Here is a 57258-nt window from a genome sequence, read left to right on the forward strand (position 1 = left end):
TAGCCCTCCACCTTGGCCACCGCGAACGCCGTCGTGAGGTACGGGTCCTCGCCGCAGCCCTCGGCGACGCGGCCCCAGCGCGGCTCGTGCGTGACGTCCATCATCGGCGAGAACGTCCAGTGCACGCCGTTCGAGCGGGACTCCTTCGCCGACACCTCGGCGTCCCGCCTGGTGACCTCCGGGTCGAAGCTCGACGCCTGGGCGAGAGGGATCGGGAACGTGGTCCACAGGCCATGGATGACGTCGAGCCCGAAGAGCAGCGGAACGCCGAGCCGGGACTCCTCCACCGCGATGCGCTGCAGGGCGTTGCTGCTCTTGGCGCCGAAGATGTTCAGGACCGAACCCAGCCGTCCGGCGCGCGCCGCGTCCTCGACGTCCTTGGTCTCGCTGCCTCCGGGGCCCGTGCTGACGGCCCAGGGGAGCTGCTGCAGCTGTCCCAGCTTCTCTTCGACAGTCATACGGTCGAGCAGCTGCTGGATCCTCGGGTCGAGGGGGCTCGTGGGGCTCGGGCGCCGCGCCGCGGCCCGGGCGACCCCGGTGCCCGCGGCGGTGAAGCCGCCCCCGGCGACAGCTGTGCCACCGATCGCGGACAGCAGAGTACGCCTTCGTAGCTCTCGCATGTGTTCGCCTTCTCGCATCAGGAAGTCGACAACCCCTGTGATGGCCACAAGAGTTGAAGCGAAAAGTACGTTCCTGTTACACGCGGGTCAAGGGATGAGGCAGGGACGCGCGGGGGTCTCTTTTCGGTGTCCTGACCGCCGATGCTTGACCTCAAGGAAACTTGAGGTTCTACGTTCTTCTCATGAGCATGGAAACGACAGCCTGGACCCAGCTGCACAGCGTCTTGAACGCCGAGCAGGACCGCCGTCCCTTCGCCCGCGCCACCTTGCGCCGCATCGGCACCTTCGCCCGCCCGCACAAACGCCGCATCGTCTACTTCGTTCTCCTGAGCATCGTCACCGCGATGCTCGCGGTGGCGACCCCCCTGCTCGCGGGCAGCGTCGTGGACACGATCGTCTCGGACGGGGATTCCTCGCTCGTCGTCCGGTACGCCCTGCTCATCGCCGCGATCGCCGTCGCCGAGGCCGGCTTCGGTCTGCTCGGCCGCTGGCTGTCGGCGAACCTGGGGGAGGGGCTCATCCTCGACCTGCGGACGGCTGTCTTCGACCACGTGCAGCGCATGCCCGTCGCCTTCTTCACCCGCACCCGCACCGGTGCGCTCGTCAGCCGCCTCAACAACGATGTGATCGGCGCCCAGCGGGCGTTCAGCAACACGCTCTCCGGCGTCGTCGGCAATGTCGTCATGCTGCTCCTGACCCTGGCCATGATGCTGAGACTCTCCTGGGAGATCACGCTCCTCGCGCTCGTCCTGCTCCCCGTCTTCATCGTGCCCGCGCGCCGCATGGGCTCCCGGATGGCGAAGCTCCAGCGCGAGGCCGCGCACCACAACGCGGCGATGGGTACGCGCATGACCGAGCGCTTCTCCGCCCCGGGCGCCACGCTCATCAAGCTCTTCGGCCGGCCGGGCGCCGAGTCCCAGGAGTTCGCCACGCGGGCCGGCAGGGTGCGGGACATCGGTGTCCGCACGGCCATGGCGCAGTCCACGTTCGTCACCGCGCTCACGCTGGTCTCTGCGCTTGCCCTGGCCCTCGTCTACGGGCTCGGCGGCTACTTCGCCCTGAACGGCACCCTGGAGACGGGCGCGATCGTCTCCCTCGCCATGCTCCTGACCCGCCTCTACGCGCCGTTGACCTCCCTGGCGGGAGCGCGGGTCGAGGTCATGAGCGCGCTCGTCAGCTTCGAGCGCGTCTTCGAGGTGCTCGACCTGAAGCCGCTGATCGACGAGAAGCCGGACGCACGCGAGGTGCCGTCGGGCCCGGTGGCGGTGGAGTTCGACGACGTCCGCTTCGGCTACCCGGCCGCCGACAAGGTGTCCCTTGCCTCCCTCGAAGAGGTCGCGTCCCTCGACACCCGGGGCGGCGAAGAAGTCCTGCACGGACTCTCGTTCCGCGCCGAGCCCGGCCAGACCGTGGCGCTCGTCGGATCGTCCGGCGCGGGCAAGTCGACGATCGCGCAACTGCTTCCCCGGCTGTACGACACAGATGGCGGGGCCGTGCGCATCGGCGGGGTCGACGTCCGTGACCTCTCCGCGACGTCCATGCGCCAGACCCTCGGCATGGTCACCCAGGACGGTCACCTCTTCCACGAGTCGGTCCGCGCCAACCTGCTGCTCGCCCGCCCCGAAGCCACCGAGGACGACCTGTGGGACGTTCTGCGCAGGGCCCGCCTCGAAGACCTCGTGCGCTCCCTGCCCGACGGCCTCGACACCGTCGTCGGCGAGCGTGGCTACCGCCTCTCCGGCGGTGAGCGCCAGCGGATGACCATCGCCCGGCTGCTGCTCGCCCAGCAGCGGGTGGTCATCCTCGACGAGGCCACGGCGCACCTCGACAACACCTCCGAGGCCGCGGTCCAGGAGGCGCTCGCCGAGGCTCTGGAGGGCCGCACCGCGATCGTCATCGCGCACCGGCTCTCGACGGTGCGGTCGGCCGACCAGATCCTTGTCGTCGAGGCCGGGCGGATCGTGGAGCGCGGCACACACGAGGAACTGCTCGCGGTGGAGGGCAGGTACGCGGAGCTGTACCGCACGCAGTTCGCAGGGAAGACGGGGAAGGAATCGGAGCAGGAGCAGGCGGCTGTGGCGGCGGTGTAGGCCTCACAGCGACTGACCGCGGCGCAACCTCACGCCGAGGGCTCCCACACGAATCCGTCCGGGTCGGTGAAGGTTCCCGCGTCGCCGCCGATCGTGAGCCGGTGAGACCCGCTGCCCTCCGCGGGGACACCGGCGACCTTCGCGAGGCCGCGACGACCGTAGAGCGAGAGTTTGACGGGACCGGACGAACCGTCGAACTCGACGTACTTGCTGCCGAAGCTCTTCGCCACCGTGAGGCCGCGTTCGACGTAGAACCGCTTCGTCGCGGCCATGTCGGAGACGCCCAGCAGCAGAACGATCTCGTCGATCTGCCGGCTGTCCGGACCGGTGTCCTTCTTCGACGAGCTCGCGAGCTGCCAGATGGTCCCGTCGGGGGCCTGTACGACGCCGCCGTAACCCCACATGGACTTCTTGGCGGGCTTCAGCTCCGTGGCCCCGGCCTCCAGGGCGGCGCCGAACAGGCCGTTGACGATGGACGGCTGCGAGACCACGAGCGACACCGTGAACCCGCGGAAGCCGGACGACTCCGCGTCCGAGCCCCGCAGCCGTACCTGCTTGCCCAGGCCGAAGGCGTCCGCGTAGAAGCGCTCGGCGGCCGTGGGGTCGGCCACCTCAAGGGTGATGCAATCGATGGAAGTCATGGAACTCACGCTAGGCGCGGGCCGGTGACCGGCGCTTCTCGAATCCTGACCGTTGACGAGGGGGCGTCACGCGGACCGGCGATTCCCCTGGTCGTCGCAGGGCAGGTCGCCGGCCTCGTTGTGAGCGAGGAAGTCGCGGTTGGCCTGTCTCTCGACCTCGGTGATCGCGGTCGGTTTGACGTCGATGATGCCGCCGAAGCGCCGGTCGACGTCTCGGATGATGCACAGCGTCGCCGTCAGGAGCGCGGTGATCACGGTGAGGACGATGAGCTGGCCCCGGTTGTTCCTGCGGGGCAGGCACACGGCGAGGGCCACGACGGTGATGGTGAGGGTGGCGAGCAGGAACCAGAAGATGGCGCCGGGGATGCTGGCGGTGGCCTGCGTGAGGCGCTCCTCGCGCTCGTCGGAGCGCTTGTTGTCGGCGCTGATCAGCATGCCGAAGACGGGCTTGCCCTCCAGGGTGCGAAACGAGCGGCGCATGTCGGTCGACCACACGCTGGGCGCGGCCGACCCGTCCCCGTCGGCCATGGCGGGCCATTCCTGGGTGCGGACGGCGCGGGCGTAGCAGACGGCGTCCGCCTGCACCCGCTGCCGCTCCGCCGCCGGAGCGTAGTCGGCGATCTCGGTGAGCTGGTCCAGCGCGCGGGCCTCCCCGCGGGAGGCGACCTCGGCCTTGCCGTAGGAGCCGGAGGCGGTGACCAGGACGAAGGCCAGCAGCAGAACGGTCAGCGTCAGCAGCGGCCCGACGAGGTCCTTGACGGCCATACCGGAGTCGTCGTCGGCCATCAGCCGGGGCCGCAGGAACCGGTTCGCCGCGAGCCCGGCGAGCAGAGCCACTACGGCGACGACGATGACAAGGACCACGGCGACCTCCTGAAAAGACGAAGGACCCCGCCGTCGCGGGGTTCCTTCGTGATCATGACCGGCCCGGGTCACATCCCAAGCGCGGAGAGACCCGCGCCCTTCGAACGAGCGAATGGCTTCCGCCGTTGAGCGGGGCCACCTGGGGTGTTGCGCCGATGAGTGCACCTGGTGCATGATTCGCGCGCCTGACGGAGGGGGCGGACGGGTGTCTGGATCCAAGTGGCTTGTGCTGGACGCCTGACGTGGACGAGGCAGTGATGACGGCGCTCGTCGCCGCGGGGGCCGCGATCGCCGGCGGAGCACTGACCGGTGTGTTCACTCTTGCCGCCGCCAGGCGCCAGGCCGCGGCCGCCTGGGCGGCAGGGGAGCGGCAGGCGGCCGCTGCCTGGGAGGCCGGACGGCAACAGGCAGCCGCTGCCTGGGACGCGGGTCAACTCCAGTCCACAGCCCAGCTCGACGTGGCCCGCCGTACGCTCGCCGAACAGACGCTGGTGAACCAGCGGGCGGTCCGGCGGGCGGCGTACGTGAAGTTTCTGGGCCGCACCGACAGCGCCCAACTGGCGTTGTCCGCTTGGCAGAGCGCCATCGGTACGGCGGACGAGACGCCGCGGCGGGGGGAGTACGACTCGGCGATGGGTGCGGTGGGGGAGGCGCTCAATGTCGTACGTCTGGAAGGGCCGCAGTCCGTGACGGCGGCGGCGGAGACGCTGCGTACCTCGCTCGCCACCACTGCGCCCGGCACCCAACACCCCGTGGCACAAGAGGCGTTCCTGGATGCGGCCCGCAGGGCACTTACGCCTGTGTAGGCCGTGCCGGCCGTTACGATCCGCAGAGCGGACATGAAGGGGGCCTGGTGCAGCTGAAGGTGTCGCACGAGAACGTGCGCGAGGAGATATCCGTCGTGCGGGTCGACAGCGACGGCCAGGGTGGCGTGCTCAACCTCGATACCGCGCCCGAACTGAGGGCGGTGCTGGTGGAGTCGGCCCAAGAGGGGCGGCTGCTCATGGTCGTCGACCTCACCGAGGTGAACGAGATCGACGGTACCGGCTTGGGCGTGCTGGTCGGCGGGCTGAAGCGGGTGCACTTCAAAGGGGGAACGCTCTCGCTGGTCGTCACCAGCGAGAGGGTGCGCGCCGCTCTGTCCAAGACCGGCCTGACCAAGGTCTTCCGCATCCATGACACGGTGGCGAGCGCGCTCGCGACGCTCGCCACCGAATACGCGGACGAAAGCATCGAGCAGCGACGCGCGGCCATCGAGGAACGGGCTCGCACACGAGGCGCGGCCACCGAGGAACGGGCTCGCGAACGGCCCGTAGTCGAGCAGGGCATCATCGAATCGGGTGCCCACACGTACGAACACCTCTCCGAGGACATCACGGTGGTGCGAGTCGCGGCCGGCGAGTTGGACGGTTCCACGGTGCCGCCCTTGCGCAAGCTGCTGTTCGACCTTGTGAACCACGGAAGGTTCCACTTGGTCGTGGACCTGACTGCCGTCGATCACCTCGGCTCCATCGGGGTCGGTGCGCTGGTCGGTGCCCTGAAGCGAATCCGCGCCCACGACGGCGGATTGGCCGTGGTCGCGCGGGAGGAGAGAGTCCTGAAGATGTTCCGGATCTCCGGGCTGACCAAAGTGTTCCCCATATTCGGCACCGTGTTCCCAGCCATCGAGTACCTCGGCCGAAACGCGCCCAAGGCGCATGTCTGACAGCGAGGTCAGCGAGGTCCGACACCGCACCGCCGCCCAATGGGACCCCCTACGTCTGGGAGTTCAACCCGCGCCGGGCCCGGACGAGACCGTCGACCTGCCGCTGACGGAGTACCTCACGCGTCCGCATGACGAGACTCTGCGGCAGCGGCTGGCACGCACGGCGGCCACGGACGACGCGGCCTTCGTCCTGTTGGTCGGCCGTTCCGCGAGCGGCAAGACCCGTGCCGTCTATGAGGCGGTAGCGGCAGTCCTGCCCGACTGGCCCGTGGTGCACCCGGCGGACGCGGACGAAGTGGCCGCGTGGATCGAGGCGTCGCGCATCGGCCCGCGCACCGTGCTGTGGCTGGACGAGGCCCAGAGGTATCTGAGCGGCGGCCCAGGCGAGCGTGCCGCCAGGGCGCTGGGCCGACTGCTCGACCAGGTCGCGCCGCTCGCCGTGGTGGGCACCATGTGGCCGGAACACCTGAGGCGACTGACACAGGGCCGAAAGGACAGCGGGGACGAGTCGCCGCACACCCGGGCGCTGTTGACGGGACGCCACTCGAAGATCACGGTGCCGGACACGCTGTCCGGTGGTTCCCCGGCCGTCGCCGCTGCGGCGGCCCGCGACCCGCGCCTGGCCGCCGCCGTACGGGCCGCCGGAGCCGGTAACCGTGTGCTTCAACATCTCACTGGAGGGCCGGAGTTGGTCCGCAACTGGGAGATGGGCCCCGGGCAGTGGTATTCCGAGTCCGAGCACGCCGTACTGACGGCGGCCGTCGAAGCGCGCAGGCTCGGCCACGCGAGTGCGGTACCGGCCCGTCTGCTGATGGAGGTCGCCGCGGGGTTCATGGACGCCACCGCCCGCGCGACCGCCGGCAAGGAGTGGTTCCCGGCAGCCATCAGCGCGCTGACCACTCCGGCAGGCGGTCCGGTGCCGCTGATCGCGGAGCGGTACGCGAGCGATGTCGGCGACCCCGACAGCTACCGGCCGGACGACTACCTCGAGCAGCACATACGCCGGGTCAGAGCGCATCGGGCGCCACCGGCCGGGTTCTGGACCGGTGCGGCCCACGCCAGGACCGCCGATGACCTCTACGCCCTCGGAGGCGCCGCCGAGCTGCGGCGCCGCTACAGCTGTGCCGCCGTGCTGTACAAAGGCGCCGTCGACAAGGGGCACAGCAGGGCCCGGGCCGTCTGGGCCGTACTGCGGGAGACCACGGACGGGACGGCCGCCGCCGAGGAGACGGCTGCCACGGATCCCCTCGCCTGGGCGGCCCTCGCAGTGTCACGGGAGTCCGAGGTAAAAGGCTCCGCCGCCTACGAGGCCTACCGTCGCGCGGCCGAGGCAGGCGATGTGTGGGCCTGGTCGGCCATGGCCCGGATCCGTGAGGAGGAGGGGGACCCGGCCGCCGCGGACGACGTTGCCGCCCTGGCGGCGGCATCGGGGCAGGCGCTGGCCTGGCGGACGCTCGGCCGCATGCGCGCGGCCCACGGCCCGGCGGCGGCCAAGGCGTTCGCGCAGGCCGTGATGGCCGGCGACGGGTGGGGTCACATGGGCCTCGCGCAGGTTGCCGAAAGCGACGGGGACCTCGCTTCGGCGGTGGAGCACGCCACCCGGGCGGCCGATGCGGGCGTCACCGCGGCCTGGGCGCGTCTGGTACGGCTGCACTGGTCGCTCGGTGATCACGCGTCAGCCGTGGCGGCGGCCACGGGCGGCGCGGACGTGGGCACCCCCGAGGGTTGGTCGCTGCTGGCTCAACTGCGCAACGAGGCGAATGACGTGTCGGGAGCGGCCGCCGCTCATCGCGCGGCGGCCGCCCTGGGCTTCGGCGCGGCCTGGCGCGAACTGGCTCTGCTCGCCGACTCGGACGGCGACAGCGTCGCCGCAGAGGAGGCGGCGGGGCAATCGGCGCGCATCGGCGACCCGGATGCCTGGACCGCGCTGGCCGAGGCCCGCGCGGAGCGCGGATTCGACGCGGGCGCCGCGCGTGCCGCGGCGGAGGCGGCCCGTGCTGGTGACGTGGAGGCCTGGATCACGCTGGCGCGCGGCCGGGAACGCGCCGGGAACGCCGAGGGTGCGGAGCTCGCCGCCGACCTCGCCGCCGAACGCGGCTCCCCCGCGGCTTGGGCTGCGCTGTCCCGGATGCGGGAGCGGGCGGGGGACCGGGACGGGTCCCGGCGAGCGGTGCTCCGGGCCGACGCTCTCGGCGCCTCCGACGCCTGGACCGCACTGGGCCGCGTGCGCGAGGAACTGGGAGACACCGCGGCCGCCGAACGCGCCTACATCCGAGGCTGCACGGCCGGCGACACGGAGGCGCACGCCTTGCTCGGCGCCCTGTACCTGGAACAGGGGCGTTCGCACGAGGCCTGTGCCGCCTACCGGTCGGCCGTGGACGCGGGACTGGCCGACGCGTGGGAAGGTTTACTGTCGGCGCTGGCGGCCCAGGCGCCCCGCGCGACTTCCGCGCAGACGGTGCGCCGACTGCGCACGACGGGACTGTCGGCGGAGGGGTGAGAGTCCGGCCCGGCCGCCGTCGCACCGTTCACCAAAACCAGGCTGTCACGCGCTCGCACCGGTGCGGGCAAAGAGGCAGAACAGGTGGCCCGCTGGGTCGCACAGGACGCGTACATCGGCCTGAGGTTGGAAGTCCGCCACGGTCGCCCCCAGAGCAACGGCCTGCTCGACGGCTGCTGACAGATCGTTCACCTCGATGTCCAGATGCATCATCATCTGCTGCTCCGACCGTGTGGAAGGCCACTGCGGACGTGCGAAGAGTGACTCCGTCTGGAACGACAGTCCAGCGCTGCCGTCCGGCGCCGCGATCTCGACCCAGCCCGGTTCTTCCTTCCGCACCGGCCACCCGAGAAGGTCCTGGTAGAACCGCGCCAGCTCATGGGCGTTCGGCGCGTCAAGAGTGGTCGCGACCAACGTGAAACGCGGTGGGGGCTTCATGCGGTGCTGTTACCCGGTTCCGCTGGCAACAGACCTGAGCCGCAGCGAGCGCGAAAGGGGTGGAGCGCCTCAGTTGTTGGAGGTGCGCCCTCGGTCAGAGGCTGAGGGCGCGTTCGCTGCCGCGGCGGCCTCGGCCTTGGCGTCGCTCACCGCGGCGTCGGCTTGCTTCGCGGCCTCGTCGGCGGCCGCGGCAGCATCGAGTGAAGGCGGTGGTTCTGCCTCGAGCTCCGCGGTCCGGTCTGTGTCCGAGGTGTCACCAGGGCCGGCGGCGTTGGCGTTCTCGGATTGCGCGGCCTTGGGCAGGCCCGTGGAAGACTGGTCGCCGAACGCGCTGGTGACGGTGCGAACGGCCTCGGTCAGCTCCCCTGGGATCACCCAGAACGTGTTGTTGTCGCTCTTGGCCAGGTGCGGAAGCGTCTCAAGGTATTTGTAGGCGAGGATCTTCGGGTCGGCGTTGTTGCGGTGGACGGCCTGGAAGACCCGCTCCACTGCCTTTGCCTCGCCGTCCGCCCGCAGAATCATGGCTTGCTGAGTGCCCTGTGCTTCGAGGATGTCCTTCTGCTTCGTACCTTCCGCAGTGAGGATCTTGGCTTGCCGTTCCCCTTCGGCGTGCAGGATGGCCGCGCGCTTGTCACGCTCGGCCCGCATCTGCTTCTCCATCGCCTCTTTGATGGTGTTCGGCGGATCGATGGCTTTGATCTCGACTCGGTTCACCCGGATTCCCCACTTTCCGGTGGCATCGTCGAGGACCGTGCGGAGCCGGGCGTTGATCTCCTCGCGTGAGGTGAGGGTGCCCTCGAGGTCCATGCTGCCGATGACGTTGCGCAGCGTGGTCACCGTGAGCTGATCGATCGCCTGGAGGTAATCAGCGACTTCGTACGCTGCCGCCCGCGGATCGGTCACCTGGTAGTAGAGCACCGTGTCGATGTTCACCACGAGGTTGTCCTCGGTGATCACCGGCTTGGGTTCGGACGAGTACACCTGCTCGCGCACGTCGAGTTTGGTGTTGATGCGGTCTGCCACCGGCATGACGAGATTCAGGCCGGGTTGCAGCGTCCGGCGATAGCGGCCGAACCTCTCGATGTTGTAGCGGCGTGCCTGCGGGACGATCCGCACAGTGGAGGCCACGAGGAAGACGACGACAAGCGCCGCCACGAGAATCAGAATGACAACCGGACCCATACTGCCTCCGATGTTCTGTCTTCAGCCGATCATGGAAGGAGCTCGCGAGCCGATCATGGAAGGAGCTCGCGGGGGTAGACAACAGCTATCGCGCCTTCGATCTCCATCACATCCACCAGCGCTCCCACAGGGATCACATGGCTTTCGTCGAGAGCGCGGGCGGACCATGGTTCGCCGGAGAGTTTGATCAGTCCGCGGGTCGCGGTGACTTCCTGCATCACCTCGGCCCGCTTGCCGATCAGTGCGTCGCTGCCCTCGTTGGTGAGGGGCGTCTGTGCCATGTGCCGCAGGGCCACAGGGCGGACAAGGAGGAGGCCCGCGGCCGCGGCCGCTGCGAGCGCCAGGAGCTGGCCGAAAACGCCGATGCCCAAGCCGGCGACCACGGCGGCAACCAAAGCGGCACCCGCCAGCAGCCCGAAAACCAGCGTCAGGGTGAAAAACTCCACGGCACCTAGCGCCGCGGCGGCGAACAACCACAGGAACCACGGCATCGAATTGGGCCTCTCTAACGGGGCTTATCCACCAATCTACCTCGAAGGAAGAGCGGAGACAGGCTCCCCGGCAAGGCCGTCACCGACCGCGAGGAGGAGATCCTCAAGCTCGTTGCCGGGGGCCACACCTCACAGGAGATCGCCGACGCGATGCCATCCGAGTCGGCCTCATCGAACCCTGACCGCCGAAGCCCGGTCGGCGGTCCAGCAGTCCCAATGGACGTCTGTCCCCGAACACGCGACTCGTTGTAGGGTAGGAAAACAGCCCTTGACCTGCAAAAATGCGGGCAGGGAGCCAAATGGTGGGAGTGCCTCATGATGCGCACCATGTTCAAGTCCAAGATCCACCGTGCCACGGTGACCCAGGCGGACCTGCACTACGTGGGATCCGTGACCATCGACGCCGACCTTCTCGACGCCGCCGACCTGCTGCCCGGCGAGCTCGTGCACATCGTCGACATCACCAACGGCGCCCGTCTGGAGACCTACACCATCGAGGGCGAGCGCGGCAGTGGCGTCATCGGGATCAACGGCGCGGCCGCGCACCTCGTGCACCCCGGCGACAGGGTGATCATCATCAGCTACGCCCAGGTCGACGACGCCGAGGCGCGCACTCTGCGGCCCAAGGTCGTGCACGTCGAAGGTGAGAACAACCGCGTCGTGGCCCTCGGCGACGACGCGGCGGCGCCGGTGCCGGGCGCCGACGACATGGCCCGCAGCCCGCACGCGGTGCGAGACCTTCAGGAGAGCCGATGAGCAGTGGGATCGAGATGCGCGACGACCGGGCGCGCGGCGTCATCGAGGCGCGGGCGGACGGTGAAGTCGTCGGCCAGATCGTCTACTTCACGCTTGACGCACCCGAGTCCGCCCTCGTGCCCGTGCACACCGAAGTGGTGCCCGCGCACGAGGGTGAGGGCATCGCGGGATCGCTGGCCAGGGAGCTCTACGCGATGGCGGCGCGGGAAGGCGTGGCCGTCGCGCCCCTGTGCCCGTACGTGGTGAAGTGGGCCGGGCGGCATCCCGATGAGGCGCCCGTAGCCTCCGGCGAGTTGGTCAGTGCCGCGCTGGCCAAGGTGAAGTCGGACCCGGCCGCATGGTGAGCGCGACACTCGCCCTGCTGCACACATCGCCCGTGCACGTCCCCGTCTTCGAGCGGCTGCGGGACGAGGACCACCCGGGACTCGACCTGCGCCATCTCGTCCATGAGGACCTGCTCGCGCGGGCCCGCGTCGAGGGTCCCGACGCGGTGGCCGACGACATCCAGGAACTTCTGGAGCAGGCCGTCGACGAGGGGGCCGACCTCGTCCTGTGCACCTGCTCGACCATCGGCGCCGTCACCGAGGCCCGCGCCGCTGCCGTCGGCGTGCCCCTCGTGCGGGTCGACCGGCCCATGGCGGCCGCCGCCGTGGCCGCGGGGCGGTCCGTGGCCGTCGTCGCCACGCTGGAGAGCACCCTGGCGCCGACCCGCGCCCTGGTCGAGGAGGAGGCGGCCCGCGCCGGGCGGCCCGTCGACGTCACGACGGTCCTCGTGGCGGGCGCCTGGCAGCGGTTCGAGGCCGGCGACAGGGAAGGCCACGTACGCCTGATCGCGGAGGCCGTCGACGCCCTGGAAGGCGTCGACTCCGTCGTCCTCGCCCAGGCGTCCATGGCGGACGCGGCGGACCGCGCCACCCTCCCCGTACCGGTCATCTCCAGCCCGCGCCCTGGGCTGCGTGCGGCCGTTCTCCGGTGTGGGGAGGAGAGCAAGTCGTAGGGTTGCAGCGGGAGTTGAGTGACCTATCGGCTCCCGCGTACCCCTTCGACCGCACACTTCACAGGAGCGGACATGGCGCAGCAGGACGAAGAGGCCGTGATCAGTCCTACGGGCTGGGTGGCCAAGCAGGCCCGCCTGTACGAGGAGTCGGGCGGCACGAAGGGCACCGGGGTGCAGGGTGTTCCCTGCCTGCTGCTCGACTACCGCGGACGGCGCACGGGGCAGTTGCGCCGCACCGTCCTGATCTACGGCCGCGATGGCGACGACTACCTCATCGTGGCCTCGAACGGCGGAGCCGACGAGCACCCGCTGTGGTACCGCAACCTCCTCGACGAGCCCGACGTACGGTTGCGCGTGGGCACCGAGGAGCGGTTCGCCGCCCGCGCCGAGACCCTGTCGCCCGAGGACAAGGCCAGGGTCTGGCCGGGCCTCGTCGAGATCTTCGCCCCCTACGCGGACTACCAGGCCAAGACGGATCGCGACATCCCCGTAGTGCGGCTCAGGCGCACCGGGAACTGAGGTCCGAGGGCTCAAGGACGCGTGGACTCGGCAGGCGTGGGCACGCGAGGCGGGAGAGAGTGGACACGACCGATCTCCGACCCCGATGGAGGAGACATGACCGTCCCGTACCCCGACCCCACGCCACCCAGGCCGATCCCCGACCCGGGCGGACCCAACCCGATGCCGGACCCCGAGCGCCCCACACCGGGCCCGGGCCCCGGCCCCGTGCCGCGGCCCACGCCGGACCCGCCGCCGACCCCGCTCCCGCCGCCGGGACCTGAGCCCGAGACCGAGCCCAAGCCGGTCTGACGGCGGGGGAGACGGACGGGCAGGGAGACGGGACAGGCCCAGGCCTGCCGCAGGCCGCGGCAGGCCTGGGCCTGTACCTACTGGCAGGCCCTTCAGGCCCTAGGCCTGGACCTCCGAGCGGTCCCCGCCCCACAGCGTGTGGAACGACCCCTCGCGGTCCGTACGCCGATAGGTGTGCGCCCCGAAGTAGTCCCGCTGCCCCTGCGTGAGCGCGGCCGGCAGCCGGTCCGCGCGCAGCGCGTCGTAGTAGGCGAGGGCCGCCGAGAAGCCCGGCGTGGGGACCCCCTGCTGGGTGGCCGCGACCAGCACCGCCCGCCAGTCGTCCTGGGCCGCACCGATCTCCTGCGCGAACGTCTTGTCCGAGAGCAGGCTCGGCAGATCCGCGCGTGCGTCGTACGCGGCGCGGATTCGGTCAAGGAAGGCGGCCCGGATGATGCAGCCGCCGCGCCAGATGGCGGCGACCGCGCCCAGGTCGATGTCCCAGCCGTACTCCTCGCTGCCCGCGGCGACCTCGTGGAAGCCCTGCGTGTACGACACGATCTTCGACGCGTACAGCGCCTGCTCGACCTGGTCGGCGAACGCCGCGGCCTCCGACTCGGTCAGTGTCCGGGCCTTCGGGCCCGCCAAGTCCCTTGACACGGCCCGCAGTTCGGAGTGGCCCGACAGGGACCTCGCGAACACGGCCTCCGCGATGCCCGACACCGGAACGCCCAGGTCGAGGGCGATCTGCACGGTCCAGCGGCCGGTGCCCTTCTGCTCGGCCTGATCCTGGACCACGTCGACGAACGGCTCGCCCGTCGCGGCGTCCACGTGCTTGAGGACCTCCGCCGTGATCTCGATCAGGTAGGAATCGAGACGGCCGGTGTTCCAGGTGCGGAAGATGTCCGCGATCTGCGCGGGGGAGTAGCCCGCCACATCGCGCAGCAGCTGATAGGCCTCGGCGATCAGCTGCATGTCCGCGTACTCGATGCCGTTGTGCACCATCTTCACGAAGTGCCCCGCGCCGTCCGGGCCGACATGCGTGACGCACGGCGATCCGTCCTTCGCCTTCGCGGAGATCTTCTCCAGCATCGGACCGAGCGAGGCGTACGACTCCTCGGAGCCGCCCGGCATGATGCTCGGGCCGAGCAGCGACCCCTCCTCGCCGCCCGATACGCCGGTGCCGACGAAGTGGATGTCCTGTTCGCGCAGTTCACGCTCGCGGCGCCGGGTGTCCGCGAAGTGCGCGTTGCCGCCGTCGATGATCATGTCGCCCGGCTCCATGAGCGGCGCGAACTCCTTGATCACGGCGTCCGTGGGCTCGCCCGCCTTCACCATGACGACGAGGCGGCGCGGGCGCTCCAGGGCCGCGACGAACTCCTTGGCGGTCTCGGTGGCGATGAAATCGCCCTCGTCGCCGAACTCCTCGACCAAGGCGTGGGTCTTGGCCGCCGTGCGGTTGTGCAGGGCGACGGTGTAGCCGTTGCGTGCGAAGTTCCGGGCCAGATTGCGCCCCATGACCGCGAGGCCGGTGACACCGATCTGGGCTGACGTGCTGCTCATGCCGTGGCTCCTGGAGGTGGAAGTGCCGCCTGTGTTCGCCAGTATTGCCCCGCGGCGTAGCGTGACATTCCGACACTGTGTCCGACGAAGGAGCCGCCCGTGCCCCATTTCGACATGCCGCTCGACGAACTGCGCCGCTACCGCCCCGACGTGACCGAGCCCGAGGACTTCGACGCGTTCTGGGAGAAGACCCTTTCGGCCGCACGCGAACACGACCTGGACGCCCGCTTCGTTCCCGTCGACGCGCACCTGAGCACGGTCGACGTCTTCGACGTGACGTTCGCGGGGTTCGGCGGCCACCCCGTCAAGGGCTGGCTGAAACTGCCCGCGGGGACGACCGAGCCGCTCCCCGTCGTCGTCGAGTACATCGGCTACGGCGGCGGCCGCGCCTTGCCGCATGAGCGCCTGCTGTGGTCGGCCGCGGGCTTCGCGCACTTCGTGATGGACACCCGGGGGCAGGGCGGCGGAGGTTCGGCGGGCGACACCCCCGACCCGGTCGGCAGCGGGCCCGCCTACCCCGGCTACATGACGCGCGGCATCGAGGACCCGCACGAGTACTATTACCGGCGCGTCTTCACCGACGCCGTACGGGCCGTCGAGGCGGCCCGCACGCATCCGCTGGTGGACTCCTCGCGCGTCGCGGCGGTCGGCGGCAGCCAGGGCGGCGGGATCACGCTCGCCGTCGGCGGACTCGTCCACGACCTGGCGGCGATCGCGCCCGACGTGCCGTTCCTGTGCGACTTCCCGCGTGCCACGACCCTCACCGACCGGCCGCCCTACCGGGAGATCGCGCTCTACATGAAGGCGAAGCGCGGCGTCGAGGAGAGCGTCTTCCGTACGCTCTCCTACTTCGACGGGGTGCACTTCGCGGCGCGAGGCACGGCGCCCGCGCTCTTCTCGACGGCCCTGGAGGACATGACGTGCCCGCCGTCCACCGTGTTCGCCGCGCACAACGCCTACGCGGGATCGGAACGTTCGATGGAGGTCTACTCCTTCAATGATCATGAGGGCGGCGGCCCCTACCAGCAGAGTGTCCAACTCCAGTGGATCCCGAAGCACTTGAAGCGCTGACGAGTCGGGCGCCCCCTCGGTCGCGCACTCTTGTCACGGCTCGGTCGGACCGGCTAACTTGCCGCCTTGTCGTGTGTCCGACGTGACTGTGAAGTGTGTGACTGAGGGAGCTCCCATGGCCTTACGCGGGCGGCACCGCCGGTATCAGCCGAACCGGATCAACCGTGCGTCGCTGACCGTCACGGCGGGCGGCGCCGGGATGGCGCTGCCGCTTATGGGCACGGGCACGGCGGAGGCGGCGGACGTCGACACCTGGAACAAGGTCGCGGCCTGCGAGTCCACCAACAACTGGAGCATCAACTCCGGCAACGGCTACTACGGCGGCCTGCAGTTCAAGCAGTCCACGTGGGAGGCGTACGGCGGCACGGCCTACGCCCCGCGCGCCGACCGCGCCACCAAGGACCAGCAGATAGCCGTCGCCGAGAAGGTCCTCAAGGCACAGGGGCCGCAGGCCTGGCCGGTCTGCTCGCAGCGGGCGGGCCTGACCCGGGGCGGTGACGCGCCCGACATCACGCCGATGAGCGCGCCCAAGAAGACAGCGCCCAAGGCCCCCCAGCGCGAGGTCAAGGACGTCAAGCCGGAAGTGACCCCGCAGTCCACCGCGGGCCGCGGCCAGATGTACACGGTCGTGCGCGGTGACACGCTCTCCCAGATCGCCGACGAGCGCCGGGTGAACGGCGGCTGGCAGCAGCTGTACGAGGCCAACCGCTCGACGATCGGCGGCGACCCCGACCTGATCACGCCGGGCCAGCGGCTCGCGCTGCAGGCCTCGCAGAAGAAGGCGGGAAAACCGCAGGCCGCGCCCGAGCAGCGCACGGAGCCGAAGCAGCGGGCCGAGCCGAAGCAGCGTGCGGAGCCGAAGCAGCGTGCGGAGCCGAAGCCGAAGCCGAAGCCCAAGGCCGAGAAGGCCGAGCCGAACAAGGCGAAGCCCGCACAGGCCGGGCAGGGCTTCGCCGCGCCCGTGGCCGCGTCGCCGAGCACCCCCTACCGTGCGGCGGGCGGCTCCTGGTCGAAGGGCTACCACACAGGGGTCGACTTCGCCGTGGCCACCGGCACCTCCGTGAAGGCCGTCGCGGCGGGCACGGTCGTCTCGTCCGGCTGGGGCGGCTCGTACGGCTACGAAGTGGTGATCCGGCACGCCGACGGCAAGTACTCCCAGTACGGCCATCTCTCGGCGCTCACCGTCAAGGCGGGGCAGAAGGTGGGCGCGGGGCAGCGCATCGCGCGCTCGGGGTCGACGGGCAACAGCACGGGCCCGCATCTGCACTTCGAGATCCGGACGGGCCCCGGCTTCGGCTCCGACGTCGATCCGCTCGCGTACCTGCGGGCCGGCGGCGTCCGGATCTGACCGCGGAAGAGCGCAAGAACCGAAGCTCCTGGGGAATCCCCAGGAGCTTCAGGACGAGCCGCGAGCGGTGTCAGCCATCAGGAGCCGATGCGTTCACGGCCGTGGCCATGGCGGAACAACACCCGCCGGTGCGGCCCGGCAGCGGGCTGGGTGGGCAGTGCGGGCAGCTCGTGCGCCCGCGCCTCGGGCTCCACGGCCTCCGTCGCCGCGGGGCCGCCCTTGGCCACCGGCACCGTCGACGCCGCGGCACCCTGCGCCGCGCCGATCCGCTCCGTGGTCAGCAGGATCAGACCGCCCGCCGCGACCACTCCGAAGCCCAGAGCCACGGCCGTGCCCGCCGAGCCGTAGCGGAACGATTCGCCGAAGAGCGTGAGGCCCACCGCGGCAGCCACGACCGGGTTCACGACCGTCACCGTCGACAGCGGAGCCGCCAGGCCCGCCCCGCGGTACGAGGCCTGCGAGATCAGCACTCCGGCCGACGCGAGGACCGCGATCACGGCGAGGCTCGGCAGCTGATGCGTCAGGGGCTCGCTCGCCTCCCAGTCCACCGCCACCGTCTTGGTGAACACCGAGGCGATACCGAAGGCGACGCCTGCCGCACTGGCGAGCAGCACGCTGCGCACCACCGGATGACGGTGCACCGCGTGCGCCACGACCATGAGCGCCACCACGGCGCCCGCCGTCACCAGAGCGACCATGACCCGCTCGGCGTCGTTCAGGGACTGCGCGTCGGCCGACTGCGTCAGCGAGAGCAGCCCGGCGAGACCCACGGTCGCCATGATCGCGCCGCGCCAGGCGGTGGCCCCTGCCTTGCGGCGCACGAAGAGGGCGGCCATCGGCAGGGCGAAGACGATGGTCAGGGCGCCCAGCGGCTGCACCACGCTCAGCGGCCCGTACGCCAGCGCCACCACGTGGAGCAGCGCGCCGAGGCCGTTCAGCGCGATCGCGACCCACCAGACGCCGCGGCGCAGCGGTGCGTACCGCCGCTCCGGCGTGCTGACGGCGACGCGCTCCTGCAGAATGGCCCCGCCCGCGTACGCCACGGCGGAGACGAGGGAGAGCAGCACGGCGACCGTGAGGGCACTCATGAGGTGCTCCACGGCTTGCGTTGCGCCCCCTGGCGGGCCCGGGGCGTCCGGCGCGGCGAACGGTCGGCTTCCATACTCACTACGATCTCGCGGATTTCGCTCCACGTCGTCGTACCTCAGCAGGCATTGGGTCCTACTACCGATGGAGTACGACCCGGGAGATGTCCTCCCCCGGGTGGGTTACGCCGCGGTTCGGTGGATCATCCAGAATCTCGAAAATCTTTGCGCCCACGACCCGCCGCGCACCCTTTTCACGCCGCTGTAAGGGGCGGGAGCGTAGGGGGATAGGGCCTCTGACCTGGTCTTATGTGACGCACGCCGGTATTCTTGACGTCCGTGGAAAGGGGGCCGGATGGGCTCTGGGCCGAGGAGCGGGCCCACCAGGCCGGAGCTGGCCCACGAGGCCGGAGCGGGCCCACGAGGCCGGGGCGGACATCCGCTTCCACCACCCGCCGCCCCACCGCCGCGTCAGCTGCCTCTCCCTGATCGACCTGCGCCGCATGCGCGACGCCTAGGCTCTGCTCTCGTGACCACCCCACTCGACCTGACCGAAGTCGGCTCCGTCGGCGGATTCTTCGCCCTGCGCACGGGGGCGCCGCCCGGCGGCGCCCACGTGACGTCCCTGGCAAGGGTGTACGCGGGAGAGAGCGGGGCCCTCGCGTTCCGCGTCGACAAGGTCGCCGCCCGGCTCGGAGCGCCGGACGCGCGCATCGCGGTGTCCGTGGCGCAGTTGGGGCTCGCGGCGCGGCTGTGGTCGGTGGCGCTCGGGTCGGCGGCGCTGTACGGCGTGGTGCCCGACCTCGATCCGGGTCTGCTGCACTGGGACGCGGACGGCAGCTCACCCGACGACCTGTGGCTGACGGACGTGCGGACTCGGCCGGGCGACGCCGCGAACATCCGGGACATCGTGCAGCACGGCCATCTGGCGCCCCTGGCCGACGCCTTGCGCGCCCGCCACCGGATCTCGGCGCCGCTCCTGTGGGGCAACGCGGGCTCCGCGCTCGCCGGAGCCGCACGTGAGCTGGACACCTGGGCCCGCCGCGGCGGACGTACCGGCGTGGGGGAGCGCGCATGGGCCCTGGCCGCCGAACTCTTCGACCACCCCGACCTGCGCGGCACCGGCACACGGACCGGCACCGCGTTCCGCCGCCGCAGTTGCTGCCTCTACTACCGCTGCCCGAACGGCGGTCTGTGCGGCGACTGTTGCTTCGACCGGCTGCCCCAGAGGACGGTGCGGGCCTCTTCCCCGCCGGGCGCTTCTGGGTGACCATGAGGGGGCGGGCGACCGACGGCTGGGGCGGACGGACGGGGGATTCTGCGTGCGAGTGGGACTGCTCACGCGGGAGTATCCGCCGGACGTCTACGGCGGCGCCGGAGTCCATGTCGAGTTCCTCGCACGGGAGTTAAAGGCCCTGGTAGACGTCGACGTGCACTGCTGGGGGAGCGGCGATTCCGCCCGCGGGCCCGTACGGCACCAGGCGTGGGAGGCCCTCGACGGCGCCAACGACGCCCTGCGCACCTTCTCCGTGGATCTGTCCATGGCCGCCGCCCTCACCGGATGCGACCTCGTCCACTCCCATACCTGGTACGCCAACCTCGCGGGCCACTTCGGCAAGCTCCTGCACGGCATCCCGCACGTCATGACCGCACACTCGCTGGAGCCGCTGCGCCCCTGGAAGGCCGAGCAGCTCGGCGGTGGATACGCCCTCTCCAGCTGGGCCGAGCGCACGGCAGTCGAGGCCGCCGACGCCGTGATCGCCGTATCGCGCGGCATGCGGGCCGACATCCTCGGCTGCTACCCCGGCATCGACCCGGCGAAGGTGCGCGTCGTCCACAACGGCATCGACACCGGCCTGTACCGCCCCGACCCCGGCACCGACGTTCTCGAACAGCTGGGAATCGACCCCGAGCGTCCCTATGTGCTGTTCGTCGGCCGCATCACCCGGCAGAAGGGCGTGCCCCATCTGCTGCGCGCCGCAAAGGAGTTGGACCCTTCCGCCCAGCTCGTACTCTGCGCCGGAGCCCCCGACACCCCACAGATCGACGCCGAGTTCCGCACCCTCTTCGAGGAACTGAGCCGTACCCGCGCGGGAGTCCACTGGATCCCGGAGATGCTGCCGCGCCCGCAGGTCATCCAGCTCCTCACGCACGCACGGGTATTCGTCTGCCCTTCCGTCTACGAACCGCTCGGCATCGTCAACCTGGAGGCGATGGCCTGCGGCACCCCGGTGGTGGCATCGGACGTCGGAGGCATCCCCGAGGTCGTCGACGACACACGTACGGGGCTCCTCGTCCCGTACGAGGAGAAGGAGCCGGCGGCCTTCGAGGCGCGGCTCGCGCAGGCCCTGAACGAACTGGTCACCGATCCGCGCACCGCGAGCCGTATGGGCGAGGCCGGACGCGACAGGGCCGTCAAAGAGTTCGGCTGGGACGCGGTCGCGCGACGCACGACCGATGTGTACGCGGAGTTACTCGAGTCCAAGTGATCCCAGTTAAGGGGGCGGCGCGATGCGCGGTGGACCTTCGGTGCTCGGAATCGTCCTGGCGGGCGGTGAGGGCAAACGCCTGCAGCCCCTCACGGCCGACCGGGCCAAACCAGCGGTCACGTTCGGCGGCACGTACCGCCTCGTCGACTTCGTCCTCTCCAATCTCGTCAACGGCGACATCCTGCGGATCTGCGTGCTCACCCAGTACAAGTCGCACTCCCTGGACCGCCACGTCACCACCACCTGGCGGATGTCGAGCCTCCTCGGCAACTACGTCACTCCGGTCCCCGCCCAGCAACGCCTGGGCCCGCGCTGGTACTCGGGCAGCGCGGACGCGATCCTGCAGTCCCTCAACCTCGTCCACGACGAACAGCCCGACTACATAGCGGTGTTCGGCGCGGACCACGTCTACCGCATGGACCCCCGGCAGATGCTCGGCCAGCACTTCGAGAGCGGCGCCGGGGTGACGGTGGCCGGCATCCGCGTGCCGCGCTCGGAGGCATCGTCCTTCGGCGTCATCACACCCGCACGTGACGGCCTGCGCGTCGACCGCTTCCTGGAGAAGCCCAGCGACCCACCGGGCCTGCCCGGATCGCCGAACGAGGTCTTCGCCTCCATGGGCAACTACGTCTTCACGACCAAGACCCTCGTCGACGCGCTCCAGCAGGACGCAGAGGACGCCAACTCCAAGCACGACATGGGCGGTTCGATCCTGCCCATGCTCACCGAGCGCGGCCTTGCCCAGGTGTACGACTTCGACGACAACCACGTGCCGGGGGAGACCGCGCGCGACCACGGGTACTGGCGTGACGTCGGCACGCTCGACGCGTACTACGAAGCGCACATGGACCTGATCTCCGACCAGCCGGTCTTCAACCTGGACAACCGGCGCTGGCCCATATACACCCACCCGGGCGGCCTGCCGCCCGCCAAGTTCTGCGCGGCGGGCATCGCCAGCGAGTCCATCGTCAGCCCCGGATGCGTCATCCGTGGGCAGGTCACACGCTCCGTGCTCTCGCCCGGCGTGACGATCGAGGACGGGGCGGTCGTGCAGGGGTCGGTCCTTCACGACAACGTCCGCGTGGGCAGGGGAGCGGTGGTGCGGGGCGCCGTCCTCGACAAGAACGTGGACGTCCCGCCCGGGGCGACGATCGGCGTCAACCCCGAGCGGGACGAAGAGCTCTACACGGTGTCCAAGGGCGGAGTGATCGCGCTGGGGAAGGGGCAGATCGTCCCCATGTAGCCCCCGGCGCAGACGGCGGGTGGGCCGGCTACAGCACCCGCCGTCTGCGCCCCAGCCACGTCTGCGCGATCACCACGAGCGCCAGGAAGGCGCCGCTGACCACCTGTTGGTAGGCGGAGTCGAGCGAGCCGATCTGGTTGATGACGTTCTGGATGACCTTCAGGAGCAGTACGCCGACGAGTGACCCGCTGATGAACCCGAACCCGCCGGTCAGCAGCGTGCCGCCGATGACGACCGCGGAGATCGCCTCCAGTTCCATGCCCGAGCCGAGGATGGTGACGCCGGAGACGAGCCAGGCCGCGTTGAGCGCTCCGGCCAGGCCCGCGCACAGGCCGGAGAGGGTGTAGACGGTGACCTTCGTGCGGGCCACCGGCGCGCCCATGAGGGCCGCCGCGTCCTCGTTGCCGCCGACCGCGTACACGTACTGGCCGAAGCGGCTGCGGCGCAGGACCACTGCGCCGGCGACGAAGAGGGCGAGGGTGATCCAGACCGGTGCCCCGATGCCGAGGACCTTGCCCTGGCCCAGTGTCGCGAAGAACGAGTCCTTGTCGACGAGGTAGGTCTTGGAGCCCTCGTCGGTGATGGAGAGCAGGATGCCGCGCGCACCCAGCATCGCTGCCAGCGTCACGATGAAGGGGGCAAGGCGTGAGCGGGCGATGAGCAGGCCGTTGACCAGGCCGATCAGTCCGCAGACGGCCAGGGGAAGGAGGAGGGCCACCGCTGTCCCGTACTGGGAACCCCAGGCCGCGAGGACCCCGCCGAGGGCGAAGAGCGAGCCCACGGAGAGGTCGATGCCCCCGGTGATGATCACGAACGTCATGCCGAGCGCCACGACCGCGAGGAACGCGGAGGACACCGCCATGTTCTCCAGGTTGTCGCCGGTCAGGAACGTGTCGAAGCTGAGCGACGCGACGATGACGGCGACCACCAGCGTGACCAGGGCGCCGTGCTGCTGGGCGAGTGCGCTGACGCGCTCGGAGCGGCTCGCGCCGGTCGGCTCGTCCTCTGGCTTCTTCATGGGCTTGGCCTCGGATAGGACGGTGCCGGTCACCGCTTGCCCCTCTCCCGTGCCGCGTAGACGGCGAGAACGATCACTACGGCCTGGGCGATCTGCGTCCAGGAAGGCGGCAGATCGTGCTTGATGAGCGTGGCGGTGAGCAGCTGGATCAGTACGGCGCCCGCGACGGTGCCGCCGATCCGTACGCGTCCGCCGCTGAGCGGGGTGCCGCCGACCACGACCGCCGTGATCGCGGACAGTTCCATCAGGTTGCCCAGTGACGTCGGGTCGCTCGCGGTGAGGCGGGCTGTCGCCAGGACGCCCGCGATGGCCGCCAGCGCTCCCGAGCAGACGTAGACCAGGATCAGGACGCGGCGTACGGGGAGTCCGGCGAGGCGGGCTGCGGGGCGGCTGTCGCCGATGGCGAGGAGCTGGCGGCCGAAGGTGGTGCGGCGGACGACGAAGGCGACCAGGAGTGCGAGTGCTGCCGCGATCAGGGCGAGGTAGGGGATGCCGAGGACGTCGCCCGAGCCGAGCGATGCCATCGTCGGGTCGCGTACGTCCTTGAGCTGGGGGAGGAGCACGAGGGCGAGGCCGCGGCCCGCGACCATCAACGCCAGTGTGGCGACGATGGGTTGGACGCCGATGAAGGCGATGAGGGAGCCGTTCGCGATGCCTATGGCTGCGCCGCCTATGACCGCCACGATCAGGGCGATCCACGTTCCGTAGCCGAGGTAGAGGGAGAGGAGGGACGTGGAGAGGGCCATCACCGAGCCCACGGAGAGGTCCACGCCCTCGCTGCCGATGGCCAGTGCCATGCCGAGGGCGACGATGAGGACCGGGGCTACCTGTACTGCCTGGGTGCGGAAGTTCTCGGCGGAGAGGAAGTGGGGGGTGAGGGCGATGTTGAGGAGGAGCAGGACGGCTACGCCTGCGTAGACGCCGTAGTTCTGGAGGAGGCGGAGGTATCGCTCGCGGTCTGCCGCTGAGCGGCCCAGGGCGAGGTCAGTCATGGGTGCTCCGGGTGTTTCGTATGCCTCGTGCGCTTCGAGTGCTCCGGGTCAGCTGTCGGGTGCGGGTCGCCTCTGGTCCGGTGGTGGGGCGGGGCCGCGCCGGTATGTCCGTCCTCGCTATCGTCCGGTAGCCGCACGGGTGCTGCGGCACCGGAGCGCCGCGAACCGTGCTCCGGGCAGACATACCGGCACGTCCCCTCAGGCCGGCTCGGCGGCCGCGGGACGTCGTGGGGTGGCGGTCACTCATCGGGGGCCCCGGTGGTTGCTATCGCTCGCATCAGGGCGTCCTCTGTGACTGTGGCGCCGGTGAGTTCTTCGATCACCGTGCCGTCCTTGAGGACGATGACTCGGTCTGAGCCTTCGATGAGTTCCTCCATGTCGGAGGAGATGAGGAGGACCGCAAGGCCGTCGTTGGCCAGTTCGTCTATGAGTTTTTGGACTTCTGCTTTTGCGCCGATGTCTATGCCCCGGGTGGGTTCGTCCAGGAGGAGGACCTTGGGGTTCATCGCGAGCCAGCGGGCCAGGAGGACCTTCTGCTGGTTGCCGCCCGAGAGTTCGCCCACCTTCTGGTGGGGGCCCGACGCCTTGATGCGCAGGCGTTTCATGAAGGTGTCCACGATGGAGTCGATCGCGGCCTCGTTCACCAGGCCGAGGCGGGACAGGCGGGGGAGCGCCGCGAGTGCGATGTTCTCGCGGACCGAGAGGCCGGGGACGATTCCCTCGGCCTTGCGGTCCTCGGGGAGGAGGCTGATCCCGGCTCGGATCGCGGCGGGCGGCGAGCCGGTGCGCACGGGTCGTCCGGCGATTCGTACGGTTCCGGAGTCCGGTTGCAGCGCTCCCGCTATCGCCTTCGCCGTCTCGCTGCGGCCCGAGCCGAGCAGGCCGCCCAGGCCCACGACCTCGCCCGGTCGGATCTCGACGGATACGTCGCGCAGATGGTGGCGCATCGTCAGGTCTGTTGCCTGTAGGACCGGTTGGGTGTCTGGAGCGTGGTCTCCGGAGAACTTGGTCACGCCCTCTTCGCGGACCTCACCGACCTCGCGGCCCAGCATGAGGGAGACCAGGCGCAGCCTGTCGAGTTCCGCGATGGGGCCCGTGTGCACCAGCTTGCCGTCGCGCAGGACGGTGACCGTGTCGCACACCTCGTAGAGCTCCTCCAGGCGGTGGCTGACGTAGATCACCGCGATGCCGCGGTCCCGCAGCATGCGGATCACGCCGAACAGGGTCTGGACCTCGCGGGGTTCGAGGGACGACGTCGGCTCGTCCATGATGACGACCTGCGCGTCTACCGATACCGCTCGGGCCAGCGCCACCATCTGCTGGGTCCCGACGCCGAGTTCACGGAGGGGGCGGCGTACGTCGACGCTGATGCCTAGCCGCTTGAGGGCCTCCTCCGCCTCGCGGTGCATGCGGCGGAAGTCTATGAGGCCCAGCCGGCCGCGTGGCTCGCGGCCGAGGAAGAGGTTGCGGGCCACGCTCATCAGGGGGACGAGGTTGACCTCCTGGTAGATGGTGGAGATGCCCGCGTGCTGGGCCTCGAGCGGGGTGGCGAAGGTGATGTGGCGGTTGTTGTACGTCAGCTCGCCCGTGTCCGGTGCGTACACGCCGGTGAGGACCTTGATGAGCGTGGACTTGCCCGCGCCGTTCTCGCCGATCAGGGCGTGCACCTCGCCGGCGCGCGCGGTGAAGTCGACCGAGTCGAGAGCGCGTACGCCGGGGAACGTCTTGGTGAGGGCCGACACCGAGAGGACGTCCGACATGTCAGTACGCCTTGCCGAGGTCCGCCTTGGCGTTGCTCTTCGTGTAGGCGCTGTCCTTGATGACGATGTCCTGCGAGACCTTCGTGCCCTTGGTGAAGGTGTCCAGGGTCTGGAAGGCGAGCGGGCCGAAGCGCGGGTTCGACTCGATGACGCCGTCGATCCAGCCGTCGACGATGCCCTGCACGGCGTTGCGCGTGCCGTCGACCGTCACGATCTTCACGTCACCGGCCTTCTTGCCCGCGCCCTTGAGGGCGTTGACGGCGCCGAGGCCCATCTCGTCGTTCTCGGCGTAGATCCCGGTGATGTCCGGCTTGGACTGGATGAGCTGCTCGGTGACCTGCTGGCCCTTCTCGCGGGCGAACTCACCTGTTTGTTTGAAGACGACCTTCAGGTTGGGCGCCTTCTCCTTGATGCGGTCCTCGAAGCCCTTGGTGCGTTCGGTGGTGACGTTGTTGCCCGCGGCGCCGAGCAGGATCGCGACCTTGCCCTTGCCGCCCGTCGACTTGATCATCTGGTCGGCGGCACGCTTGCCCTGCTCGACGAAGTCCGAGCCGATGAAGCTGACGTAGTCCTTGCAGGCCTTGGCGTTGATCTTGCGGTCGATGGTGACGATCGGGATGTGCTTGGCGGAGGCCGAGCGCAGCACCGGCTCCCAGCCGTCGGAGTTCAGCGGCGCGATCACCAGGAGGTCGGCGCCCTTGGCGATGAGGTCCTGGACGTCGCTGATCTGCTTGGAGAACTGCGACTGGGCGTTGGCGGTGAGCAGCTTGACGCCGCGCTTCTTCGCCTCGGCCTTGATGGAGGCCGTCTCCGCGATGCGGAAGGGGTTGGCCTCCTTCTCGGACTGCGAGAAGCCGACGGTGGCGCTCTTGAGGTCGAGCTTCTTGCCGCCGTAGGCGTCTATCGCGCAGGTCGGACCGCTGCCCTCGCTCGGCTCCGAGACGACCTGGCCCGAGTCGCCCTGGTCCTGTGACGCGGAGCCCTTGTCGCCGTCGTCCTCGGACTTGGCGCACCCGGTGGCGAGCGCGATGCTCGCTGCGATGCCGGCGGCGAGGAGGGTCCTGGCTGAGGTGCGGCTTCGGCGTGTGGTCGGCTTCATGGAGTCCCCAAAACGGCGCGGCCCCGGCGCTGAGAGCGCTCACGGGAGGATCGGCTCTTACGGTCAACTCGGCGGTACGGGGAGCTTTTTACATCGTTGGAAGGATGCTGTAAACCCTCCGCGCAAGGGGAGCCCGTCCGCAGATCAGCGTCGGCCCAGCGTGCTCTCGCGCTCCACCAGGCGGAACTGCGCCGTGAGTTCACGCCCGGCGACCTCTGCCGAGCCCTCCAGACTCCGCAACAGCGAAGCCACCGCGAGGCGCGCGATGGCCTGTTTGTCCGGCGAGACCGTGGTCAGCGTGACCGCCCCGAACTGCCCCTCGGCGATGTCGTCGAAACCGACCACCGCCACGTCCCACGGCACGCGGAGCCCCCGCTCATGCAGCACGCGCATGGCGCCGATCGCCACCAGGTCGTTGTACGCGAACACCGCGTCGGGCCGCACCCCCGCGTCCAGCATCCGTGCCATCGCCTTTGCCCCGTCCCAGCGGTTCCAGCCGCCGACCGGGCCCACCAAAGTGTCCGGCGCGGCGATCCCCGCCTGTGTCAACTCCTCGCGCCAGCCCTGCAGTCGGAGGTTCGCCGGGCGGTTCGCGGAGTCCGTACGGGCGCCGAGGTATGCGATGCGGGAGCGGCCGCGGCTGATGAGGTGGCGCACCGCCGTGCGCGCAGCGGCGACGTTGTCGATCGCGATGTGGTCGTAGGGCAGGTCGTACTGGCGCTCGCCGAGCAGGACCAGCGGTACGTCGTCCTCGCGGCCGAGCAGGTCGGCCGATTCGAGCTCCAGCGGGCTCAGGATCAGGCCGTCGATGACCCGGGCCCGGAAACCCTGGCTGACCAGGACCTCCTGCTCGCGTTCGCCGCGGGTGTGGTCGAGCAGGACGGTGAAGTCGTGCTCGGCCGCCGCGTCGATGACGGCGCCCGCCAGCTCGGCGAAGTACGGGTTGCCGAGCTCGGGAACGGCCAGCGCGATGATCCCCGTACGACCTTTGCGCAGGTGACGTGCCGTCAAATTCGGCCGGTAGCCCAGCTCGTCGATCGCCTCCTGAACGCGCGCCCGCATCGCCGGGGTGACGTGCTGATACTTGTTCACCACGTTCGAGACGGTCTTGATGGAGACGCCCGCGCGCTCCGCGACGTCCTTGAGGCTAACCCGCACGTGCAGCTCCCTGAGTCAAGGTGCACCCCTGTCCTGGGGTGTTTGTCATGGCCCTGGACAGCGCGCCGGAGAGCGTGCTGTCATGCCAACTGCCGTTCCTTCCAACGTTGTACAGATTCGTTGTACAGACTGCGGCGCCGGGCCGCCACCCCCTTCCCCGGCCTTCCGTCACCCCCTTCCTCAGCCTTCAAGCACCGCTTCGAGCTACGGAGGATCTGTGCGCCCCATCCGACCCAGACGAGTCCGGCAGCGCCTGATACTGCTGCTCACCGTCGCCCTCGCCTTCGCCGGGCTCACCGCGGTCCCCGCCGCGACAGCCGCCGACGAGCCCCCCGAGATCCACGGCCTGAAGGGCGAGTACTACACCCAGTCCGCCCCCGGAGCCTTCGACTTCCACGAGCTCAAGGCCACCGGCTTCGATCAGAAGATCGACTTCGACAACCTCGACCCCCGCCTCACCTTCGCCACCGGAAAGGCCGACGACGCCACCGTCCGCTGGACGGGCAAGGTCGTCCCGGAGAAGACCGGCTCCCACACCTTCTCCATGATCGGCGACAACGGCTTCCGGCTCTGGGTCGACGGCAAGCTCGCCATCGACCACTGGGTCGACGACTGGGACAAGGAACAGACCGCGCAGCCCGTCGAGTTGACCGCCGGCAAGGCCTACGACATCAAGGTCGAGTACTTCGAGCACCACGGCGGCTCCAACCTCCACCTGCGCTGGACCGAGCCCGGCGGCAGCAAGGAAGCCGTCCCGCAGTCGGCCTTCCGCCTCCCCGACGGCTTCGAGTACGACGGAGCCACCTCCGCCACGGTCCTCAAGGACGGCCGTACCCTGAAGCTCGACTTCGCGCAGGAGCTCGGCGCTCCCCCCGCGGGCCTCGCAGACCACATCGAGGCCGTCATCGGCGGCGCCAAGTGGCCCCTCGACACGATCAAGGCCGACCCCGAGGACCCGCGCGCGCTCATCGTCGGCCTCAAGGAGCCGGTGGTCGGCAACAAGGAAGGCAACGCCAAGGGCACCGCCGACCTGCGCTACGACGGCAAGGGCGGCCTGACCGGCGCCAACGGCAAGGAGGTGGCCGCCTTCTGGACCAGCGGCCCCAACCACTCCGAGCATCAGCTGCGCACCAAGTTCGCCGACGACGTGAAGCCGGGCAACGTGCTCCCCGAGTACCCGCGCCCCCAGCTGACCCGCGACGCCTGGCGCAACCTCAACGGGACCTGGCAGTTCGCCTCGGCCAAGGCCGGCGAGGAGCCGCCGTTCGGCAAGAACCTCGGCGAGAAGATCCTCGTCCCCTACCCCGTGGAGTCCCAGCTCTCCGGCCTGGAACGGCACGAGGACCGCATGTGGTACCGCAGGACCTTCACCGTCCCCCAGGGCTGGAAGGTCGGCGACGGCAAGCGCCTCAAGCTCAACTTCGGCGCCGTCGACTGGCACTCCGAGGTCTTCGTGAACGGCAAGAAGGTCACCGAACACAAGGGCGGCTACGACAAGTTCAGCGCCGACATCACGGACGCGCTGAAGCCCGGCAAGACACAGGAGCTGATCGTCGGCGTCTATGACCCGACCGACTCCAAGGACGGCGAGAACCCGCCCGTCGGCAAGCAGCGCCTCGACCCCAGCGGCATCTGGTACACCCCGTCGTCCGGCATCTGGCAGACGGTGTGGATGGAGCCGGTGGCGGCCGACCACGCCGACTCGCTGAAGATCACGCCCGACGTGGCCACCAAGCAGGTCACCGTCGAGCCCAAGGGCGTACGCGACGGAGTGCCGGTCAGGGCGGTCGCGTACGAGGGCAAGAAGAAGGTCGCGGAGGCCAGCGGACGCACGGGCAGCCCGCTCAAGCTGAAGATCGCCGACCCGCACCTCTGGTCGCCGGACGATCCCTTCCTCTACGACCTGAAGGTGACCGTCGGGCGAGACAGCGTCAAGAGCTACTTCGGGATGCGCACCATCGCCGTGGAGAAGGTGAACGGTACGCCGCGCACCATGCTCAACGGCAAGCCGCAGTTCCTGATGGCCACGCTCGACCAGGGCTTCTGGCCGGACGGCCTGCACACGGCGCCGACCGACGAGGCGCTCGCGTACGACCTGAAGATGCACAAGGAGATGGGCTTCAACTCGGTGCGCAAGCACATCAAGGTGGAGCCCGACCGCTGGTTCTACTGGGCGGACAAGCTGGGCCTGATGGTCTGGCAGGACATGCCGTCGATGGACGCGGGCCGTAACCCGAGCACGGCTGCCCGCGCCCAGTACGAGTCCGAGATGAAGCAGATGATCGACGAGCACGCGAACCACCCGTCGATCGTCATGTGGGTCACCTTCAACGAGGGCTGGGGCCAGTACGACGAGGGCCGCATCGCCACCCAGGCCAAGTCCTGGGACCCGACCCGCCTGGTCAACGGCATGTCGGGCCTCAACCTCGGGCGTGACGGCGGCACCGGCGACATCATGGACGAGCACGGCTATCCGAGCCCGGCACTGCCGCCCAAGCCCGACGGCGAACGGGCGCTGATCAACGGGGAGTACGGCGGCCTCGGACTCGCGGTGCCGGGACATGCCTGGTCCGTCCAGCAGAGTTACGTCGACGTGGACCCGGCGACGTATACGGACGACTACCTCACCAAGCTCGACGAGGTGCGTGCGCTCGCCTGCAAGGGCGGCAACGGCGCCGTCTACACCCAGATCTCGGATGTGGAGGGCGAGTTGAACGGCCTGCTGACGTACGACCGCAGGGTCGTCAAGCCTGATGTGAAGCGGCTCAAGGCAGCACATGAGGCCTTGATCGGCGACGCGTCGCGGCCGGACCCGGCGGGGTGCCCAGCTTCCTGACGCGGTGAGGCGCTCCGGCCCGGTGGGCCGGAGCGCCTTATCCCGTGGACGGGGGCCCGCTTGCTTGGCACCATCGGCCCGTGATCAGCGAGAGCGGGAGCGGGAGCAAGAGCGAGCGCGAGAGCCATAGCGAGTGGGTGCGGGCCGCGGCCCGCAACAACGCCGAGTGGTGCGACGCGGTCTGCCGCGAGCACGGCCTGCGGGGGGAGTTGGGCGCCGGGGTGTGGAGCAGCCATAGCCGCACCCCGCCGCTATATCCGGACGCCGTCACGCTCACCCCCGACGTCTCGGCGGCCGACCTGGTGGCCCGGATCGACACCGCGTCACCGGGCTGCTCCGTCAAGGACAGCTTCGGCTGCCTGGACCTGGAACCACTGGGCTTCGAGGTGCTGTTCGAGGCCTGGTGGATCCGCCGGGAGGCGGGCACACGTGCTGGTGAGCACCCTGGCTGGGAGCCGCTCAAGAGTGCCGAGTCCCTGCCCGCGTGGGAGACCGCGTGGAACGACGGCGACGAGAGCACGGGCCTGTTCCGCCCCGGGCTGCTCTCCGAGGACACGAAATTCCTGGCGGCCTACGCCGAGGGACGGATCGTCGCCGGCGCCGTCGCCAGTCGCGCCGCGTCGGTGGTGGGTGTCTCCAACCTGTTCACGTCGGGCGACGAGGAGTCCGCATGGGCCGGCTGCCTGGCGGAGGTCGCCCGGCTCTGGCCCGGACTGCCCGTCGTCGGATACGAGAGTGGCGCGAGCCTGGACGCCGCGGTCAGCCAGGGGTTCACCCCGATCGGGCCGCTGAAGGTGTGGCTGCACACCGGGTGAGCCGTCGTCGTCTCGCGGCCTCCCACCCCTTGACGCACGCGACGCGTCCCCCGAAGAATGATCGCGTTCCGCGTTCTGACAACGTTGTCCAAGGAGGCGTTCCCACCCATGAGATGGACCCAACGGCTACGCGGTACGGGGGTGGCGGTGGCCGCGGCCACGCTCCTCGGGGGAGCCCTCGCCATCCCGGCGGCGCAGGCCGCCCCGGCAGCGGACACGGCGGACGCGGCGGACACGTCGAGCGGCCGACTGACCGACCTGGTCAACCCGTTCATCGGCACGGAGAACGAGGGCAACACCTACCCCGGAGCGGCCGTGCCCTTCGGCATGGTCCAGTTCTCGCCCGACACCGGGCACAACACCGGCTACGACCACTCCGACACCCACATCCGCGGCTTCTCGACCGTCCATCTCTCGGGCGTCGGCTGCGGGTTGGGCGGCGATCTGCCGGTGCTCCCCACCACGGGAGACATCAAGGAGACGGACTACGCGAAGTACGCGACGGAGTTCAGCCACGACGACGAGAAGGCGAGGCCCGGCTCCTACGAGGTGGGCCTCAAGTCCGGCATCAACGCCGAGCTGACCGCCACCAAGCGCACCGGCGTGCAGCGCTACACCTTCCCCGCCACCGACAAGGCCAACGTCCTGCTCAACGCGGGCCAGTCGCTGCACAAGACGGGCAGCACCAAGGTCGAGATCCTCGACAGCCGCACGGTCCGCACGGCGATCACCGGCAGCGGCTTCTGCCAGGACACCAAGCCGTACACCGTCTACACGATTACCAAGTTCGACCGCCCTTTCACCACCTCGGGCACCTGGAAGGGCGACACCGTCACCGCCGGTTCCGAGAAGTCGTCGGCGGGCGAGGAGCACAACGGCGCGTACGTCCGCTTCGACACCTCCAAGGACCGCACCGTCGAGGCGACCACCGCACTGAGTTACGTCGATGCCAAGGGCGCCGCGCTCAACCTCCGTGCGGAGGGCGGGCGTTCGTACGACCGTGTCGCGAAGGCCGCTGACTCCGCGTGGGAGGGCCGGCTCGACGACGTGCGGGCGCAGGGCGGCAGCGAGACCGTGCGCCGCACCTTCTATTCGTCCCTCTACCGTTCGTTCCTCGCGCCGAACATCGGCAGCGACGTCGACGGCCGGTACACGGGCTGGGACCAGAAGATCCATCGTGCTGCTGATGATGGGGGATTCACGTACTACCAGAACTGGTCGCTCTGGGACACCTACCGCACCCAGGCCCAGCTTCTCGCCCTGCTCGCGCCGCACGAGTCACGTGACATGGCGCTCTCCGTCCTGAAGATCGACGAGGAGAGCGGCTGGCTGCCCAAGTGGGGCTACGGCACGGTCGAGACGAACATCATGACCGGCGACCCCGTCACCCCCTTCCTCACCAACGCCTATCAGCAAGGCCTGCTCAAGGGGCACGAGGAGGAGGCGTACCGCGCGCTGAAGAAGAACGCGGACGGTGTGCCGCCCGCCGACTCCGCGCCCGTGGGCCGCGAGGCCAACAAGGAGTATCTGAGCGAGGGCTTCGCGCCGTACATCAAGGGCCGCCCGCACGCCAAGCCCGGTGACTCGGACTACGACCACGGCGCTTCGGCGACGCTGGAGTACGCGCTCTCGGACGCGATGCTCGGCCGGATGGCCGGCGACCTGGGGCACAAGGCCGACGCCGAGCGGTACGCGGAGCGTGCGCAGAACTACCGGAAGATCTTTGACAGTTCGACCGGATTCTTCCGCGCGCGGGACGCCGAAGGCGCCTTCACCGGACCCGCGGATCCGGCCAAGAGCGAGGGCTTCCACGAGGGCACGTCCTGGCAGTACCAGTGGCTCGTCCCGCAGGACCTGCCTGGCATGGTCGACCTCATCGGCGGCAAGCAGGCCACCAATGATCGTCTCGACTCGTTCTTCGCCTACGACGAGCTCCTGAAGGACCCGGCGAAGACCGCGCGCGAGGTGTGGGTCAACGGCCCGTACGACTACTACAACGCGGACAAGTACAACCCGCAGAACGAGCCCGACCTCATCGCCCCGTACACGTATCTGTCGACGGGCCAGCCGTGGAAGACGACCGACGTGGTGCACGCCGCGCTCACGCTCTTCACGGACACCCCGACGGGCATGACCGGGAACGACGACCTCGGCACCATGTCCGCCTGGAACGTGCTCTCCTCGATCGGTATCTTCCCGGTCCAGCCCGGCACGGACACCTGGGGTCTGTCGACGCCCGTCTTCGAGCGCGTCGACCTGAAGCTCGACCGCCGCTACTACCCGAAGGGCCGCCTCACGGTGAAGGCGCCGGGTACGTCGGGCACAGACCGGTACATCCAGTCGGCGCGCACGGACGGCGCCGACTACGGCAAGACGTATCTGACGACCGCCGACATCCGCGACACCCGCGAACTCTCCTTCACGGTGGGCGACAAGCCCTCGGAGTGGGGCACGTCGCAGGACGCCGCACCGCCCGCTCTGAAGTGACGTAGTCCATACGTCACTTGCGCACCACTAGGCCCGCCTCTCCCGGAGAGGCGGGCCTTAATCTGTTGTTAACTGTGCGTAGCTTGATCGTACTTGACCGTAGTCGCGCAACGGCGGTTGACTGCACCTTCATGCCACCCCCGCATCGTCCTCGACGCGAGAGCAGCCCGTTGAACCCGTTGAAAGCGCAGACCGCTGAGTCCTCCGACCTGCTCGCACCTCTCGACCTCGCCTTCTGGAACATCGAGTCCGCCGAACACCCCATGCACCTGGGCGCCCTCGGCGTCTTCGAGGCCGACTCGCCGGACGCCGCCGAGCGCGCCGCCCGGCTCCTCGCCGAACGGGCGGCTGCCGTGCCCGGTCTGCGGCTGCGGATCCGTTCCGTCTGGCTGCCGGTCGGCGGGGCCGTGCGCGCCGCCGCGCCCGCCTTCGACCCGCTGGAACACGTGCGCATCGCCGAGCCCACGGGGGACTTCCACGCCGTGGCGGGCGCGCTCATGCAGCGGCCCCTGGAGCGCGGCAGGCCGCCGTGGGAGGCGCATGTGCTGCCGGGGGACGACGGCAGCTCCTTCGCCGTGCTCTTCAAGTTCCACCACGCCCTCGCCGACGGGCTGCGTGCCCTGATGCTCGCCGCCGCGGTCATGGACCCCACCGAGCTGCCCGCCGCGCGTCCGGCGCCCGCCGGGCCCGAGCCCTCGCGGTGGTCCTGGCTGACGGACCCGCGCAAGCTGCCGGAACTGGTCCGCGCCACCGTCAGCGACATGGGGCAGGCCCTGGATATCGGCTCCTCCGTCGCCCGCGCCACCTGGGGCGTACGGTCGTCGGCCGCCCTCACATCCCGGGCCACCGGCACGCGGCGCACCGCGGGCGTGCTGCTCGATCTGGACGACGTGCACCGCGTGCGCAAGAGCGTCGGCGGCACCGTCAACGACGTACTGATCGCCGTGGTCGCGGGAGCGCTGCGCCGCTGGCTCGACGAGCGGGGCGACGGCAGCGAGGGAGTGGAGCCGCGCGCCCTGGTCCCTGTCTCCCGGCGCAGGCCCCGCACCGCGCAGCCGCCGGGCAACCGGCTCTCCGGGTATCTGGTCCGCCTGCCGGTCGGTGATCCGGACCCGGTCGCTCGGCTGCGGGCGGTGCGGGCCGCCATGGACCGCAACAAGGAGGCCGGGCCCGGCCGCGGCGCAGGTGCCGTCGCCCTGCTCGCCGATCACGTGCCGCCGCTCGGCCACCGCATCGGCGGTCCCGTTGTCGCGCAGGCCGCCCGGCTGCTCTTCGACATCCTCGTGACCAGCGTCCCGTTGCCCAGCCTCGGTCTGAAGCTCGGAGGCTGCCCGCTCACCGCCGTGTATCCCTTCGCGCCGCTGGCCCAGGGACAGGCGCTCGCGGTCGCGGTGTCGACCTACCGGGGCCGGGTGCACTTCGGTCTGGTCGCGGACGCGGCCGCCGTGCCGGACCTGGATGTTCTGGCGCGCGGTGTGCGGGAGGAGCTCGCGGGGCTCGTCGAAGCGTGCGTAGACCGTCCGCGTTTGGTAGAGGGGCCCGTCGCTACGTAAAGTTCTCTTCTTTGGAGCTTCCGCGGTCACCCAGACGAGCCGCGGCATGAGTGACGCGAGGACAGCGGCGATGACGGTGACAGAGGACAGCCTGGGGGCTGCCGGTTCGGCCGAGCCCCAGGAGGCCGAGGTGCCTTCGCAGGCGTTCGGTCCCGGCATCGACCCCGACCGGCTCGCCATCTGCCTCGCGGTGCTCGACGAGCTCGACAAGCTGGACGTCGACCACCCCGACGCGATCGCGGTGCGCCGGGCCACGGCCGGGGTCTACCGCACCGTGAAGCAGCGCCGCCGTCAGGAGCGCAGGGCCGCCAAGACCGCGCACGACAAGGCCGTCACCGAGGCCACCGCCACCGGCTCCGCCGAGCGCATCGACGACGAGACCGAGGGTCTGCTGCCCTCCTCGCAGACCGAGCAGGGCAGGCTCGCGGGGATACTCCAGCGCCCCCGCTCCTGCTACACCTGCAAGACCCGGTACGTGGAAGTCGACTACTTCTACCACCAGCTCTGTCCCGACTGCGCCCGCCTGAACCGCTCCAAGCGCGATGCCCGCACCGACCTCACCGGCAAGCGCGCGCTGCTCACCGGCGGCCGGGCCAAGATCGGCATGTACATCGCTCTTCGCCTCCTGCGTGACGGCGCCCACACCACGATCACGACGCGCTTCCCCAAGGACGCCATCCGCCGCTTCAAGGCGATGGACGACTCGGCGGACTGGCTGCACCGCCTGGAGGTCGTCGGCATCGACCTGCGCGACCCGGCCCAGTCCGTCGCGCTCGCCGAGCGGGTCGCCGCCGCGGGACCGCTCGACATCCTGATCAACAACGCGACGCAGACCGTACGGCGCCTGCCCTCCGCGTACGCCGCCCTGGTCGACGGCGAGGGCGCGCCGCTGCCCGCGGGGGAGCTGCCCGCCCACTCCGTCATCGGCGCCTTCAACTCCGGCGCGGTGGACGGCCTGGCCGCGCTGCCCCTAGGCACCAGCGGCCTGGACGCGCAGCAGGTCGCCGACCTCGCGCTCGTCGCGGGCAACGCCAGCGTCGCCCGGCACCTCGACGGCACCGCCATCGACGCCGGCGGCCTGGTCCCCGACGTCGTCGACAGCAACACCTGGGTGCAGACCATCGAGCAGATCTCCCCGGTGGAGCTCCTCGAGACCCAGCTGTGCAACTACACCTCGCCGTTCATCCTGATCAGCGCTCTGCGTTCGGCGATGGCCGACGCCGCGAAGAAGGCGTCAAGCGGCCGCTCCTACGTCGTCAACGTCTCCGCGATGGAGGGCGTCTTCGGCCGCGGGTACAAGGGCGCGGGCCACCCGAACACGAACGCCGCCAAGGCCGCGATGAACATGGTGACGCGGACCAGCGCCCAGGAGATGTTCCAGACCGACGGCATCCTCATGACCTCGATCGACACCGGCTGGATCACCGACGAGCGCCCGCACTACGACAAGCTGCGCCTTGCCGACGAGGGCTTCCACGCCCCGCTCGACCTGATCGACGGCGCGGCCCGCGTCTACGACCCCGTCGTGCGCGGCGAGGCGGGCGAGGACCTGTTCGGTGTCTTCCTGAAGGACTACGCACCCGGCAAGTGGTAGCCGCGCGCGGGCGGCGTCAGGCCTGGCCGGTGGCTCCGCCCGTCGCCGCCCGCAGCCGCTCGTGCACGGCGTACGGGGCACTTCCGCCGGCAGCTGCCCGCACCCTCGTCCCGCCGTCCACCAGGAGATCGGCGCCCGTCACCCATTCGGCCGCGTCCGAGACGAGCCACGCCACGGCCCGCGCCACGTCCTCCGGTTCGCCGATGCGGCCGAGCGGCAGGCTCTCGGCGAGCCGTTTCTCGGCGCCGTCCCACACGAAGCGGGCCATCTCGGTGCGGACGAGGCCAGGGGAGACGGAATTGACCCGTACCAAGGGCGCCAGTTCGCCCGCGAGTTGGGCCGTCAGGTGCAGGAGCGCCGCCTTGCTGGTCCCGTACGCGCCCACGTTCGGGCCGACATGGGACGCGCCCTCGGTGCAGATGTTGACCACCGCGCCGCCGTGCCCGCCCATCCAGGCCCGCCAGGCGAGCTGCGTCAGGCGCAGCGCGGCCTCTACGTTCACGGCGAAGGCGGCGCGCCACGCCGTGAGGTCGACGTCCATCAGCGCGCCGTAAGGGGCGTTCGTCGCGGCGTTGTTCACCAGTACGTCGAGCCGCCCGAACTCCCGGAGCGCGAGAGCCACGCTCGCCTCCGCCCGACCGGAATCGGCCACGCCGCCCGCGCAGCCGACGGCCTGGGCGCCGTCCGCGCGCAGTCCGGCCACCGCCGCCTCCAGTGCGTCCGGATCGCGGGCGGTCACGACAAGGCGATGTCCGGACTCGGCGAGGGTTCGCGCGACGGCGAGCCCGATCCCTCGCGACGCGCCGGTCACCAGAGCCACCGCGCCGTCCCGTGCCTGGGCGGAAGCGCCGTCCCGTGCCTGGGCAGAAGTCATCCCCGTACGGTCCCATGGAGGTCTGGAAAGGCCCATGGGCTCGCACCGGTGGAAACTTCCTGGCTCGCAGGGCGCCCCCACACCATGACCAAGTGTCCGAAATCCACTCCATCGGCGGACCCCATAGAGCGCGGGCGCGCTCATTTGGTTAGTGTGAGGCGAACGGACGGTCTCCAGGGATCCACAAGCACCCCTGAACCGCCCCGGGACAGGCTCGCCACCATGGCCGCGATCCCGCCTGAACGACGGCGCCACCGCGACCGACAGCCCATGTCCTTCCGTTACGCGACACAAAGGAGTGCGCGGTGACACCAGATCTGACGAAGCAGGAAAAGCGACCGGCGGAACGCAGCAGCGAGCGGGCCGGCAGACCACGCAAGCTCAGCAACCTGGACTCGTGGGCGAAAGCGGCCCCGATCCGACTTGCGGGCTACGAGGACGACCTCGCGGAGCCGCACATCCTCCCCGGTATCGACTGATCCCTCCGCTTCGCCGCGCGCCCCCCGCCGATCCCGGCCGGGGGCGCGCGGCGTTCTGGGGCACCCGGCGTTTCGGGTCACTCGCGCATGGTCCGGCGGTTGCGGGTTACTACGGGATGCATGGACGGAACATCGGATACCGGCAGCGAGGACCGCGCGCCGAAGGAACCGACACAGTTGCCCAAGCGGTCCTGGCGGGCAGTGGCCACCGGCGTGGTCAGGGAGTTCCAGGACGACGAGCTGGCGGACCGCGCGGCGGCGCTGACCTACTACGGAGTGCTTTCGCTCTTCCCGACGATCCTGGTCCTCGTCTCGCTGCTCGGCGTGGTCGGGAAATCGGCGATCGACTGGCTCCTCAAGAATCTCAAGGAGCTCGCGCCCGGCTCGGCACGGGACATCATCAGCGACGCCGTGCGGCAGCTGGCGGGCCAGGGCGGCGTCGGCTCCCTGATGGCGGTGGTCGGCATCGTGCTCGCGGTGTGGGCGTCGTCCGGGTACGTCGGGGCGTTCATCCGCACCGCCAACGCCGTCTACGACATGCCCGAGGGGCGTCCCATATGGAAGGTGCTGCCGGTCAGGGTGGGCGTGACCGTGGTGCTGCTCCTGCTCGCCGTCGTCAGCGCGCTCATCGTGGTGTTCACCGGCGGTCTCGCCCGCACCGTGGGCTCGGCCCTGGGGTTCGGCGACGCGGCCCTGACGGTGTGGGCGATCGCGAAATGGCCGGTCCTGGTCGTCCTGGTGACCTTCATGATCGCGCTGCTGTTCTGGGCGACGCCGAACGTGAAGGGGCGGGGCTTCAGGTGGATCACGCCCGGCAGCGTCATCGCCCTGGTGATCTGGCTGATCGCCTCCGCCGGATTCGCCTTCTACGTAGGGAACTTCAGTTCCTACAACAAGACCTACGGCGCCCTCGCCGGAGTGATTATTTTCCTGGTGTGGCTGTGGATCAGCAACATAGCGATCCTGCTCGGCCTGGAGTTCGACGCCGAACTGTCCCGTCAGCGTGCCATCGCCGGCGGCCTTCCTCCCGAGGAGGAGCCCTACGTACCGCCCCGGGACACCCGCGCCTGGGACGAGCGGGACCGTCGCCGCATGGACGAGTGACACGCCGAGCGACACCGTCCGCCACGACCACGCTCCTCGACCATGTGCCGATGCCGGAGATCGGGGTACTCGGTCGCCCAACAGACAGGAGGTTGATGACGATGGCCCAGACAGGCCCGCACGCCACCGGCCGTGACAGCGCCGGACACGGCGCGCCCCACAACGAGCCGGTGGGCGAGTTGGTGCAGCGCGCCTCACAGCAGCTGACGGAGCTGGTGCGCGGCGAGATGCGCCTGGCGCAGGCGGAGATGAAGGAGAAGACCAAGCGCTACGGCAAAGGCAGCGGGTTGTTCGGTGGAGCCGGTCTCGTCGGCTTCCTGACCCTGCAGGCCCTCGTCGCCACCGCGATCGCGGCGCTCGCCGTGCCGCTTCCGGTGTGGGCCGCGGGGCTGATCGTCACCGCCGTCCTCGGTCTGATCGCCGCGGTACTGGCACTGACCGGCAAGAAGGAGGTCGGCCGGGCTTCCCCGCCGATCCCCGAAGAGGCCATCGACGGCGTGAAGGCCGACGTCGCAGAGATCAAGGAGAGTGCACAGCGATGAACCAGCCCCACGACAAGGACACCGCGGGCGCCGGGGAACTGCGCGCGAAGGTCGAGCAGACCCGTCAGGACCTGGGAGAGACGGTCGAGGCCCTGGCGGCCAAGACGGACGTCAAGGCACGTGCCCAGGAGAAGGCGGTCGCCATCAAGGGTCAGACGGCCACGAAGGCCGCGGAGCTGAGCGAGCAGGCCAGGGCGAAGGCCACCGAGGCCGCGCAGGTGCTGCAGGACAAGGTGCCCGACCAGGTCAAGGACAAGGCCGCCACCGCCACCGGGCAGGTGAAGGCCGCGGCAGGACAGGCCACGGAGGTGTGGCACGACAAGGCCCCCGAGCAGGTCCAGAACCGCCGCACCGGCTTCATCGCGGGAGGCGCCGCGCTGGTGGTCGCGTACGTACTGGTGCGGCGCAAGCGGAAGCACGGGGGCGCGCGGTGAAGGCCTCGAAGATCGCGTACAAGCCGGTCGGGATGGCGCTCGGCGCGCTCGCGGGTGTGGCCGCGGGCGGGCTGTTCAAACAGGCGTGGAAGATGGTCGCCCGCGACGAGGACGCTCCCGACGCCACTGACGAGGACCGCGGCTGGGGGGAGATCCTGCTTGCGGCCACGTTGCAGGGCGCGATCTTCGCCGTGGTCAAGGCGGCCGTCGACCGCGGTGGCGCTGTCGCGACGCGTCGGCTGACGGGTGCCTGGCCCGGCTGACGAGTGTCGGCATTCATCCGATGGGTCAGTGCAGGGCTGCGCAAATGTCCAAGTCCCCGCTGAGGGCAATGCATTGACACCCTTCAGGGGCGCTTGAATCATCGGATGTCATGACTGACATGCGCATGATGTTCGCGCCGGTTCGTGCGTCACGCCGCGCGCGGCTCCGCAGACTTCGGGGCGCCGCGGTGGCCCTGCTGCTGCTCGCGGCGCCGGTCCCGGCGGCCCAGGCCGCCGGGACCTCGCGACCCGCCACGGACCCGCCCCGCACCGTCCCCGCCCTGGCCGACTGGACGCCGGGGAAGGGGAGCTACGCCTACGGCCCCGGCACCCGGCTCGTCGCGCACGGGCAGGCGGCCCGCGAAGTCGCCCGTACCCTCGCCGACGATCTGCGCGCCGCGGGCGAGGGCCGGGTGCCGGTCACCGGCGGAGCCCCGCGCGACGGCGACATCGTCATCGATGTCGCGCCCGCGCGAAAGCAGCTGGGCGCCGAAGGGTACGAACTCCGTGCCGATGACCGGCTGGAGATCACCGGAGCGACCGAGGCCGGAGCCTTCTACGGCACGCGCACTCTCCTTCAACTCCTCGCCGGGAGCGACCGCGTACCGGGCGGACGCACCGTGGACGTGCCGCAGTACAAGGAACGCGGAGTAGGCGTCTGCGCCTGCTACATCCACATCTCGACGCCCTGGCTGGAGAACCTCGTACGCGACATGGCGTACAACAAGCAGAACCAGCTGCTCCTCGAACTCAAGGTGAAGAGCGACAAGCACCCCGAGGCCAACAGCTGGGGCTACTACACCAAGAGCGAGATACGCCGCCTCGTCGCTCTCGGCGAGAAGTACCACGTCACGATCATCCCGGAGATCAACTCGCCCGGCCACATGGACCCGTGGCTGGAGAAGCGCACCGACCTCCAGCTCACCGACTCCGACGGGAAGCCGCAGCCGTCGCGCCTCGACATCACCAAGGACGAGGCCTTCGCCTACTACACGAGCCTCATCGACGAGTACGCCGAGGTGTTCCCCGCGAAGTCCTGGCACATGGGCGCCGACGAGTACATGCTCGGCTCCGACTTCGCCAAGTACCCCCACATCCTCGAATACGCGAAGAAGAAGTACGGCGACAAGGCGACCCCGCAGGACGCCTTCGTCGACTTCATCAACCGCGTGCACGCGTACGCGACCGGCAAGGGAAAGCAGCTGCGCATCTGGAACGACGGCCTGACCGGCGCGAACACGGTGCCGGTCGCGGCAGGGACGAGCGTGGAGCACTGGCTCGATGTGAAGACGAAGCCGAGCCAACTCATCGCCCAGGGCCATCCGTTGCAGAACGCCGCCTACGCCCTCTACCTCGTCCGCGGCGGCTTCCACACCGACACCAAGGCGCTGTACGACAAGGCGTGGGACCCGCGCAGCTTCGAGGGCGAGAAGCTCGCCTCGCGGGACGGCATCACGGGGGCGAAGATCAGCCTGTGGCCCGACAACGGCCGGGGCGAGACCGAGAACGAGGTCGCGGCCTCCATGGAGATGCCGCTCAGCCATGTCGCCCAGGTCACCTGGGGCGCCGCGCATCCGGACCCGACGTACGCCGACTTCGCCGCGCGCGCCAAGTCCGTCGGACACGCGCCGGGTTGGCGGGACCTGACGAAGGTGCCGGTGGCGGATGGCACGTACACCGTGCGGGACACCAAGGGTCAGGTGGACCCCGTCGACTACGAGATCAAGCGCACCCCCGACGGTTACGTCACGCTGAAGTCCACGGCGGACGGCGCCTGCCTGGAGACCCGCAGCGGAAAGCTCACGCTCAACGTCCCGCTGGAGCCGGGTAGTGCGGTCACGCAGGAGACATGCGACGCGGCGAACACCTTGCAGCGCTGGCAGCTGACGAAGGCCTCTGACGGCTACCGGCTGACGAACGCGATCACCCAGATGTCCGTGCACGTCACGGATGACGGGCGGCTCCAGCAGTACCCGTCGGACCAACGGGCCCCGGCCGCATTGACTTTGACCGCCGACTGACCCCACCCCCTTGCCCCGCGTCCTGAGATCTGAGCCCCGACAGGGAGACCCGCACCCCATGACTGTCAGCAGACGCCTCTTCGTGACCGCCGCCGTCACGACGGCGGTCGCCGCGTCGAGCAGCTCCCTCGCGCTCGCGGCGCCGGGCCCCACCGGGGCCTCCGTAACTCCTGAGCCGCCCTACCGCATCCCGATCAGCCCCAAGGACACGCCGGACGAAGTCGTCACCAAGGCAACCCAAGTCCGCCCGACGGAACGCCAGATCGCCTGGCAACGCCTGGAGCAGACCGCCTTCCTGCACTTCGGGGTGAACACCTTCACCGGCCTCGAATGGGGCACCGGCGACGAGGACCCCGACGTCTTCCAACCGTCGGAACTCGACACCGACCAGTGGGCGCGGGCCCTGCGCGACGGCGGATTCAAGCTCGCCATCCTCACGGTCAAGCATCACGACGGCTTCGTGCTCTATCCGTCCCGCTACACCAAGCACAGTGTGGTGAGCAGCAGTTGGCAGGACGGAAAGGGCGACGTGCTGCGCTCGTTCGCCGACTCGCTGCGCCGGTACGGGCTCAAGGTGGGCGTCTACATCTCGCCCGCCGACGAGAACCAGTACTTGCACGGCGTCTACGCCAACGGCAGCGCGCGCTCGCGGCGCACCATTCCCACGCCGGTCGGGGGCGACGACAGGGCGGACGCCGCGGCCGTACGGTCGTTCACGCTGGACGCGACCGACTACGGGGCGCACATGCTCAACCAGCTGTACGAGGTGCTCACCGAGTACGGGCCCGTCGACGAGGTGTGGTTCGACGGAGCGCAGGGGCGGATCCCACCGGAGAAGGTCGAGACGTACGACTGGGACAGCTGGTACGCGGTCATTCGTGCCCTGGCCCCGAACGCCACGGTCGCCGTACGCGGCCCCGACGTGCGGTGGGTGGGTAACGAGGGCGGGCTCGCGCGCGAGAACGAGTGGAGCGTCGTCCCCGTCAAGGACTCGGGGAACGGCAGCGTCGACTACGCCCTGAAGTACGACGCGCCCGACCAGGGAAGCCGGGAGGCACTCGCGGATGCGAGGGCGGTCGCCCAGTACGTGCAGTGGTGGCCGGCGGAGTGTGACGTCTCGATCAGGCCCGGCTGGTTCTACCACGAGGACGAACAGCCCAAGTCCGTCGAGCAGTTGACGGACATCTGGTTCCGCTCGGTGGGCCGCAACTCCGTGCTGCTCCTGAACATGCCGCCGGACAAGAGGGGCCTGCTCCCGGAGGCGGACGTGGCACGGCTGCGGGAGTTCCACGAGCGGATCGGGCGCGAACTGCCCGAGGACTTCGCGCGGGGTGCACGGGTCCGCGGCGACGGCCGCCGCCCAACGCACGCGGTCGACGGTGACCCGGACACGGCGTGGGCGTGCCCGGCCCCCTCCCGGGGGACGCTCACGGTCGACCTCGGCAAGGCACGCGAGGTCGACCGGATCCGGCTGGGGGAGGACATCCGGCGTGGACAGCACCTGGAGCACGCGGTGATCGAGGCGCGGATCTCCGGCGGGTCCGGATGGACTCTCGTGACGGAGGTGAACACGGTGGGCGCAAGCCGGGTCCTGACGCTGGCGACACCGATCCGGGCACGGGAGTGGCGGCTTCGGGTGACGGGGTCGCGCGGGGCGGTACGCCTTGCGGAGTTCGGCCTCTACCGGTCGCGGGTGTAGGAGACGCGCGGGCCGTCCTGGCGGGGGCCCCGCTCGGGGAGCCGCGGGCACGGCTCCCCGAGCCCTCAAGTCCCCCTGACCGGCGCGGTGTTACGGTCTCGGCCATGTCCAAGAGTGAGGTGGAGTTCTCCGAGTGGGAGACCTCCGAACGGACGGACATCGAGGGCGGCATCGCCTCGCGGTTCGGCACGTACAGCAAGTCCGGGATTCTGGACGGCATCCCGTTCGAGGGAAGCGGCACGAAGACCATCCAGTTCGTCCGCACCCCGGAGGGCCGGAGGATCGCGGCGTTCTCCTGGTACGACAAGGCCTGACCGCCGGGCGCGGTTCAGCGAGCCCTGACCGCCGGGAGCGGTTCAGCAAGTCCTGACCGCCGGGAGCGGCTCACCCCCCGCTCGCCCGCCCCGTGCTCTCCCGTTCGATGAGGGTCGGGAGCGGGACCTGGACCGTGGATGCCGGGCCGTCGTCCAGGAGGGACAGGAGTTCGCGGGCCGCCGTGCGGCCGAAGGACACCGTGTCGCGGGACAGGGCCGTCAGCCAGGGGTGGACCATGCGGCACAGGGCCGAGTCCTCCCACGCGATCACCGACACGTCCCCGGGCACGGCGAAGCCGAGCGAGGCCGCCGCGGCGATCCCGGCGACGGCCATCACGTCGTTGTCGTACACGAGAGCTGTCGGCGGCGACGCGGCGGACAGCACCCGCCGGGTCACCGCGGCGCCCTCCGCGTCCGAGTAGTCCGTGGTCACCGAGCGGACCCCGGACAGGTCACGCCGCTGTGCCTCGGCCCGCAGCGTCCGGATCCGCCGCTCCGTGTGGGCGAGGCCGGGCAGCCCCGCGATGTGCACGATGCGGCGGTGGCCGAGGGCGTGCAGATGGTCCACGACCGCCGCCATCGCACCCGCGTCGTCCGCCCAGACCGTGGAGAGGCCGGGATGGCCGGCGTCGGGGTCCGGTACGCCGCCCGTCACCACCGCGGGAAGACCGAGCTCGTCGAGGAGCGCGGGGCGGGGGTCGTCCGTGCGCGGGTCCACGACCAGGACCCCGTCCACCCGGCGCTCCGCCCACCACCGCTGGTAGACCGCGCACTCGGCGGCCACGTCCTCCACCACCTGGAAGAGCAGGCCGAGTTGACGCTCCGCCAGGACCTCCTGGATGCCCGAGATCAGCTGCAGGAAGAACGAGTCGACGCCCAGCGTCCCGGCGGGCCGCGCCACCACCAGGCCCACGGTCGCCGAGCCCTCACCGGACAGCGCGCGAGCCGCGGTGCTCGGGTGCCACCCCAGCTGCTCGGCGACCCTGCGCACCCGGTCGCGGGTGATGTCGGAGACGCCGGGCCGGTCGTTGAGCGCGAAGGACACGGCGCTCTCGGAGACTCCGGCGCGGCGTGCGATGTCCTTCATGGTCGGCCGGCGTGCCGGGGACCGCTTGCCTTGCACCGGTGTTGCCCCTTTCCTGTGAAGCGCATACTAATGCGCTTGAGCCAGCACACTCTAAAGCGCATTAGTCGATCCCCGCAAGAAGTTCAACAGACCCCGCTGACCTGCGTAGTTGGTGTGGCAGACAGGATTATTCAACGAATCCATTGACTTTTTACCGGCGTGCCATGCAGGGTCTGCCTCACGCTGGGCCGAGCAAAGGAGCCGTTTCACCGTGCGCATCTCCCACCACCCCCGCATCCCCAGAAGGGCAGCCACCGCTGCCGCCGTCCTCGCCGTGCTCCTGCCGCTGAGCGCCTGCGGCGACGGAGGCGACGGCGGCGGCTCGGCCGACGCGTCCGGCAAGATCGAGGGCGAGATCACCTTCCAGACCTGGAACCTGAAGGCGAACTTCAAGTCGTACTTCGAGGGCGTCGTCGACGGCTTCGAGAAGAAGTACCCCGGCACGAAGGTGAACTGGGTCGACCAGCCCGGCGAGGGCTACGCCGACAAGATCAGCGCCGACGCCGCGGCCGGCACCCTCCCGGACGTCGTCAACGTCTCGCCCGACCTGGTGGCCCCGCTCGCCAAGGCCGGTCTGGCACTCGACCTCGACAAGGCCGCGGGGAAGTACGAGAAGGAGTACCTGCCGGGGGCGTGGAAGAGCCACCAGATACCGGGCACCGAAGGCACGTACGCCTTCCCCTGGTATCTGAACACCGGGCCGCTCTTCTACAACAAGCGGATCTTCAAGGAGGCGGGGCTCGACGCCGACAAGCCCCCGAAGACGTACGACCAACTCTTCGACAGCGCCCTGCAGTTGTCCAAGAAGACCAAAGGCAGGACCGCCACGCTCGCCAACATCCCCACCATCGAGGACTTCGGGCGCTACGGCGTCCCGCTGATGGACAAGGAAGGGACCAGGTTCACCTTCAACGGCGCCAAGGGCGTCGAACTCCTCACCCAGTACAAGAAGTTGTACGACGCGAAGGCTCTGGACGGTCAGGCGCTCAACGCCACACCCGAGTCGACGGGCAAGAAGTTTCTCACCGAGGCCGTCGCGATGAACCCCGGAAGCGCCCTGGACCTCGGCAAGTTCAAGAAGGAAGCGCCGGGCCTCTACAAGAACATCGGGATCACCCCGCAGATCACCAACACCGGCAAGGACAACATGTACGTGATGGGGGTGATGGTGAACACCCGCACCAAGCAGACGCCCGCCGCCGTGGCCTTCGCCCACTACGTGACGGACGCGCAGCGACAGATGTCCTTCGCCAAGAAGGTGGCGATCTTCCCCAGCACGGAAGGTTCGCTCGACGACCCGTACTTCACCAAGCAGGACGGCACCGACGACACGCGCGTACGGGTCGCCGCTGCCAAGTCCATCAAGACCGCGGTGAATTACACGCCCGTGCTCTTCAGCGAGCAGATGAAGATCGAGCTGCGCAACGCCGTCGCCCGTGCGCTGCAAGGCAAGGAGAGCCCCGAGGAAGCGCTTGACAACGCTGTCAAGGCCTGCGACCGGCTGCTGAAGCAGAGCTGAGAAGACAACACGGGACCACCACCATGAAAAGCTCCAGCACCGCCACCGTCCCCCGCGCCGCCGACACCGCCTCCCGTGCCGGGGACGACCACCGCACCCGCCGGCGCATCAGGCGTCAACTCCCCACCAGCCCCTGGCTCTTCGCGGCCCCCGGGCTGCTGATCGTCGGCATCTTCATCCTCTATCCGTTCGTCAGCACCCTCATCAACTCCTTCACCGACAAACGCACCCTGATCCCGGGGGAGTACGTCGGCCTGGACAACTTCCGGGAGCTGCTGCACGACGACATGTTCTGGATCGGCCTTCGCAACTCGACGCTCTACATCGTCGGGGTCGTGCCCGCGCTCGTCCTGCTGCCGCTGCTCCTCGCGATGCTCGTCCAGAAGCACGTCCCCGGCATGACCTTCTTCCGGTCCGCCTTCTACACGCCGGTGGTCGCGTCCATCGTCGTGGTGGGCCTGATCTGGGTGTGGATGCTGGACGAACGGGGCCTGGTCAACGCGGTGCTGGAAGCGGTGGGCGTCGGCTCGGTCGGCTTCCTCAGCGACCAGTGGCTGCTCCTGTCGAGCGCCATGGCCGTCACGGTCTGGAAGGGCCTCGGCTACTACATGATCATTTACCTCGCGGCCCTCGCCAACGTGCCCCGCGAACTGCACGAGGCCGCGTCGGTGGACGGCGCGGGCGCGGTGCGCCGCTTCTTCACGGTCACCGTGCCCGCCGTGCGATCCACGATGGTGCTGGTCGCCGCGCTGTCCTCGGTCGCCGCCTTCAAGGTGTTCTCCGAGGTCTACCTGATGGCCGGGCCCAACGGCGGCCCGGCCGGCGAGGACACCACGCTCGTGATGCTGGTGCAGCGCGTGGGCACCGGCCTGACCGGCCGCGTCGGGTACGCGTCGGCCATCTCGGTCGTCGTCTTCGTCGTCACCGTCGCGTTGATGCTGCTCGTGCTGCGCGCGGACCGGAAGGAGGACTGACTCGTGAGCATCACGACCGACACGCACAAGAGCGAGCAGACGGGCAAGTCGGGCAAGGCGGGGCAGGCGCAGTCGAAGGCCGGCAAGGCTCGCAAGGCCCGCGCCCGGAGGCACGGCCGCCGCTTCACGGACGAGAACGGCCGCCGGATGCCGGTGTGGGAGATCGTCCTGCGCTACGTACTCCTGCTCGCCGTACTGGCGTTGATGATCGGGCCGTTCCTGTGGCAGCTGTCCACGTCCCTGAAGGGACCGCACGAGAACATCTTCAGCTCCCCGCCCGAGTTCCTGCCGAGCAGTCCGACCTTCCACAACTACGAGCGCGTCGCCGACACCATCCCCGTCTGGGACTACGCGCTCAACTCCCTGAAGGTGGCGGCCGCCAACGTCGTGACCAACTGCGTGGGCGCCACGCTCGCCGGCTACGCCCTGGCGCGCCTGCGCTACCGGGGCCGCAGAGCGGCCACGATCGTGTTCATCCTCGCCATGCTGGTGCCCGTGGAAGGCATCATCATCGCCCAGTTCACGACCATGCGGGAGCTCGGCCTGAACAACACCCTCATCGGTGTGCTGCTGCCCGGCTGCGTCTCCGCGCTCAACGTCCTGCTGATGCGCAACGCCTTCCTGAACCTGCCGTACGAGATCGAGGAAGCCGCGTACGTCGACGGCGCGAACGTCTGGCAGCGATTCCTGCGCATCGCCCTGCCCGCGGTCAAGGGCACGCTCGCCGTGGTGGCGATCTTCGCGTTCATGGGCGCCTGGGACGACTTCCTGTGGCCGCTGATCGTGCTGAGCGACCCCGACCGGTTCACCCTGACCATCGGCCTGAACTACCTGCACGGCACCTTCGCCAACGACGAACGGCTCGTCGCCGCGGGCACGGTCATCGCCGTGCTGCCGCTGATCGTGCTCTTCGCCTGCCTCCAGCGGTACTTCTTCCGCGGCGTGGGCGAGGGAGCGGTCAAGGGCTGAAGCCCGCCGCCACGCTCGCTCGCTCGCTCCCGCACGCAATACAGCCCCACACTTCCGAGACTTCCGAGAACCGGGACCCGCATGCTTTCCGTGCCTTCCATGCCCTCCACGCCGTCGGTCGCGCCGCGCTTCGGCGCGAACTACACCCCGAGCAAGGGGTGGTTCCACCACTGGCTCGACTTCGACATCGACGCCGTGCGCGCCGACCTCGACGCGATCGCCGGACTCGGCCTCGACCACATCCGGGTCTTCCCGATCTGGCCGTACTTCCAGCCCAACCGCACCCTGATCCGGCCGCGCGCCGTGGAGCAGCTCGTCGCTCTCGCGGACGCCGCCGCCGAGCGCGGGCTCGACGTCAACGTCGACGGACTGCAGGGGCACCTGTCGAGTTTCGACTTCCTGCCCGCCTGGACGCAGACATGGCACCGGCGGAACATCTTCACCGACCCCGATGTGGTGGAGGGCGAGGCCACGTACCTGCGGACGCTCGCCGCCGCGCTCGCCGACCGGCCGAACTTCATCGGCATGACCATCGGCAACGAGGTCAACCAGTTCTCGGCCGGCCCGCATCCCGATCCGGACCGCATCACGCAGGACCAGGCGGGGGAGTGGCTGCGACGTGTCCTCGCAGCCTGCGAGGAGGGCGCTCCGGGGAAGCTGCACCTGCACGCCGAGTACGACGCCGCCTGGTACCAGGACGACCAGCCCTTCACCCCGGCCCAGGCCGCGCGCCTTGGCGGGGCGACCGCCGTGCACTCCTGGGTGTTCAACGGCACGGCCCAGCGGCACGGGCGGGGCGGGGTCGCCACCGCACACCACGCGGCGTACATGATCGAGCTGTCCAAGGCGTGGGCGGACGATCCGCACCGTCCCGTGTGGCTCCAGGAGGTGGGCGCGCCGGCCCCTCTCATCCCCGCGGAACACGCGGCTGCCTTCACCGAGGCGACGGTGGAGGCGGCGCTCGACTGTGCGGATGTGTGGGGCGTGACGTGGTGGTGCTCGCACGATGTGTCGCGGTCGCTGGCGGACTTCCCTGAACTGGAGTACAGCCTGGGCCTGTTGACCAATGAGGGGCAGGTCAAGCCGGGGGGTGAGGTGCTGGCGCGGCTCGCGAAGGAGTGGCGGGGGCGGGGGTATGCGCCTGCCGTTCGCACGACCGCGGTGGTCGTGGACGATGCCGCCTCACGGCGGTCCGCGTGCGGGCCCGGCGGTGCGGTGTTCGACGCCTTCATGGGCCTCGTCGCGGATGGAGTCCGGCCTACGACGGTCCTGGCGAGCCGGGTGGGGGACGCGGCGCACTTGGCTGCGCGGGGCATCACGGAGGTCGTGCGGCCAGGGGAGGTCGGTTAGAAGCAAGATCCATCCCCAACCCCGCCCCTTCCCGAAAACCGTGCCTGCGCCCCGGGCCTGCCTGGGGCTCCGCCCCAGACCCCGCTCCTCAATCGCCGGAGGGGCTGAAAAATCAGCCCGTCCGGCGTTTGAGGACGAACTCGGCGGAGCCGGTGACGACGGCACGCAAAGCTCCCGGCCGAGTCCACCCGTTCCAACCCTCGGAGAGAACATGCACGACGACCGCACCCTCATAGAGGCCCGCCTCAAGCGCGTCCTCGACGAACGCATCCGCCCCGCCGTCTACCCCGAATCCGTCCCCCTGGACGTCGCCGTATGGACCGCCCCCGGCGAACCCGTGCCCGTGGAAGAGGGCCTCGCGGCGCACCCCGAGCCGACCGAGGTCGGCGCGCGGTGGGGTGCCCCCTGGGCCACCAGCTGGTTCCAGGTGACCGGCACCGTGCCCACGGAGTGGGCAGGAAAGACCGTCGAGGCCATCCTCGACCTCGGCTTCGACGAGAACATGCCCGGTTTCCAGTGCGAGGGCCTGGTCTACCGCCCCGACGGCACCCCGGTGAAGGGCCTCAACCCCCGCAACCAGTGGGTACGGATCGCAGCCCCGGCGACCGGCGGCGAAGACGTCCACCTGCACATCGAGGCCGCCTCCAACCCCGTCATCCTCGACTACCACCCCTTCCTGCCGACCCAGCTCGGCGACAAGGAGACGGCCGGGAGCGAGCCCCAGTACAAGCTGGCCCGCATGGACCTCGCCGTCTTCGACGAGACCGTGTGGCAGCTCGTCATCGACCTCGAAGTGCTCGGCGAGCTCATGCAGGAGCTTCCCGAGGACTCCGGTCGGCGGTACGCGATCGTGCGCGCCATCGGCCGCGCCCTGGACGCCGTCGACCTCCAGGACGTCAACGGCAGCGCACCCGCCGCCCGCGCCGAACTCGAAGGCGTCCTCACCACCCCCGCCGAGCCCTCGGCCCACCGCATCAGCGCGGTCGGCCACGCGCACATCGACTCCGCGTGGCTGTGGCCGCTCAGGGAGACGGTGCGCAAGGTCGCGCGTACGACGTCGAACATGACAGCGCTCATCGAGGACGAGCCGGACTTCGTCTTCGCCATGTCGCAGGCGCAGCAGTGGGCGTGGGTCAAGGAGCACCGGCCCGAGGTGTGGGCGAAGGTCAAGAAGGCGGTTGCCGACGGGCGGTTCGTGCCCGCGGGCGGCATGTGGGTCGAGTCCGACACGAACATGCCGGGCTCGGAGGCGATGGTCCGTCAGTTCGTGCACGGCAAGCGGTTCTTCCTCGACGAGTTCGGCGTCGAGAACGACGAGGCGTGGCTTCCCGACACCTTCGGCTTCGCCGCCGGCCTGCCGCAGATCATCAAGGCGGCCGGTTCGAAGTGGCTGCTCACGCAGAAGATCTCCTGGTCGCAGACCAACCGCTTCCCGCACCACACCTTCAACTGGGAAGGCATCGACGGCACCCGCATCTTCACGCACTTCCCGCCCGTCGACACCTACAACTGCTCGATGAAGGGCAGCGAGATCGCCCACGCGGCGAAGAACTTCAAGGACAAGGGAGTCGCCCGGCACTCGCTCGCTCCGACGGGCTGGGGCGACGGTGGCGGCGGCACGACCCGCGAGATGATCGCGAAGGCGGGACGGCTCCGCGACCTGGAGGGCTCGGCGACCGTCGAGTGGGAGACCCCCGCCGCGTTCTTCGAGAAGGCCGAGGCCGAGTACCCCAACGCCCCGGTCTGGGTGGGAGAGTTGTACCTGGAACTCCACCGCGCCACGCTCACCAGCCAGGCGGGCACCAAGCAGGGCAACCGCCGCAGCGAGCACCTGCTGAGGGAGGCCGAGCTGTGGGCGGCGACGGCGGCCGTCCGCTCGCCGGAATTCTCGTACCCCTACGAGGATCTGGACCGCATCTGGAAGACGGTGCTGCTCCACCAGTTCCACGACATCCTGCCCGGTTCGTCCATCGCCTGGGTGCACAGGGAGGCGCGTGCGACGTACGCCAAGGTCACCGAGGAGCTCAACGGCATCATCGACGCGGCTCAGCGGGCGCTCGCGGGGGAGGGCGGGGGGTCGGGCACTCTCGTCTTCAACTCCACCCCGCACACCCGGCACGGGGTCCCTGCCGGTGGCGCCCGACTGGCCGCGATCGACGGCCAGTCGGCGATGGCCTCACGCGCCGACGGCGGATTCGTCCTGGACAACGGCCTGTTGCGGGTCGAGATCGACGCGCGCGGCCTCGTCGTGTCGGCGTACGACATCGTGGCCGACCGGGAGACCGTCGCACCCGGTCAGGCGGCGAACCTGCCGCAGATCCACGCCGACTTCCCGAACATGTGGGACGCGTGGGACGTCGACGAGTTCTACCGCAACACGGTCACCGACCTCACGGAGGCGGAAGCGGTCGAACCCGCGCAGGACGGCGCCTCGGTCCGTGTCGTACGAAGCTTCGGCGCCTCACGCCTGACCCAGGTCCTGACTCTGGCGCCCGGCTCCTCGCGCCTGGACATCGACACGGAGGTCGACTGGCACGAGACGGAGAAGTTCCTGAAGCTGGCGTTCCCGCTGGACATCCACGCGGAGCGGTACGCGTCGGAGACGCAGTTCGGCCACTTCTACCGGGCCACGCACACCAACACGAGCTGGGAGGCCGCCAAGTTCGAGGCGTGCAACCACCGCTTCGTGCACGTGGAGGAGCCGGGCTGGGGCGTCGCCCTGGTCACCGACTCGACGTACGGCCACGACGTGACCCGCACGGTGCGTGCCTCGGACTCCGGTACGACCACGACGGTGCGCGCGTCGCTGCTGCGCGCCCCGCGCTTCCCCGACCCCGAGACGGACCAGGGCGTCCACCGGTTCCGGCACGCGCTTGCCCCGGGCGCGGGGATCGGCGACGCGGTGCGTGAGGGCTACCGGATCAACCTGCCCGAGCGGCAGGTCGCGGGCGGCGGTGCGGAGGTGTCGCCGCTGGTGACGGTCGACAACGACGCCGTCGTCGTCACGGCGGTCAAGCTCGCCGACGACGGCAGCGGCGACGTGGTCGTCCGCTTCCACGAGTCGCGGGGCGGTCGCGCGAAGGCGACGCTGGCCGCGGGCTTCCCGGTCGGTTCCGTGAGTGTGACGGACCTGTTGGAGCGCCCCCTCGCGGACACCGCGGCACCGGAACACGCCGCCGATGGCGTCACCCTGACGCTGCGTCCGTTCGAGCTGATGACACTGCGGCTGACGCGAGCGTGACGGCGCTGCCCCGCTGAGGCCTCCGGGGTCCCCGTACCTGACCAGGCGTCACACACTGCGGCACGTGACTGCGGTGGACGCCTGGGGGCGCAGGGGCCCCGGGGCCAAGCGGGCCGTCACTCTTCGCCCCGTAGCCGCAGCAGGTACGTAGCTGTCAGCGCTACGGCGCGGTCCGCGTCCTGGGTGAGGTCGGTGAGCGCGGCTGACGCCCTGGGCCCGGGGATGCCTGCCAGTGCCTGGGTCAGGCGTCCGCGGGCGGGTGCTTCGGTGGTGGCGTGGGTGAGGCGGTCGACGAGCCTGGTCGCGATCCGGTCCGCGCTCGCGGCGTCGCTCGCCAGCACACTCAGCGCGTCGGCCGCGTCCGTGTCGTTCCTGCCCGCCACGATCATGTCGACGAGCGTTGGGATCACCTCGGCCGCTCCTCGGGCCCCGAGTGCCAGAGCCGCATGGCCCCGGACCACGATGTCGGGGTTCGCGAGAGCATCCCGCAGCCGCGCCGTGGCCTCGTCACCGGACAGCTCCGCGAGGGCCTGAACGGCGCGTTCCCGTACCGCGGCCGCTGGTGAGTCGAGGCCCTGCGCCAGGAGTCCCGGGCCGCCGTCGCCCGACCGGGCAAGCGCCCACCGAAGGGCCCCGGCGACGTTCGGCTCCGTCTCGCTCAGGGCCGCCTCGACCAGGGCCTCCACCGGTACCGGAACCTCGTCGCCCGAGGAGAGGGCCGCACGCTGACGCGTGTCGGCGCTCTTCGAGCCCAGAGCCTGGAGGAGCGCGACCACCTGGAGGACGTCCTCCCAGCCTGAGGGGTCCGCGGCATCGATCCGGCGCAGCCGCGTGAGCAACTCCGTCTCGGCCGCGATGCGCTCGCGCGTCTGCAGGATGAGGTCACCGACGAGCGCCGAGGGCGTGAAGCCGGGATCGTCGAGCGCGCGCCCGATCTCACGGAGCGACAGACCGAGCGACCGCAGGCTCTCGACATGGAAGATCCGCCGGATGTCCTCCCCGGCATACTCCCGGTAGCCGGAGCCGGTACGTCCCGAAGGCCGCACCAGGCCGAGCGACTCGTAATGCCGGAGCATGCGGGCGCTGACCCCGGACCTCCGCGCCACCTCACCGATCAACACGCTTCATTGTCCCTCTTGTCAGTCTCCGCCTCCCGTCAGTCACCCTCGTGGCAGCGTCTCTCTTTTCACTGTCCCTCCTGGCCGGAGCCGCCCAGCGCCACGACGCGTTTCGCCTCATCGATCGCGAACTCGAATCCGGCGTCCGGGTCTCGCAGCAGCCGCTCCGTGGCGATCGCGTGCGTCCGCACACGTGGGTCGGGGCCCGTCGTCGCGGAACGCAGCGCCGGCACGATCACTTCCCCCAGCGCGACCAGAGCCCGGCTGAGACTCAGCTGGGTCTCCCGCTCACCACGCCCGAGCTGTGTCGCGAGGACTGTGGCCAGCGCGGGCTCCTCGCCTTCCGGTACGAGTACGACCGCGGTCCGCCAGGCGCTTCGCGCCACCTCCTCGTCGGCGTCGGACAGGAGTGCCCGCGTGAGGGCCGGCCACGCCTGCCGGTCGCCGATCTTGGACAGCGTGTGCAACGCCTGGCTCCGTGCCTGCGCCCGCTGCGAGCGGACTTCGCGGAGCAGCGCGGGGAGCGTCACGTCCACCGGGTGGCGGGTGAGGGCCCAGGTCAGCATGTCGCGGACGAAGAACTCGGGCTCGACGGCGCAGCGTTCGACGAGCTTCTCGACGAACCGCGGGTCGGGCGCCGTGCCGACGGCGAGAGCGGCCCGCAGCCGTACGGACGCGTTGCCGTCCTCCAGCCCCTGGAGTGCTCGGGTCGCGTCCGTGTCCTGTCTCGTGATCGTCACTGGTGACCACCTCCTGGTCGCCAGTGAAGACCTTGTCACCGTGTCAAGGTCAACGGGTTACAGTCCGCCCCCCGGGACCAGGCCTGGTCGCCCCGGGCCTATTCGTCCAGCTGCGTCCGCAGCCACTCCTCCACCTCTCCCACGTGCGCCGCCGCCGCGGCCCTCGCCGCCTCCGGGTCCCTGGCCACCAGGGCCCGGTGGATGCGCGCATGCTCCCGGCGGGTGCGCTCGAAGGCGCCCTCTTCCTGGTAGCCGCGCCACACCCGGGCGCGGAACGTGCGCGATGACAGGCCCTCCAGGATCGCCGCCATCGTGTCGTTGCCCGCCGCGAAGGCGATCGCGCGGTGGAAGGCGAGATCGTGGGAGAGGATCTCCTCCGGGTCGTCCGTGGCGTTCATCGCCTCCAAGTGCTTCTCGACGTCCGCCAGTTGGTCGGCCGAGATGCGTGCTGCCGCCAGCGCCGTCGCAGTGGACTCGAGCACCCGGCGTACCTCGAGGAGTTCCACCAGCCGTGGTCCTCGGGAGAGGTCCGCCACGACGCCGAAGGTCTCCAGGAGGTCCCCGGCCTCCAACTGGGTGACGTAGATACCCGAGCCGTGCCGGGCCTCAAGGACCCCCATCACCGTGAGGGCGCGGATCGCCTCCCGCATGGAGCTGCGCGAGATGCCCAGCTGGGTGGCCAAGTCCCTTTCTGTGGGGAGCCGTTGGCCCGGTTCGAGACGGCCCTCGCCGATCATCGCCTTGATCTGCTCGATGGCCCGCCCGGTCACGGTGCCCTTCTGCGGGGCGGTCTGGTCCACGTAACGCTCCTCCACTGGACGGGTGCGCCGCAGTCTAATCAGAGATGTGGTCGGACCACTACGGCCTGAATGCGGGAAAACTTGACGCCGAGGGGTGTTGTGAGCGCCAAGTGGTCTGATAAATATTCGCCCAGCAGTCGCTAGGACTTCCGATCCACCCTCGATGAGGAGCCGTCAGATGGCCGGCAGAACAGTGCGCAACAGGTCCAGCAGGGCGGGGATTTCGCGGACGGCGCGGATCGCCGCCGCGGCGGCCTGCGCGTCCCTCGTGCTCACGGCGTGCGGCAGTACGAAGGACAGCGCGGCGCCCGCGGGCGGCGCAGGCGGCGGCGAGGGCAAGGTCGGGGTGATCCTGCCCCTGCTGACCTCGCCGTTCTGGCAGTCGTACAACGACTACGTGCCGAAGATGGCGAAGTCCGAGGACGTCGACGCGATGAAGACCGTCAACTCCAACAGCGACCCCTCGCAGCAGATCACCGACATCAACAACCAGCTCAACCAGGGCAT

50 protein-coding genes and 3 pseudogenes (2 of these 53 cut by a window edge) are annotated in these 57258 nt (G+C 70.0%); 35 read left to right on the forward strand and 18 right to left on the reverse strand.

Annotated elements, in window-relative coordinates; all coding sequences use genetic code 11:
• On the reverse strand, positions 1–620 hold the beginning of the coding sequence (locus tag ABXJ52_RS32755; RefSeq protein ID WP_367047067.1) for a glycoside hydrolase family 3 N-terminal domain-containing protein. It extends 1699 nt beyond the left edge of the window; only the first 620 of its 2319 coding nucleotides appear in the window; its start codon is at positions 618–620; its stop codon lies off the left edge, out of view.
• Positions 621–802: 182 nt separating this feature from the next.
• On the opposite strand from ABXJ52_RS32755, the gene ABXJ52_RS32760 reads away from it, so the two are divergent.
• Positions 803–2710, forward strand: a complete 1908-nt coding sequence (locus ABXJ52_RS32760) for an ABC transporter ATP-binding protein (RefSeq protein ID WP_367047069.1) — start codon at positions 803–805, stop codon at positions 2708–2710.
• 29 nt (positions 2711–2739) lie between these two features.
• Here ABXJ52_RS32760 and ABXJ52_RS32765 read toward each other — a convergent pair whose 3' ends face one another.
• Both ABXJ52_RS32765 and ABXJ52_RS32770 read right to left on the reverse strand, forming a co-directional pair.
• The gene (locus ABXJ52_RS32765) at positions 2740–3351 is read right to left on the reverse strand and encodes a glyoxalase (protein WP_367047071.1); all 612 of its coding nucleotides are present in this window, start codon (positions 3349–3351) and stop codon (positions 2740–2742) included.
• Between the two features lie 66 nt (positions 3352–3417).
• A complete protein-coding gene (locus tag ABXJ52_RS32770; RefSeq protein ID WP_367047072.1) occupies positions 3418–4215 on the reverse strand; it encodes a hypothetical protein in 798 nt (265 codons plus the stop codon).
• Between the two features lie 242 nt (positions 4216–4457).
• Between ABXJ52_RS32770 and ABXJ52_RS32775 the strand changes: the two genes are divergently transcribed.
• The 4 genes and pseudogenes from ABXJ52_RS32775 to ABXJ52_RS32790 all read left to right on the forward strand — a co-directional run bounded on the left by ABXJ52_RS32775 (position 4458) and on the right by ABXJ52_RS32790 (position 8420).
• Positions 4458–5021 carry a hypothetical protein gene (locus ABXJ52_RS32775; protein ID WP_367047073.1) on the forward strand — a complete coding sequence of 188 codons (564 nt, stop codon included), beginning with the start codon at positions 4458–4460 and terminating at the stop codon, positions 5019–5021.
• Positions 5022–5146: 125 nt separating this feature from the next.
• Positions 5147–5398 (forward strand): annotated as a pseudogene (locus ABXJ52_RS32780) (STAS domain-containing protein); the annotation flags it as partial.
• A gap of 147 nt (positions 5399–5545) precedes the next feature.
• Positions 5546–5920: an STAS domain-containing protein gene (locus tag ABXJ52_RS32785; protein ID WP_367049439.1), complete on the forward strand. Its 375-nt coding sequence runs from the start codon at positions 5546–5548 to the stop codon at positions 5918–5920.
• Positions 5913–8420 carry a hypothetical protein gene (locus ABXJ52_RS32790; RefSeq protein WP_367047075.1) on the forward strand — a complete coding sequence of 836 codons (2508 nt, stop codon included), beginning with the start codon at positions 5913–5915 and terminating at the stop codon, positions 8418–8420. Before ABXJ52_RS32785 ends, ABXJ52_RS32790 begins: the two co-directional genes overlap by 8 nt.
• Before the next feature lie 45 nt (positions 8421–8465).
• Here the strand turns inward: ABXJ52_RS32790 and ABXJ52_RS32795 are convergent, their stop codons facing one another.
• The 3 genes from ABXJ52_RS32795 to ABXJ52_RS32805 all read right to left on the reverse strand — a co-directional run bounded on the left by ABXJ52_RS32795 (position 8466) and on the right by ABXJ52_RS32805 (position 10531).
• Positions 8466–8858, reverse strand: coding sequence for a VOC family protein (locus ABXJ52_RS32795; protein WP_367047076.1), 393 nt, complete (start codon positions 8856–8858; stop codon positions 8466–8468).
• A 69-nt stretch (positions 8859–8927) separates the two neighbouring features.
• Entirely contained in the window at positions 8928–10040 is a 1113-nt protein-coding gene (locus tag ABXJ52_RS32800) for an SPFH domain-containing protein (RefSeq protein WP_367047078.1), read from the reverse strand.
• Between the two features lie 53 nt (positions 10041–10093).
• Positions 10094–10531 (reverse strand): NfeD family protein, encoded by a 438-nt coding sequence (locus ABXJ52_RS32805; protein ID WP_367047080.1) that lies wholly within the window; start codon positions 10529–10531, stop codon positions 10094–10096.
• Positions 10532–10594: 63 nt separating this feature from the next.
• Here ABXJ52_RS32805 and ABXJ52_RS32810 point away from each other — a divergent pair.
• From ABXJ52_RS32810 to ABXJ52_RS32835, 6 genes and pseudogenes are all read left to right on the forward strand, one after another.
• A pseudogene (locus ABXJ52_RS32810) lies at positions 10595–10678 on the forward strand (DNA-binding response regulator); the annotation flags it as partial.
• A 168-nt stretch (positions 10679–10846) separates the two neighbouring features.
• The gene (gene panD, locus ABXJ52_RS32815) at positions 10847–11287 is read left to right on the forward strand and encodes an aspartate 1-decarboxylase (RefSeq protein ID WP_367047082.1); all 441 of its coding nucleotides are present in this window, start codon (positions 10847–10849) and stop codon (positions 11285–11287) included.
• Positions 11284–11631: a GNAT family N-acetyltransferase gene (locus tag ABXJ52_RS32820; protein WP_367047084.1), complete on the forward strand. Its 348-nt coding sequence runs from the start codon at positions 11284–11286 to the stop codon at positions 11629–11631. The genes panD and ABXJ52_RS32820 overlap by 4 nt, the downstream gene beginning before the upstream one ends.
• The gene (locus tag ABXJ52_RS32825; RefSeq protein ID WP_367047086.1) at positions 11625–12284 is read left to right on the forward strand and encodes an aspartate/glutamate racemase family protein; all 660 of its coding nucleotides are present in this window, start codon (positions 11625–11627) and stop codon (positions 12282–12284) included. The genes ABXJ52_RS32820 and ABXJ52_RS32825 overlap by 7 nt, the downstream gene beginning before the upstream one ends.
• A gap of 72 nt (positions 12285–12356) precedes the next feature.
• A complete protein-coding gene (locus tag ABXJ52_RS32830; protein WP_367047088.1) occupies positions 12357–12803 on the forward strand; it encodes a nitroreductase family deazaflavin-dependent oxidoreductase in 447 nt (148 codons plus the stop codon).
• 96 nt (positions 12804–12899) lie between these two features.
• Positions 12900–13094, forward strand: coding sequence for a hypothetical protein (locus ABXJ52_RS32835; protein WP_367047089.1), 195 nt, complete (start codon positions 12900–12902; stop codon positions 13092–13094).
• Positions 13095–13193: 99 nt separating this feature from the next.
• Here the strand turns inward: ABXJ52_RS32835 and gndA are convergent, their stop codons facing one another.
• A complete protein-coding gene (gndA, locus tag ABXJ52_RS32840) occupies positions 13194–14636 on the reverse strand; it encodes an NADP-dependent phosphogluconate dehydrogenase (protein ID WP_367047091.1) in 1443 nt (480 codons plus the stop codon).
• 99 nt (positions 14637–14735) lie between these two features.
• Between gndA and ABXJ52_RS32845 the strand changes: the two genes are divergently transcribed.
• Both ABXJ52_RS32845 and ABXJ52_RS32850 read left to right on the forward strand, forming a co-directional pair.
• On the forward strand, positions 14736–15707 hold the full coding sequence (locus tag ABXJ52_RS32845) for an acetylxylan esterase (RefSeq protein ID WP_367047092.1): 972 nt from the start codon (positions 14736–14738) through the stop codon (positions 15705–15707).
• A gap of 115 nt (positions 15708–15822) precedes the next feature.
• Positions 15823–17055 carry a transglycosylase family protein gene (locus ABXJ52_RS32850; RefSeq protein ID WP_367047094.1) on the forward strand — a complete coding sequence of 411 codons (1233 nt, stop codon included), beginning with the start codon at positions 15823–15825 and terminating at the stop codon, positions 17053–17055.
• A gap of 77 nt (positions 17056–17132) precedes the next feature.
• Here ABXJ52_RS32850 and ABXJ52_RS32855 read toward each other — a convergent pair whose 3' ends face one another.
• Positions 17133–18143 (reverse strand): DMT family transporter, encoded by a 1011-nt coding sequence (locus ABXJ52_RS32855; protein ID WP_367047096.1) that lies wholly within the window; start codon positions 18141–18143, stop codon positions 17133–17135.
• Between the two features lie 526 nt (positions 18144–18669).
• Here ABXJ52_RS32855 and ABXJ52_RS32860 point away from each other — a divergent pair.
• Genes ABXJ52_RS32860 through glgC form a run of 3 tightly spaced genes read left to right on the forward strand, consistent with a single transcriptional unit; the run spans position 18670 to position 21872 of the window.
• The gene (locus ABXJ52_RS32860) at positions 18670–19410 is read left to right on the forward strand and encodes a (2Fe-2S)-binding protein (protein WP_367047098.1); all 741 of its coding nucleotides are present in this window, start codon (positions 18670–18672) and stop codon (positions 19408–19410) included.
• Between the two features lie 52 nt (positions 19411–19462).
• Positions 19463–20629 (forward strand): glycogen synthase, encoded by a 1167-nt coding sequence (gene glgA, locus ABXJ52_RS32865; protein WP_367047100.1) that lies wholly within the window; start codon positions 19463–19465, stop codon positions 20627–20629.
• A 22-nt stretch (positions 20630–20651) separates the two neighbouring features.
• Complete coding sequence (gene glgC / locus ABXJ52_RS32870; RefSeq protein WP_367047102.1) at positions 20652–21872, forward strand: glucose-1-phosphate adenylyltransferase; 1221 nt, start codon at positions 20652–20654, stop codon at positions 21870–21872.
• A 28-nt stretch (positions 21873–21900) separates the two neighbouring features.
• Here the strand turns inward: glgC and ABXJ52_RS32875 are convergent, their stop codons facing one another.
• The 5 genes from ABXJ52_RS32875 to ABXJ52_RS32895 all read right to left on the reverse strand — a co-directional run bounded on the left by ABXJ52_RS32875 (position 21901) and on the right by ABXJ52_RS32895 (position 27899).
• Positions 21901–22890: an ABC transporter permease gene (locus ABXJ52_RS32875; RefSeq protein WP_367049440.1), complete on the reverse strand. Its 990-nt coding sequence runs from the start codon at positions 22888–22890 to the stop codon at positions 21901–21903.
• A 29-nt stretch (positions 22891–22919) separates the two neighbouring features.
• On the reverse strand, positions 22920–23882 hold the full coding sequence (locus ABXJ52_RS32880) for an ABC transporter permease (protein ID WP_367047104.1): 963 nt from the start codon (positions 23880–23882) through the stop codon (positions 22920–22922).
• Positions 23883–24121: 239 nt separating this feature from the next.
• On the reverse strand, positions 24122–25642 hold the full coding sequence (locus ABXJ52_RS32885; protein WP_367047106.1) for a sugar ABC transporter ATP-binding protein: 1521 nt from the start codon (positions 25640–25642) through the stop codon (positions 24122–24124).
• A 1-nt stretch (position 25643) separates the two neighbouring features.
• On the reverse strand, positions 25644–26741 hold the full coding sequence (locus ABXJ52_RS32890; RefSeq protein ID WP_367047108.1) for an ABC transporter substrate-binding protein: 1098 nt from the start codon (positions 26739–26741) through the stop codon (positions 25644–25646).
• 144 nt (positions 26742–26885) lie between these two features.
• Complete coding sequence (locus ABXJ52_RS32895; RefSeq protein ID WP_367047110.1) at positions 26886–27899, reverse strand: LacI family DNA-binding transcriptional regulator; 1014 nt, start codon at positions 27897–27899, stop codon at positions 26886–26888.
• A gap of 226 nt (positions 27900–28125) precedes the next feature.
• On the opposite strand from ABXJ52_RS32895, the gene ABXJ52_RS32900 reads away from it, so the two are divergent.
• From ABXJ52_RS32900 to ABXJ52_RS32920, 5 genes are all read left to right on the forward strand, one after another.
• The gene (locus ABXJ52_RS32900) at positions 28126–30735 is read left to right on the forward strand and encodes a PA14 domain-containing protein (RefSeq protein WP_367049441.1); all 2610 of its coding nucleotides are present in this window, start codon (positions 28126–28128) and stop codon (positions 30733–30735) included.
• 80 nt (positions 30736–30815) lie between these two features.
• Positions 30816–31550: a hypothetical protein gene (locus ABXJ52_RS32905; protein ID WP_367047112.1), complete on the forward strand. Its 735-nt coding sequence runs from the start codon at positions 30816–30818 to the stop codon at positions 31548–31550.
• A 108-nt stretch (positions 31551–31658) separates the two neighbouring features.
• Complete coding sequence (locus ABXJ52_RS32910) at positions 31659–34037, forward strand: GH92 family glycosyl hydrolase (protein ID WP_367047114.1); 2379 nt, start codon at positions 31659–31661, stop codon at positions 34035–34037.
• A 170-nt stretch (positions 34038–34207) separates the two neighbouring features.
• Positions 34208–35590, forward strand: a complete 1383-nt coding sequence (locus ABXJ52_RS32915) for a wax ester/triacylglycerol synthase family O-acyltransferase (RefSeq protein ID WP_367047115.1) — start codon at positions 34208–34210, stop codon at positions 35588–35590.
• Between the two features lie 70 nt (positions 35591–35660).
• The gene (locus ABXJ52_RS32920; RefSeq protein ID WP_367047117.1) at positions 35661–37184 is read left to right on the forward strand and encodes an SDR family NAD(P)-dependent oxidoreductase; all 1524 of its coding nucleotides are present in this window, start codon (positions 35661–35663) and stop codon (positions 37182–37184) included.
• 16 nt (positions 37185–37200) lie between these two features.
• On the opposite strand, the gene ABXJ52_RS32925 is transcribed toward ABXJ52_RS32920, so the two are convergent.
• Positions 37201–38058: an SDR family oxidoreductase gene (locus ABXJ52_RS32925; protein WP_367047119.1), complete on the reverse strand. Its 858-nt coding sequence runs from the start codon at positions 38056–38058 to the stop codon at positions 37201–37203.
• Positions 38059–38363: 305 nt separating this feature from the next.
• Between ABXJ52_RS32925 and ABXJ52_RS32930 the strand changes: the two genes are divergently transcribed.
• The 8 genes and pseudogenes from ABXJ52_RS32930 to ABXJ52_RS32965 all read left to right on the forward strand — a co-directional run.
• Positions 38364–38537, forward strand: coding sequence for a hypothetical protein (locus ABXJ52_RS32930; protein ID WP_344526424.1), 174 nt, complete (start codon positions 38364–38366; stop codon positions 38535–38537).
• Positions 38538–38657: 120 nt separating this feature from the next.
• Positions 38658–39641 carry a YihY/virulence factor BrkB family protein gene (locus ABXJ52_RS32935; protein ID WP_367047121.1) on the forward strand — a complete coding sequence of 328 codons (984 nt, stop codon included), beginning with the start codon at positions 38658–38660 and terminating at the stop codon, positions 39639–39641.
• A 170-nt stretch (positions 39642–39811) separates the two neighbouring features.
• Positions 39812–40183 (forward strand): phage holin family protein, encoded by a 372-nt coding sequence (locus ABXJ52_RS32940; RefSeq protein ID WP_367049442.1) that lies wholly within the window; start codon positions 39812–39814, stop codon positions 40181–40183.
• Positions 40180–40617, forward strand: coding sequence for a DUF3618 domain-containing protein (locus tag ABXJ52_RS32945; RefSeq protein ID WP_367047123.1), 438 nt, complete (start codon positions 40180–40182; stop codon positions 40615–40617). Before ABXJ52_RS32940 ends, ABXJ52_RS32945 begins: the two co-directional genes overlap by 4 nt.
• Entirely contained in the window at positions 40614–40880 is a 267-nt protein-coding gene (locus tag ABXJ52_RS32950) for a DUF4235 domain-containing protein (protein WP_367047125.1), read from the forward strand. Before ABXJ52_RS32945 ends, ABXJ52_RS32950 begins: the two co-directional genes overlap by 4 nt.
• 110 nt (positions 40881–40990) lie before the next feature.
• Positions 40991–42901 carry a family 20 glycosylhydrolase gene (locus tag ABXJ52_RS32955; protein WP_367047127.1) on the forward strand — a complete coding sequence of 637 codons (1911 nt, stop codon included), beginning with the start codon at positions 40991–40993 and terminating at the stop codon, positions 42899–42901.
• Between the two features lie 58 nt (positions 42902–42959).
• Positions 42960–44600, forward strand: coding sequence for an alpha-L-fucosidase (locus ABXJ52_RS32960; RefSeq protein WP_367047129.1), 1641 nt, complete (start codon positions 42960–42962; stop codon positions 44598–44600).
• Positions 44601–44719: 119 nt separating this feature from the next.
• Positions 44720–44914, forward strand: a pseudogene (locus tag ABXJ52_RS32965) (DUF4440 domain-containing protein); the annotation flags it as partial.
• 70 nt (positions 44915–44984) lie between these two features.
• Here the strand turns inward: ABXJ52_RS32965 and ABXJ52_RS32970 are convergent.
• Positions 44985–46001, reverse strand: coding sequence for a LacI family DNA-binding transcriptional regulator (locus tag ABXJ52_RS32970; protein ID WP_367047131.1), 1017 nt, complete (start codon positions 45999–46001; stop codon positions 44985–44987).
• A gap of 256 nt (positions 46002–46257) precedes the next feature.
• Between ABXJ52_RS32970 and ABXJ52_RS32975 the strand changes: the two genes are divergently transcribed.
• The 5 genes from ABXJ52_RS32975 (at position 46258) to ABXJ52_RS32995 (ending at position 54093) form a co-directional block, all read left to right on the forward strand.
• Positions 46258–47559 (forward strand): extracellular solute-binding protein, encoded by a 1302-nt coding sequence (locus tag ABXJ52_RS32975; RefSeq protein ID WP_367049443.1) that lies wholly within the window; start codon positions 46258–46260, stop codon positions 47557–47559.
• 23 nt (positions 47560–47582) lie between these two features.
• The gene (locus ABXJ52_RS32980) at positions 47583–48533 is read left to right on the forward strand and encodes a sugar ABC transporter permease (protein ID WP_367047133.1); all 951 of its coding nucleotides are present in this window, start codon (positions 47583–47585) and stop codon (positions 48531–48533) included.
• Between the two features lie 147 nt (positions 48534–48680).
• Positions 48681–49502 carry a carbohydrate ABC transporter permease gene (locus ABXJ52_RS32985; RefSeq protein WP_367049444.1) on the forward strand — a complete coding sequence of 274 codons (822 nt, stop codon included), beginning with the start codon at positions 48681–48683 and terminating at the stop codon, positions 49500–49502.
• Between the two features lie 99 nt (positions 49503–49601).
• On the forward strand, positions 49602–50852 hold the full coding sequence (locus tag ABXJ52_RS32990) for a glycosyl hydrolase (RefSeq protein ID WP_367047135.1): 1251 nt from the start codon (positions 49602–49604) through the stop codon (positions 50850–50852).
• Positions 50853–51063: 211 nt separating this feature from the next.
• The gene (locus tag ABXJ52_RS32995; protein ID WP_367047137.1) at positions 51064–54093 is read left to right on the forward strand and encodes a glycoside hydrolase family 38 C-terminal domain-containing protein; all 3030 of its coding nucleotides are present in this window, start codon (positions 51064–51066) and stop codon (positions 54091–54093) included.
• 116 nt (positions 54094–54209) lie between these two features.
• On the opposite strand, the gene ABXJ52_RS33000 is transcribed toward ABXJ52_RS32995, so the two are convergent.
• From ABXJ52_RS33000 to ABXJ52_RS33010, 3 genes are all read right to left on the reverse strand, one after another.
• The gene (locus tag ABXJ52_RS33000; protein WP_367047139.1) at positions 54210–55214 is read right to left on the reverse strand and encodes a HEAT repeat domain-containing protein; all 1005 of its coding nucleotides are present in this window, start codon (positions 55212–55214) and stop codon (positions 54210–54212) included.
• A 65-nt stretch (positions 55215–55279) separates the two neighbouring features.
• A complete protein-coding gene (locus ABXJ52_RS33005; protein ID WP_367047141.1) occupies positions 55280–55951 on the reverse strand; it encodes a HEAT repeat domain-containing protein in 672 nt (223 codons plus the stop codon).
• Positions 55952–56049: 98 nt separating this feature from the next.
• Complete coding sequence (locus ABXJ52_RS33010) at positions 56050–56751, reverse strand: FadR/GntR family transcriptional regulator (RefSeq protein ID WP_367047143.1); 702 nt, start codon at positions 56749–56751, stop codon at positions 56050–56052.
• A 178-nt stretch (positions 56752–56929) separates the two neighbouring features.
• Here ABXJ52_RS33010 and ABXJ52_RS33015 point away from each other — a divergent pair, with 178 nt between their 5' ends.
• Positions 56930–57258, forward strand: the beginning of a protein-coding gene (locus ABXJ52_RS33015; RefSeq protein WP_367047145.1) for a sugar ABC transporter substrate-binding protein. It continues 757 nt past the right edge of the window; the window shows 329 of its 1086 coding nt (coding positions 1–329); the start codon lies at positions 56930–56932; its stop codon lies beyond the right edge, outside the window.

Source organism: Streptomyces sp. Je 1-332, assembly GCF_040730185.1.
Lineage (GTDB): Bacteria > Actinomycetota > Actinomycetes > Streptomycetales > Streptomycetaceae > Streptomyces.

Bases quoted from the DNA above. Each gene is read 5' to 3' on its own strand.
- ABXJ52_RS32760 (WP_367047069.1), top strand. From the start codon at position 803: ATGAGCATGGAAACGACAGCCTGGACCCAGCTGCACAGCGTCTTGAAC.
- ABXJ52_RS32765 (WP_367047071.1), bottom strand. From the start codon at position 3,351: ATGACTTCCATCGATTGCATCACCCTTGAGGTGGCCGACCCCACGGCC.
- ABXJ52_RS32790 (WP_367047075.1), top strand. From the start codon at position 5,913: ATGTCTGACAGCGAGGTCAGCGAGGTCCGACACCGCACCGCCGCCCAA.
- ABXJ52_RS32795 (WP_367047076.1), bottom strand. From the start codon at position 8,858: ATGAAGCCCCCACCGCGTTTCACGTTGGTCGCGACCACTCTTGACGCG.
- ABXJ52_RS32800 (WP_367047078.1), bottom strand. From the start codon at position 10,040: ATGGGTCCGGTTGTCATTCTGATTCTCGTGGCGGCGCTTGTCGTCGTC.
- ABXJ52_RS32805 (WP_367047080.1), bottom strand. From the start codon at position 10,531: ATGCCGTGGTTCCTGTGGTTGTTCGCCGCCGCGGCGCTAGGTGCCGTG.
- panD (WP_367047082.1), top strand. From the start codon at position 10,847: ATGATGCGCACCATGTTCAAGTCCAAGATCCACCGTGCCACGGTGACC.
- ABXJ52_RS32820 (WP_367047084.1), top strand. From the start codon at position 11,284: ATGAGCAGTGGGATCGAGATGCGCGACGACCGGGCGCGCGGCGTCATC.
- ABXJ52_RS32825 (WP_367047086.1), top strand. From the start codon at position 11,625: ATGGTGAGCGCGACACTCGCCCTGCTGCACACATCGCCCGTGCACGTC.
- ABXJ52_RS32830 (WP_367047088.1), top strand. From the start codon at position 12,357: ATGGCGCAGCAGGACGAAGAGGCCGTGATCAGTCCTACGGGCTGGGTG.
- ABXJ52_RS32835 (WP_367047089.1), top strand. From the start codon at position 12,900: ATGACCGTCCCGTACCCCGACCCCACGCCACCCAGGCCGATCCCCGAC.
- gndA (WP_367047091.1), bottom strand. From the start codon at position 14,636: ATGAGCAGCACGTCAGCCCAGATCGGTGTCACCGGCCTCGCGGTCATG.
- ABXJ52_RS32850 (WP_367047094.1), top strand. From the start codon at position 15,823: ATGGCCTTACGCGGGCGGCACCGCCGGTATCAGCCGAACCGGATCAAC.
- ABXJ52_RS32855 (WP_367047096.1), bottom strand. From the start codon at position 18,143: ATGAGTGCCCTCACGGTCGCCGTGCTGCTCTCCCTCGTCTCCGCCGTG.
- glgC (WP_367047102.1), top strand. From the start codon at position 20,652: ATGCGCGGTGGACCTTCGGTGCTCGGAATCGTCCTGGCGGGCGGTGAG.
- ABXJ52_RS32875 (WP_367049440.1), bottom strand. From the start codon at position 22,890: ATGAAGAAGCCAGAGGACGAGCCGACCGGCGCGAGCCGCTCCGAGCGC.
- ABXJ52_RS32880 (WP_367047104.1), bottom strand. From the start codon at position 23,882: ATGACTGACCTCGCCCTGGGCCGCTCAGCGGCAGACCGCGAGCGATAC.
- ABXJ52_RS32885 (WP_367047106.1), bottom strand. From the start codon at position 25,642: ATGTCGGACGTCCTCTCGGTGTCGGCCCTCACCAAGACGTTCCCCGGC.
- ABXJ52_RS32890 (WP_367047108.1), bottom strand. From the start codon at position 26,741: ATGAAGCCGACCACACGCCGAAGCCGCACCTCAGCCAGGACCCTCCTC.
- ABXJ52_RS32910 (WP_367047114.1), top strand. From the start codon at position 31,659: ATGAGATGGACCCAACGGCTACGCGGTACGGGGGTGGCGGTGGCCGCG.
- ABXJ52_RS32920 (WP_367047117.1), top strand. From the start codon at position 35,661: ATGACGGTGACAGAGGACAGCCTGGGGGCTGCCGGTTCGGCCGAGCCC.
- ABXJ52_RS32925 (WP_367047119.1), bottom strand. From the start codon at position 38,058: ATGACTTCTGCCCAGGCACGGGACGGCGCTTCCGCCCAGGCACGGGAC.
- ABXJ52_RS32935 (WP_367047121.1), top strand. From the start codon at position 38,658: ATGGACGGAACATCGGATACCGGCAGCGAGGACCGCGCGCCGAAGGAA.
- ABXJ52_RS32945 (WP_367047123.1), top strand. From the start codon at position 40,180: ATGAACCAGCCCCACGACAAGGACACCGCGGGCGCCGGGGAACTGCGC.
- ABXJ52_RS32955 (WP_367047127.1), top strand. From the start codon at position 40,991: ATGACTGACATGCGCATGATGTTCGCGCCGGTTCGTGCGTCACGCCGC.
- ABXJ52_RS32960 (WP_367047129.1), top strand. From the start codon at position 42,960: ATGACTGTCAGCAGACGCCTCTTCGTGACCGCCGCCGTCACGACGGCG.
- ABXJ52_RS32970 (WP_367047131.1), bottom strand. From the start codon at position 46,001: ATGAAGGACATCGCACGCCGCGCCGGAGTCTCCGAGAGCGCCGTGTCC.
- ABXJ52_RS32980 (WP_367047133.1), top strand. From the start codon at position 47,583: ATGAAAAGCTCCAGCACCGCCACCGTCCCCCGCGCCGCCGACACCGCC.
- ABXJ52_RS32985 (WP_367049444.1), top strand. From the start codon at position 48,681: ATGCCGGTGTGGGAGATCGTCCTGCGCTACGTACTCCTGCTCGCCGTA.
- ABXJ52_RS32990 (WP_367047135.1), top strand. From the start codon at position 49,602: ATGCCCTCCACGCCGTCGGTCGCGCCGCGCTTCGGCGCGAACTACACC.
- ABXJ52_RS32995 (WP_367047137.1), top strand. From the start codon at position 51,064: ATGCACGACGACCGCACCCTCATAGAGGCCCGCCTCAAGCGCGTCCTC.